Consider the following 54,800-nt stretch of genomic DNA (forward strand, 5'->3'; position numbering starts at 1 on the left):
CGAGTTCCCCGGCACCGACATCATCGGCAGACTGTACACGCTGCACATCCTCATCCTGCCGATGCTGGTGATCGCGCTCATCGCGGTGCACATGCTCCTGATGATCGTGAACAAGCACACCCAGTTCGCCGGCCCCGGCCGCACCAACGCGAACGTCGTCGGGTACCCGATCATGCCGGTGTACGCGGCGAAGATGGGCGGGTTCTTCTTCCTGGTGTTCGGAGTGATCGCGGTGCTGGGAACGTTCTTCCAGATCCTCCCGTTCTGGATCTACGGTCCGTATGACCCGTCCCCGATCTCGGCCGGCACCCAGCCGGACTGGTACATCGGGTTCGCGGACGGCGCTCTCCGCCTCGCCCCACCGAACTGGGACATCGTGCTGTTCGATCGCACCTGGTCCTTCGGCATCATCATCCCGGTGGCGGTGATGGGACTCTTCATCCTCACGGTGCTCTTCTACCCGTTCATCGAGGCGTGGGTCACCGGCGACAAGCGCGAGCACCACATCGCGCAGCGTCCGCGCAACGCGGCCACCCGCACCGCGATCGGCGTCGCCGGCGTCATCTTCTACGCGGTCCTGTGGGCGGCGGCTTCCTCCGACCTCATCGCCACGCACTTCATGCTCACCATGGAAGGGGTCATCCACTCCCTGCAGGCGCTGCTCATCGTCGGACCGCTCACCGGCTACTTCGTCACGAAGCGCATCTGCATCGCGCTCCAGAAGAAGGACCGTGAGATCGTCCTGCACGGCTTCGAGTCCGGACGCATCGTCCGCCTCCCCGGCGGCGAGTTCGTCGAGGTGCACCAGCCGGTCGACGTCTACGACCGTTGGAAGCTCATCGACGTCGACGGCTACGAGCCGCTGGTCGTCCGCCCGAATGCGAAGGGACGCATCCCGTGGACGGAGAACCTCCGCTCCGCGATGTCGCGCTGGTTCTTCGAAGACCGCCTCGCTCCGCTCACGCAGGCCGAGATCGAGCGGGTGGATGCCGGGCACGGATCGCCGGCCTCCGAGCCGGGCGGCGAGATCGAGGGGGACGGGCGGACGCATGGGTCGGATCACGGCCGCTGACCCCCGGGCGCTCCGCGGGGTCGGCGTCGCCACCGGCCTCGCGGTCGTGGTGGTCGCATTCCTCCTCGCCGGTGTTCCCGCGGCCGGAGGTGCGCTCGCCGTGGTCGGCGGGATCGCCCTCGTCCGCCGTTCCTCTCGGGCGCAGCGGGCGAAGGAGGGGGAGCCGACCTTCCTGTTCGTCCTCCTCGCCCACGGAGACCGCTCCGCCCCGGGTCTGCTGCTGCGGCTGCCGTCCGGTGGAGGGGATGCCGGCCGACTGCGGGCCGGCGGATGGCGGGTGCTGGAGCCTCCGGTGAACGGTCCGCTGACGCCGCTCGGGCGGGTGGCGGTGGAGTTCGACGGCGACGACCGCCTGCGGGTGCGCGACCTCGCGGGGGTGCGGGGCGCGCACACCGAGGCGGCGCGGGAGAACGCCGTACCCCGCGGGTGGGGGACCGCCGCGCAGGAGCTCGGCTACGTCGTGCTGCTCGCGGTGCCCGAGGGGGAGGAGCACCCGCTCCGGCAGGACGGCACGGTGCGGGCGCCCACCCTCGGCGCGTATGCGCTCCTCCGCGGCACGCCGTCGGGGCGTCCGCGAGGCTGACCGGGAGGACTCAGCTCTGCGGTGCGTCGTTCCAGGACCAGATGTCGTCGCCCCGCAGCACGGCGTCTGCCCCGCCGTCGCAGTAGATCGTCTGCCCCGCCATGTGGGTGTTGGCCGGGCTCGTCAGCCAGACGAGCAGCTCGGCGATGGAGGACGCCGGCTGGTGGTAGTTCAGCGGCATCGGCACAGCGGCGTCCACCATGGCCAGGCCCTCGGGCGAGTCGAGCAGGCCGGCCGTCATCGCCGTGGTGACGGTGCCGGGGGCGACGGCGTTCAGCGGGATGCCCGCGCCCGCCCACGCCGGGGTGACGCTCTCACGACGGACCCAGCGCGACAGGGCGCGCTTGCTGGACGAGTAGTTGAGGAACCCGGCCTCGGGGGTTGCGGCCAGGCGGTCGCCGATCTCGATCGCGCGCGCCTCGTCGCCGGCGAGGGCGGCGTCGACGAGCTCGGGCGACACCGGCTGCAGCGAGGCCATCGACGACACCACGGCGGCGCGCGGTGCGTCGGCCAGGCTCAGCGTGGGCTGGAGCGCGGTCAGGAACTCGGTCACGCCGAAGAAGTTGATGGACATCGTCTTCGAGATCGGAGCCGAGATGCCGGCGCAGGCGATGACGGCGTCGATCCCGTCGTCTGCCGCCTCGACCACGGCGCTCGCCGCAGCCAGACGCCCCTCGTGGGTGGACAGATCGCCGTCGACCTCGACCCCGGCGAGGTCGACGCCGATGACGGTGTGGCCGTGCGAGCGGAGCATCTCGGTGGTGGCGGCGCCGATGCCGGATGCGGATCCGGTGACGACATAGGTGCGGGTCATGAGGTTTCCTCCTTGATGGACACGACCGGCGGCGTGCCGGACAGTGCGGTGACGAAGCGGCCGAGCTGGCGGCGGAATCCGTCGATCTCGTCCGGTGACCAGCCCGCGAGCGCATCGTCGACCATGCGATGGCCGGCCTCGACTAGGCGCGCATAGGCCGTCCGGCCCGCGTCCGTCAGTCGAACCTCGACGGTGCGACCCGAGCGCACGGGGTCGACGACGCCCTGCGTCGCCATGCGGGCGACGAGCTTCGACGTGGTCGGCCGCGACAGCGTCGCATGCGCGGCCAGGTCGCCGAAGCCCATCGCGCCCCCGTTCATCCCGAGCAGGTAGAGCGCGCGGATGGCGGACGGGTCGAGGGCGACGTCGACGGCTTCAGCGACCTGGCGTTGCAGGTCGCTCTCACTCCATTCCGACACCACGCGGACGAGGGCCAGGTGGATGCCGGCGACGTCTTCGCCGGTGGTCATGTGTCCAGGGTACGCCTCAAAGTTGCCTCAGGCAACAGTCGTGATGTATCCCGCGCTCGCCGTGTCCTCCGCGAGCGTGAAGAAGTGCCGACCGCCCGCGCGCCGGGCGCGCCGCCACCGGCGCTGCTGCCCGTCGGCGTAGTCGAGCACGATCCACGCGGGCGGAGGTGTCCCCTGCGGGCCGAGCACGAATGAGCACGCGCCCAGGCCGGGGGAGGCGAGCTCGGCGACGAAGCGGTCGTCACCGGGGGCGAACGGCGCCGTGTCGTGAAGCTCCGCCGGCTGCAGCCGCAGCACGGCGTCGGCGTGTTCCTGGGTCTCCGTGCGGAGCCGGCGCCTCATGCGGCACCGCCCTGGCGCGCAGCCCACTCCCGGGTGTCTCGAAGGCCGTGCGCATCGAGGTAGGCGCGGATCACGTCCGCGGTCAGGCGGATCTGGGCCTCCGTGCCCATCGCCGCCTGCATGACGCCGATCGCGGGCGCCGGCTTGCCGTCCACCCGCTCGAGCGCCTCCCAGACGATATCCTCGCGGCCGCCGCGGCCGAGAGCGTGCGGCATCGAGGTGAACCCCGTCCTCCGCTGGTCGGTGGGTCGTGTCTCTGGCATGGTGTTCCTCTCTCGGGGCGGGTGGGCAGGCTCGCGCCGAGGGACGGGGTCCCTCGCGAGGCGTACGCCGGACGGCGGGGTGGTCTCCCCGGGGTCGGTGCGCGTGGTGCGGCGGCGCGCCCCGCGGGCGGCCCGGTGACGGGTGTGCGGAGCGGTCGGCCTGGCCGGTTGCTGTCCTCCGACGGTATCACGTTATTTTGAGTCATTCAAAAGAAGTGCGGGAGTGTCCACCCCGACGCGTGGGGTTCCGAGCGATTCCCGCGACCGTTTTTCTCCCGTTCAGCGGGAAATTTGACTTCCCTGTGCTTCCGGGTATGGTCGGGGGTTACGCCAGCCAGTCACAAAGGGGAAGCGCCATGTCAGGAAAGTCCACACCGGGTCGCGCAGGGAAGAAGGAGCCGCAGCTCTCGCTCAAGGAGAAGCGGGCGGCGAAGCGCGCGAAGAACGCACCCGACGAGTTCCTCAAGCCTCGCAAGGGCGCGAAGAGCTGAGGGCTCCGGCCCGGTGGGGGTGGCGGTCCTCCGCTGCGCCCACCGGGGATACCGGGGCGACGGCGAGCTGTCAACGGGCCTTGTCCTGAGCGCGGATCCGGCGCACTCTGGAGTCTCCGCCACGAGAGGAGCGCGTGATGTCGAACCCGGAAGCCTTCATGTACCCGGATGAGCCCTTGCTGTCGGAGGAGGCTCTGCGGCTCGCGGAGGAGGACGCCGCCGCCGAGTCCGAGGAGGAACCGTCTCGCGAGGGCGTCGCGGCACACCTCGCCGAACGGGGCGGCGACGACCACGATGCCCTTCAGGACGTGCCCGCCGGTGGCGCCGGTGCGGACGCCGGAGCCGGAAACGCGGCCCGCGTCGACCCGGCGTCGAAGAACCCGCCCGAACCCGCCTACGAGTCGACCCACAGCAAGGAGCCGGGCGTCGGTCCGCGGCACGCAGGCGACTGAGCCGCCACTCACCGGAAGATGCGGCTGATCCCGCTCTCGACCTGCGCGAGCTGGATGAAGACGAGGCCGCGCCACAGTGGAAGCAGCGGTGCCCGCAGTGCCCGCCGCACCGGACCGCGGGGCCTGGTCTCCCACGTCATCGTCGCGCGGAGCTGCGTCCCGCCGGCGGCCGGTTCGAGTGCCATCGTGAGGACGCGCGGATTCGCCTGGGGCGCGTCGGGGTACTCGAAGCGCCAGGTCACCGCCCCGGACCGCTCCTTCTCCTGCGTTACGTGAAGGCGATGGAACTCCGGCTTGCGATGCAGGGGTCGTCCGTCCGGGGTCGTCGTCGGGGCGAACGCCTCCCAGGGGCCGTCGTCCCCGGCGGGGAGGACGGTCGCGACGCTCTGCTCCCATTCCGGGAGCCGTTCAGGATCGGCGAGCACCGCCCGAACCTCGGTTTCCGCGGCCGGCACGAACATCGAGCGGGACCCGGTGATCCCCCCGGCCGCCCGCTCTTCGCCCGGTTGGGGGGAGCGCGCGGTGCCTTCGACCTCGTCGAGCTGCGCCGTGAGGTCGTCTTCCGTCACGGCGAGACGAGCGAGGATGGCGGCGATCAGGCCGCTGGGTTCTGCGAGCAGGGCCCGAAGCACGGCGGCGGAGTCCCCTCGCCGACCTCCCTGGGACGCGGCTCGGAGTACCGCGAGGGCACGCTCGGTCCAGTCGTAGCCGTCGGTCTCATGGAACACGATGCGGCCAGGGCCCACCGCCGGGGCATCGATCCCCATGGCCAGGAGCTGCCCTGCGTGCTGCGCCGCGACAGCGGCCCGGGTGGCATCGAGGCGGATCCCGGCCCGCCGGAGCACCTGCCCGCCGGTGTCGGCGTCGATCGTGAGCGCGAGCAGCAGGTGGTCGATGTCCGCGTCATGCACGCCGAAGCGCGACGCCTCCTCCATCGCCGCGAGCGACAGCGTGTGCATGGTGGCGGCGGCCTGCGTGAAGCGACTCATGCGTTCCTCCGCGGCACGGGGATGGTCGGATCGATGCGGCGGCTGTGCTTCTTGTGCACGGCCTGTCGCGTCACGCCGAGAGCGTCTGCGATGGTCTGCCAACTCATTCCGGCGCGGAGCGCGGCCTCCACCTGACGCAGCTCGAGCGCGTCGGCGAGGGTCCGGAGGGAGGCGACGGCGCGCAGGCCGGCGCGCGGGTCGGTCGTGTCCGCCGCAGCGCGGGCGATGTCGAGGGACTCCATGCTGTCAACCTAGGTTGCTGACGTGCGGATTGTCAACCAGGGTTGCTCGAAGAGCCCCTCGACCGACCCGTCAGGCGGCGGAGGGGTGCAGTACGGCCTTGATGCAGCCGTCCTTCATCTCCTGGAACGTCCGGTACAGCTCCGGTGGGTGAGATCCGGTGGCTCAGTGGAAGGGGCAGCCGCGCCCGGATCCGGCACCGCGCACCGGTCCTCCGGACGCGGGCTTGGTGGGGAGGCGGCGGCGATTCACGTTGAGCCCCTCGTCGAGCACAGCCAGTTCCGGGTCGCTCAGGACGGCGACAGCGGCGGAGAGTCCCGCGATGACGAGCTTCTCCCCGGGGCAGCGGTGACCGGTGGCGACGTCGCCCCCACCCTGGGGGACGAAGGTCGTGATCTCCTCGTAGTCCTCCACATCGGTGAACCGCTCGGGGGCGAAGCGCTCCGGGTGGGACCACGACCGCTCGTCGGTGTTCGTGCCGAGGATGTCGAGGACGACCCGGCCGCCCACCGGGACCGTGACGCCGTCGATCTCGACCTCGGCGATGGTGCGACCAGGCAGCATGGGCACGAACAGTCCGGTCCGCCGCACCTCCTGCGCGAACATCGTCGCGAGCGTTCCCCCCACGAGCGATCCCCGCTCGGCGGTCTCGGCGGCGATCCGGGTACGCCACTCGGGATGGTCGTGCAGCTGCTTCGCGGCGAAGGCTACGAAACGTGCGGCGGCGATCATCGGACGGATGCTGTTCTGCAGCTCGACCCCGGCGACCCGGGCAGGCAGCAGCTCGCCGTGCTCGTCGCGATGCGCGGCCCACAGCGCGAGCGCCGTGCCCTCGGCGGACGGGAGCCGGCCCTCGCGGACCGCTTCGATGAGCCGACGCGCATGCCGGTCCGAGAAGACCCGGTTCGCGAAGGCCTCGACGTAGGCGGGGGAGTAGGGGGCGCCGAAGCCGTCGACGATCTGCGCGAGGCGCGCGGCCCAGCTGGTCTGCGCCGCCGGCGTGCCCGGGAGCCCGGCCCAGCGCATCATCGCGCGCCCGAACGCGCCGACGGCCGCGTCATAGGCGCTGCGGGTGCCGCCGGCGCGCCAGTCCTCGCGCTCGGCCGCCCATTCCCGTTCGAGGAACGGCGTGAGCCGCTCGACCTGCGCATCCTCGTACGCCGCCTCGACGAAGGTCGCCTTGCGGTGGCGGTGAGCGGTGCCGTCGAGCGCGTGCACCGACCCGTGCCCGAACAGCGGTTCGCGGACGATCCCCGGCATGGCGCCGGCACGGGCGATGCGGCTCTCGTCGTAGAACAGCTCGACGCCCTCGGCGCCGCGGACGAACGCGGCCGGGTGCCCGAGCAGGCGCATCGGAGCCGACCGGGCGCCGGGGCGGGCTCGGCGCCAGATGCGCTCGCCGAAGTCATAGCCCCGGGTGAGCAGTGACGGCGAGTCCTCGTGCAGGATCGCGTCGACACCGCCGGACAGTCGGGAAGTCAGTCGCTGAAGCATGGTCCGACCCTGTCACGGGAGCTCGACGGGCCCCAAGGGGGCGGCGTCCTCAAGGCGTTTGTGCTAGCCGGGCGGTCGGGCAGGCCGATGTCAAGCACCTGTCCGACCGTCGTGCGGATCGCGCAGGATGGGACCGGAACGGAGGAACCATGGCCACCAACACCCGCGACCTGACGTGCAGCACCCATGACGTGTTCCGCGTGCTGGCGAACGGCTGGCTGTACCCCGCGTGGGTGGTCGGCGCCTCTCGCATGCGCGATGTCGACGACTCCTGGCCGGCGGCGGGCGCCCAGCTGCACCATTCGGTCGGTACCTGGCCCGCACTCCTGGACGACACGACCGAGCTGGTGGAGTGGCACCCGCCGCACCGCGCGGTGATGCGGGCGCGCGGCTGGCCGGTGGGCGAGGCGCAGGTGACGATCCGTGCGCGCACGACCCCGACGGGGTGCCAGGTGCGCATCGATGAGGAGCCGGTCAAGGGCCCGGCGACGGTCCTGCCCCGGTTCCTGACCACGCCGATGCTCCGCTGGCGGAACGCGGAGACGCTGCACCGGCTCGGCTACCTCGCCGAGGGCCGCGCGTCCTGACACGCGTTCAGCGCGTCACGCTCCGGCGCGCATGAACTCCTCGGCGGCGCGCACCTGCTCCGCGGACGGACGGATGCCGGTGTAGAGGACGAACTGCTCCAGCGCCTGCCGCGTCGCGACCTCGGCGCCCGTGATCACGGTCTTGCCCGCGGCTCGACCGGCGGCGATGAGCGGTGTCTCGGCGGGCAGGGCGACGACGTCGAATACGACGGCGGCGGCGGCGATGGTCGGCTCCGGGAAGGCGAGGGCGTCGGCCTCCGCACCCCCGGCCATGCCGATGGGGGTGACGTTCACGATCACGTCGGCCGTCGCGTCTCCGGCATCCGCGCGCCAGGCGAACCCGTACAGCTCGGCGAGGGCGCGGCCGGCCGTCTCGTTCCGGGCGACGATCGTCACGTCCGTGAAGCCGGCGTCGCGGAACGCGGCTGCCGTGGCCTTCGCCATGCCGCCCGAACCCCGGAGGAGGACGGAGGACGCGGGGTCCAGGTCGTTCTCCGCGATCAGCTGCGCGATCGCCGCATAGTCGGTGTTGTGGGCCGTGAGCACGCCGTCGTCGTTCACGATCGTGTTCACGGAGTCGATGGCCTGCGCCGAGGGGTCCATGCGGTCGACGAGAGCGATGACGTCCTCTTTATAGGGCATCGAGATCGCACACCCGCGGATGCCGAGGCCGCGTACTCCCGCGATGGCCTGGGTGAGGTCGGTCGGGGCGAAGGCCTTGTAGATCCAGTTCAGACCGAGGGCCTCGTACAGGTGGTTGTGGAAGCGCGTGCCGTTGTTGCTCGGTCGTGCGGACAGCGAGATGCAGAGCGTCATGTCCTTGTTCAGCAGGGTCACCGAATCAGGCTACCGCCGCATCTGTCAAGGTCCATGGCGGCAGATCATGTCCTCCCCTATGGTGAAAGTGCATGCAAGGGGATCGATCGTCTACGCCTCTCCCCAGGAGGCGGAGGCCCTCCCCACGGGCCGGACGATCCGTGCATGCGATTGGGCCCTCTCGAGTAGTTCAGTCCCCAATGGACTCCTCGAGAGGGCCGCTCTCCGGCTACTCGCTACGAAGTTTTTTCAGATTTGTCCCCCAAAAGGGGGACAAGAAGGTCCCGGAGGGGTTAGGCTGTTTCTGACGCACCCTCCGGTCGTCTTCGGCCCTCATCGCTCCCCCCGCGGTGAGGGCCACACCATTTTCCGGGCGCATCCGCTCATGCAACATTTGGATTACCTTCTCGCAACGGCTATTCCGCCGGGGGTCCCCTCCACTAGCGTTAGCGATGTCGGTGCACCCCTGCGTCGGCTTCTACATCAGCAGAACAGGCAGTACATGAGCACCCAGGGCACGGTCAAGTGGTTCAACTCGGAGAAGGGCTTCGGCTTCATCTCCCCCGACGACGGAGGCGCTGACGTCTTCGCGCACTACTCCGCCATCCAGTCATCCGGCTACCGCTCTCTCGAAGAGAACCAGCGGGTCGAGTTCGATGTGGCGCAGGGCCCCAAGGGCCTGCAGGCAGAGAACATCCGCCCCGTCTGAGGCGGAAGCAACACCGGGAACTCCCCGTCGGATCCACGCGCAGGCGCTGACCCGGCGGGGAGTTTCGTCTTCCCTGACGGCCCTGGAGCCGGTCAGGGAAGCAGGAGTGCGCGCAGCTCGTCCACCGTCGTGACGCGGAACGCCGCGTCGTCACCCTCGTGCGGGTCGCTGAAGCCCCAGCCGACGAAGATCACGGGTACGCCGTTGGCGAGACCGCCCTCGACGTCGTGGTGCCGGTCGCCCACGAGGACCGGGCGGGAGGTGTCGGCACCGAGCGCGCGCAGCCGTCGCAGCGCCTCGGCCACGATGTCGGTCTTGGACGCGAGCGTGGCCTCGTCCGGCGTGGCGCCCACGGTCGTGAGGAACGACGGCCGGAGTCCGAAGTGATCCACCAGGGCGTCGACCTGATTCTCCGGCTTCGAGCTCGCCGTCGCCTGGGGGACGCCCGCCGCGTGAAGGTCATGGATCAGCTCGGCGACCCCGGGGTAGGTCTGCACGTCGGTCGTGTACCCGTCGGCCTTGCCGAGGGTGCGGTAGAACGCCACCGCCTCGGCCGACTGCTCCGGCGTCATCCCTGCCTGGTCCTGGAAGGACTGGAACATGGGAGGGCCGATCCAGTGCACGAGCTCCTCGCGGGTCGGCGCCGGGTGGCCGAAGTGCGTCAGGGCGATGTTGAGGCGACGCAGGATTCCGACCGAGGCGTCGACGATGGTCCCGTCGACGTCCCAGAGCACACACGAGTAAGGCGAAGAGGGCATGCCTCCAGCCTAGGGTCCCGCGAACGGGTGCCCGCCCGTCCTGCACAGGTGTGCACGAAACGAGTTCGTCCACCGAACGCGGGAAGGCCCTTCACGCCGATCTAGAGTCGTGACAGCGGCGGGATCACGGGTGAGAATGGGGGCATGTACGTGTCGGTGGAAGTCATCACGATGCTGGCGACGGCCGCGACGACTCTCGTCGCGATCATCAGCGGATTCGGCTGGATGATCGGTCGGATGGACACGCGGTTCGCCGCGGTGGACGCGCAGTTCGACCGGATCGAGCACGAGCTCACCGAGGTGAAGATCGCGATCGCGCGGCTGGAGGGGCCGCAGCGCCGCCTGGTCTCGACGCGCTGAGGTCAGAAGAGGCGGGGGATGCCCGACTCGATGCCCTTCATGTCGTCGTAGTCGAGCACGAGGCAGCGGATGCCGCGATCCTCGGCGAGGACGCGGGCCTGCGGCTTGATCTCCTGGGCGGCGAACACGCCCTGCACCGGGGCGAGGTGGGGGTCGCGTCCCAGGAGCTCGAGGTAGCGGGTGAGCTGCTCGACGCCGTCGATGTCGCCGCGCCGCTTGACCTCGACCGCGATCGCCACGCCGTCGGCGTCGCGCACCAGCAGGTCGACCGGGCCGATGGCCGTGGGGTACTCGCGACGGACCAGGGTGGCGCCCTCGGCGACGCGGTCCACCTGCTCCGCGAGCAGGCGCTGCAGGTCGGCCTCGACACCGTCCTTCTGCAGGCCGGGGTCGATCCCGAGCTCGTGGCTGGAGTCGTGGATGACCTCGTAGATCTGCACACGGAGGGCATCGCCGGTCTTCTTGTGGGTCACGCGCCACACCTCGACCACGCCGGCGCCGGCCTCCTCCTCGCCCGGTTCCTCGGTCGCGAGCACGCACGGCGGGCTCATCCAGTTCAGCGGCTTGTAGCTGCCGCCGTCGGAGTGCACGAGCAGACTCCCGTCACCCTTGTGCACGAGCAGGCGGGTGGCGAGGGGAAGATGGGCATTGAGCCGACCGGTGTAGTCGACCGAGCAGCGGGCGATGACGAGACGCACCCGACGAGCCTACTTCGTCGTCGCCGGTCACGCGGTCAGAGGAACGCGTCGAAGAGTCCGAGCTCGGTCGCGGCGGAGCGGGCGATGAGGAAGCCGATGATGCCGATGATCCACGCCGTGTTCTCCGCGCCCGTCCGCTCCATCCAGGCGGCGAAGCGCTCCAGCGGACGCTGCACGAGGGGGGCCGCCACGAGCCGGAGCACGAGGAGCACGAGCGCTGGGAGGATCATCAGCGCGCAGTAGCCCGCGAGGGAGAGCACCCGGAGCGGCGTGTCGACGCCGGCGTCCGCGAGCATCGTCATCGCGACGATGTAGGGGAGCATCGTCGCGACCTCCACGAGTCCGGCGGCGATGGCGACGGCCATGACCGCGAACCCCCGGGTCTGCGGGTCGAGCAGGCGTTCCCGCCATCGAGTGATCCGACCGGGACGCGGAGCGTTCGTCGCGGTGGCGGTCGAGGGAATGGGCGGTTCGCTGCCCGGCACGCCGTGGACGGTCGCCACGGTGGCCGCGGGCGCTCCGACCGGCGCCGGTTCCGCAGGCTTCGTCGGCATCACGAAGGCGGTGACGAGCAGCGCGGTGCCGACGACGAGGCGGGTGATCATGCCCGCGGGAGAGCTCAGGAAGGCGGAGGCGACGTCGACGAGGTTCACCAGGCCCCAGAGGAAGAGGAGGCCGACCACGAGATAGAACACCGCGATCGTCGCGAGGTAGAGGAGGATCCGCCCGGCGCGCACGCGTCCGGGGTGCAGGAGGAGGAAGACCGGGATGAGCAGCGTCCCGACGCTCAGACCGTCGATGAGCGCGAGCACGGCGAGGGAGAGGGGCAGCGGCAGCCCGCCGAAGAGTTCCATGCGTCCACGATCCCCGCGGCACGCCGAGCGCGGATCGGGCGAAAGTCGGGGTCGTCCGGATGCCCTCATCCTTTGGTCGGATGCGACACCGTCCGGGCCGTGGTTGCATGAGGGCATGCACGATCCCGCCGACGGAGGGCCCGCCGCCTGGTACCGGCGGCATCGGTGGTGGGTGGACCCGTTGGCCATGGCCGCCCTCGCGACGGTCATGGCCGCTCTCGGGTTCCACGGCCTCTGGGGGCCCTTCTCCCTGCTGTCGGAAGACGTCTCGCCGTGGTGGGCGCTGGTCCTCGCGATCCCGGCCTGCGCTCTGGCCCTCGGCAAGCGCCGTCGTCCGTGGACAGTGCTCGCCCTCGTCGCCGTGCTCTTCGTCGCGGACCTGCTCACGGTCGGCGGCGTCGGGACGCTCGTGGTGCTGCTGGACGTGCTGTGGACGGCGGCCTTCCTCGCCGGCCCACGCGGGCGCCGCGTGCTGCTCGTGCTCCTGGGCGCGGCGACCGTCGTCCTCTTCCTCGCCGCCCTGCTCTTCTCGGCGGCGACGCCCGCGGTCGCGGTGCTGTTCGCGGTGCAGTTCGGCGCGATCTTCGGTACGGACTACTGGTGGGCGGTCGCGGTGTCGCAGGCGCACGAGCTGGCCGACCTGCACCGTCAGCGGGCGGAGGACGCCGCAGCGACCGCCGCCCGAGATCGGGCGCAGGCCGTGCAGCGCGAGCGCGAGGCGATGGCGCGCGAACTCCACGATGTGGTGGCGGGGCACGTGATGGCCATGGCCATCCGGGCGGAGGCGGCGCTCGCCGCGCCCGCGGCACGGTCGGACGATCGCGCCGCGCTGCAGGCCGTGCGCGATGCCGGGCTGGACGCGCACGGAGCCCTGCGCACCATGATCGGGGTGCTGCGCCGCGGCGACGGGGCGCTCGCGCCGACCCCGGGATGGGCCGACCTCGAGGGCCTCGCCGCGGAGGCCCGACGCTCGGGCTTGGACGTGCGCCTCGCCGTCGAGGATCCGGGTGCGCTCGGCGGCGGCGGAGAGCAGGCGGTTGTGCGGGTGGTGCGTGAAGCGTTGGGGAACTGCGTCCGCCATGCGAACGGCGCCGTGGTCGACGTGGCCATCGGCCCTGTCGACGGTCAGGCGCACGTTACGGTGCGGTCGCGGGGCGGCGCGGCGACCGTCACCGCCGGGCAAGGCGGCGAGGGGTGGGGGCTGCAGATGCTGCGCGAGCGCATCACCGCGCTGGGCGGGACGTTCCGGGCCGGTCCGGAGGTCGACGGCTGGCTGGTCGAGGCGCGACTGCCGGTGGGGGGCCGGGCATGACCGCACCGACCGTGCTGCTCGCCGACGACCACGGCGCGATCCGCGCCGGCCTGCGCATCATGCTGGACACGCACGACATCACGGTCGTCGGGGAGGCCGCCGACGGCGAGGTGGCCGTGCGCAACGCCGCAGCGCTCCGGCCGGATGTCGTCCTCATGGATCTGCGCATGCCGGGACGCGACGGGGTCTCGGCCACCCGCGAGATCGTCGAGCGCGGACTGGGGGATGTGCTTGTCCTGACGAGCTTCGACGAGGACGAGCTCGTGCTCGCGGCGATCCGGGCGGGAGCGGTCGGATTCCTCCTGAAGACGGTCGACGCGCCGACTCTCGTCCAGGCGGTGCGTGCTGTCGCCGCCGGAGAGGGAGCGCTGGATCCGCGGGTCACCCGCCGCGCGCTCGCCGCGGTGGCGGCGTCCACCCCGGAGCCGGCGCCGATGACGACGTTCGCGCTGCCGGAGCTGACGCCCCGGGAGCGCGACGTCCTCGACGGGATCCTGCAGGGGTGGTCGAACGCCCAGCTCGCCGCGCGCCTGCGGATCTCCGTCCCGACGGTGAAGACGCACGTCTCGAACGTCCTCACCAAGCTCGGCGCGCGCAGCCGGTCGCACGCGGCCGCGCTCGTCCGCGGGGTCGAGGACTGAGTCAGCGCTGGCCGCTTAGATCTGAGCGTTGGAACGGTCCGGTTCTCCCACAGCGGCGCTCGGCTCGCTCTTGTAGCCCCTGCTCACAAGCAGGACACGCCGCCAGTACGACTGGGCTAGGAACACGGGGTCGTCTCGGCGTAGGGAAGCCCCTACCATCACGTTCGTAACGAACAGCGCGAGCAGGAAGAGGGGCCCGATCCACACAGCCTGCGCGCCGATGATGAGGCCAGCGACGACGACAACGCCCAGGACCAGGAGCCCCGCCACCCGACCCAGCCAGCGAAACGGTCCGACCGCGGTCGACGCGAAACTGATACCCACGCTCGCTCCGAGAAGCACGGTGAGGAGGTAGATGATCGGTTCGTTCACCATCAGCGGTTCTCCGTTCCCGGGCTGGACAACTCCGTTGTCGGCGCAGCGGCTTCGATCGTCGCAGCCACCACTTCGGCGTGGTCGACTGAGCCATCCGCCGCATTGGCCGGTGAAACCATCGTCACCGTAAGCGCAGCAACCGCCGTGACAGCGCCGACGATCCTCAGCTTCCTTCGCAACATCTCATTCCCTTCTGGCGCCAATGCCGAAGGCTGACGCGGAGCCACGGTAAGCAGCCGCCAGAGTCACTGTCTGTCCACCATTCGGGGGACAGCCTCTTGAACCCCTGAAAGGACGCGCTTCGTCACCGATATGAAGCATCCAGAGAACTGGAGTCCGGCCCCAAGGCGGACACGCTCGGCGCGCGCAGCCGGTCGCACCCGGCCGCGCTCGTCCGCGGGGTCGAGGACTGAGTCAGCCCTCGACGGTCGGAACCGCCGGAGCCTTCTCCTCCGCGCGGAGCGGTCGGGCGGCGCCGGAGAACAGCCCCGAGAGCACGACGAGCGCGACGAGGATGAAGAGCGTGTTGAGCAGTCCGATGTGCTCGCTGATGACCCCGAGCACCGGCGGGCCGCCGAGGAACGCCACGTAGCCGATGGTCGCCGCCGCGCTCACCCGTGCGGCGGCCTTGGCCGGGTCGTCCGCGGCGGCCGACATGCCGAGGGGGAAGCCGAGCGACGCACCGATGCCCCACAGCGCCGCGCCGACGAGGACCAGCGGCAGCGTGGGCGCGAGGATGAACAGCAGGATCCCGGTGGCGGCGGTCGCGGCCAGGATGCGCAGCACCAGCACCCGGCCGAAGCGATCGACCAGCGGTCCGCCGAAGAGGCGCACCACCGTCATGCCGACGGAGAACACCGCCAGGGCGACGGCGCCTGTGCCTTCCGCGAAGCCGTGTCCCTGCTCGGTGCCCAGGGCGATCCAGTCGTTGGCGCCGCCCTCCGCGAAGGACATGCCCAGCATGACGGTTCCCAGCAGGTACGTGCGCGGCTCGCGCCAGGCCTCGAGCGCGGTGTGCATGCGCTGGCGGAACGGGGGCTTCTCGTGATCCTCGGGGTCGAGCGCGGCCTCGCGCACGGGCACCTGGAAGAAGCAGACGACGGCGATCACGGCGATGAGGACGCCCATCGACACCGCGTGCGTGCCGACGTCGACCTGGAGGGACGCGGCGAGGGCGCCGATGCCGGCGCCGAGCACGGTGCCGAAGCTGAAGAACGCGTGGAACACCGGCAGGATCGTGCGGCCCATCTGCTGTTCGATGGCGGTGGCCTCGACGTTCATCATGACGTCGACGCAGCCGTTGCCGAAGCCGAAGAGCACCATGCCGATGAGGACCACGGGCACCGACCCGAAGACGGTCGCGCCGAGGCCGACGAGCGCGATGCCCGAGGCGAACGTGAGCATCGCCAGGAGCATGCCGCGCCGCGCACCGGTCCGCGCCATGACGGCGGGGCTGGTCGAGATGCCGAGGATGGACGCGACGCCCATGCCCAGGAGGATCAGGCCGACCTGCGCGTTGTCGAGGTCGAGCGCTTCCTTGATCCCCGGCACGCGGGAGGCCCAGGTCGCGATCGAGAGGCCGCTGGCGAGGAAGATGGCGAAGATCGCGGTGCGCCAGCGCACGAACTGCGAGCGGGTGAGGGCGGTGTCCATGGCGAACAGCCTATCGAATCGATTCGACCCTGCGTGACCGAACCGGGCTATCCTCGGAGTATGACCAGGGAGACGCCACGCCGGCCCACGATCGCCGATGTGGCTCGCGAGGCGGGGGTCTCCACCTCGACCGCGTCCGTCGTCTTCAGCGGCAAGGCCAAGGTCGCGCCCGCCACCAGGGACCGGGTGCTCGCCGCCGCGACCGACCTCGGCTACACGGGGCCCGATCCGCGCGCCGCCTCCCTCCGTCGCGGACGGAGCGGCATCGTGGCGGTGGTCCTGGAGGGGCATCTGCGCGCGGCCTTCCTCGACCCGGTGACAACCGCGATGATGGACGGCCTCACCGACGGGCTCGCCGATCTCAGCGCCGGGATCCTCCTCATGCGCGACGAGCCGGGCGAGGATGGCTCGGCCATCGCGAGCGCCCCCGTCGACGCCGTCGTGCTGATCGGATGCTCCGGACGCACCCGCGCGTCCCTGGAGATCGTGCTCGGACGCGGTCTCCCCGTCGTCGTCATCGAGGGGGACGCGGGGCTCGACGTCCCGCGCATCACCCTGGACAACGTCGCGGCCTCCGCCGACATCGCGCGGCACGTGCGCGACCTCGGGCATCGGGACGTCGCCCTCGTCACACTGTCGCTGGACGCCGAACGCGAGCGCACCCTCATCACACCGGAGCGTCTGGCGAACGCCACCGTCGATGTGACGGTCGATCGGCTCGCCGGCATGCGGGAGGTGTTCCCCGATGCTCCGGCGATCTCGGCGTCCGGCAGCCTGATCGACGAGGGCATCCTCGTCGGGCGGATGCTGCTCGCCGACTCCGCTACGCGCCCGACCGCCGTGCTCGCGCAGAGCGACCTGCTGGCGGTGGGCGTGATCCGCGCCGCGGAGGAGCTCGGGCTCCGGGTTCCCGAAGACCTCTCGGTCGCCGGGTTCGACGGCATCCCCCTGGACGGCCTCGGCGAGCTCACCCTCACCACGAGCGTGCAGCCGGCGGTCGAGAAGGGGAGGGCTGCGGGGGAGCAGGTCGCCAGGATGCTCCGCGGGGAGCCCGGCGTCACGCAGGACCTGCACTGCGTGTTCCGCGCCGGCACGACGACCGCGCCGCCCCCGTCGCGCTGACGGCGAGCACCGGTCAGGAGCGGGCGGGGCCGAGAGGAAGCGCGGCCGGCGCGTAGTCGAGGATGCGATACCGCCCGCACGCGATGACGGCTGTCGGGGCCGCAGCGGTCGGCACGTTCCAGGCCACCGTCTGCGCGTCCTCGATGAGGAACGACACCTCGCCCACCGCGAAGTCGCGACGATCGACGAGCCACGCGTAGCCGCGGAGCTCATGATCGACCTGCACGAGCCGGGCAGGGTCCGCCGCGTGCAGCTTCGGGAGCCGGACCGTCCAGAACTGTCCGGCACCGGTGCGCCCTGACGAGTCCACCCAGGCCGTGACGCACGCGAGGTCGGCGTCGGGCGCGCTCGCCGCCTGCACGATGCGGGGTACGGACGCGGAGCCGCTGGCGAGAAGGACGACGGCGACGACGGCGGAGACGACCTGCGCCAGCGTGGCTCGCCGCATCCGGACACGCGGCAGGGTGAGGAGGACGAGGACCGGGGCGAAGGCGAGCGGCTGCAGGTACCGCGCCGCGTGGGTTCCCGCCGCGATGCCGCCGAGGAGCACGACGAGCGGGAGTGCCCAGGCGGCCGTGGCCACCAGTCGGTCACCGGTGTCCGACGCGTGGGTCGTCCGCACGACTGCCAGGACCGTCAGCGCCAGCACGGCCACCGTGCCGAGCACCCCGCCGGGGGACGACAGCCGATCGATCGTGAGGCCGCCGTAGTACGCGGCGGAGTGAATCCATTCCGCCGGCTGGATGTAGCCGGCGCCGGAGTTCGCGATCCATGCCGAGAAGGGAATGCGACCGAGGAAGCCCACGATGCTGCCCCCGACCAGCGCAGCGATCAGCTCGAGACCCCGCCGCCTGACCGCGGGCGTGGTGAGACAGAGCCCGCCCAGGACGAGGGAGAGGGGCACCGTGGCCCAGGCGGCGAACAGCGGGTTGCTCAGGGTCGCCACCGCCGCGACGATCCCCAGGGACACCGGCAGCGCCGCACCTCCGCGGGGGCGATCGAGGAACCGCCGACACAGGCCGATGGCGAGGACCACGGCCACGACGGTCGCGGAATAGTACGTGGTCGTCAGCATCAGCGACGCGAGCTCGAGCGCGTCGCGGGACGGCCCGGACTCGGTGAGGACGAGGATCGCGAACGCCGCGAGGGCCGCGACCGACCAGGCGACGGGGGCTCTGCCGACGGCATGCCGCCCGGCGACGAGACGGATCGCCCCGTAGAGCGCGAGGACGTTGACCACCGCGTTGGCTGCGAGCACGCCGTTCACGTCGAGAGGCACGACCGCGTCGAGAGCCGTGAAGACGGCGATCTCGGGGAGGAAGAGCACGCTGGACAGCGCCCAGTCGCCTCCGCCCCCGTCGAGGATCGATCGGCCGACGAGGGCCACGATCAGCGAGTCCCCGTCGTCGAACATCAGGACCGAGCGCGGCGAGGAAGCGAGGTGTCCGACGGTGACGAGCGCCAGCGCCAGCGCGGCCGCCCAGCCCGCCAGTTCGCGTCCCCAGACCCGCCGCATGCGACCACTCTGGCACGCGATCTCGAAGCTCGCGGGGCCGACAGGCGTCTCGGCCCGGTAAACTGGTCGGACACCGCCCGCCTGAGCCGTACGGCCGACGAGCCCCGAGGAGCCGCGTATATGCTGATGCTCCTCGCAGTGTTCCTTCTCGGGTCCCTCTTGATGCCCGTCCTGGTGCGCTGGTTGGGAGCTCAGGCTTTCGCCGTCGCCGCCCTCGTCCCGGCTGCCGCGTTCGTGCACGCGCTCGTGCTCACGCCGCAGGTGCTCGACGGTCCCGTCCCGTTCGTCTCCGTGCCGTGGATCCCGCAGCTCGGGCTGAACCTGTCCATGAACATGGACGTCCTCGGGTGGGTGCTCACGCTCATCGTCACGGGCGTCGGCGCCCTCGTGCTCCTCTACTGCCGCTGGTACTTCCATGACGAGGCCGCGGGCATCGGGCAGTTCGCCGGCGTCCTGCTCGCCTTCGCCGGCGCGATGTACGGCCTCGTCCTCACCGACGACCTCGTGATGCTCGTGATGTTCTGGGAGGCCACGAGCATCCTCTCCTACCTCCTGATCGGCCACTACCGACGCCGTGCCGCCAGCCGACGCGCCGCGCTGCAGGCGCTCCTGGTGACGACGCTCGGCGGACTGGTGATGTTCGTCGGCGTCGTGCTGCTCGTCGTCGACACCGGGACGTCGAGCATCCGGGAGATCCTCGCCATCGCGCCGACCGGCCCGATCGTCGATGCCGCGATCGTCATGCTCCTGATCGGCGCCATCAGCAAGTCGGCGCTGTTCCCCTTCCACTTCTGGCTCCCCGGCGCGATGGCGGCCCCGACTCCGGTCAGCGCCTACCTGCACGCCGCCGCCATGGTGAAGGCCGGCATCTACCTCATCGCCCGCTTCGCACCCATCTTCGCGTTCAGCCCGACGTGGCGGCCGATCGTGCTCACGCTCGGCATCCTCACCATGCTGCTCGGCGGCATCCAGGCGCTGCGGGAGACCGACCTCAAGCGCGTGCTTGCGTTCGGCACCGTGAGCCAGCTCGGCTTCTTCGCGGTCGTCGTCGGCTACGGCACGCAGGCGGCCGCCCTCGCCGGCCTCGCGCTGGTGATCGGGCACGCGCTGTTCAAGTCGGCGCTGTTCCTCATCGTGGGCGTGATCGACCGGCAGCTCTCCACGCGTGACGTGACCGAGCTCTCCGGCGTCGGCCGGCAGGCACCGGTCATGGCCACCGCCGCGTTCATCGCCGTCGCGTCGATGGCCGGCGTGGCTCCGACCATCGGATTCGTGGCGAAGGAGTCGACGCTGACGGCGCTCCTGGACGATGCGCTCGGCGGCTCCGTGTGGGGCCTCGTCGCCCTGATCGGCGTGGTCCTCGGATCCATGCTGACCGCGGCATATGGTGTCCGCTTCCTCTGGGGCGCGTTCTGGACCAAGCGCGATGCCGACGGACAGCGACAGCCGGACACGGTCTGGCCAGACCCACCCGTCGGTTTCCTCTCCGCGCCGATCATCCTCGCCGGCGTGACGCTCGCCGCAGGGATCGGCGCCCCGGCCCTCGACGTCGCCCTCCAGCCCTACGCGCTGACTGCCACGCCGGGACTCGACCACGAGGGGGCAGCCGTCGAGGGTCCGGGTCACCTCGCGCTCTGGCACGGCTTCGAGCCCGCCCTCGGCATCTCGATCCTCTCGATCCTGCTCGGCATCGGGCTCTTCCTCCTCACGAGGCGGACCGGGTGGGACCGTCGTCCGCGACTGCTGCCGTTCACGGCGGCCGACGCCTACTACGTGGTGATGCGCGGCATCGACCGGCTGTCGGTGCTGAGCACGACGCTCACCCAGCGCGGTTCGCTGCCGGTCTACGTCGGGACGATCTTCGTCGTCTTCGTCGCCGCCGAGGTCACCGCGCTCGTGGCGAGCGACATCGACCGCTATCAGCTCTCGCTGTGGCACACGCCGGCGCAGCTCGCCGTCGCGCCGATCATGGCCGTCGCGGGCGTCGTGGCGGTGCGTGCGCGCAAGCGCTACACCGGCGTCGTGCTTGCCTCCGTCACCGGCCTGGGCATGGTCGTGCTCTTCGCGACCAGCGGGGCACCGGACCTCGCGCTCACGCAGATCCTCGTGGAGACGGTGACGATGGTGACGTTCGCCCTCGTCCTCCGCCGTCTGCCGGCGCGGATGGGCGAGCACAACGAATCCGTCAGCCGGATCCCGCGCGCGCTGCTCGGCATCGGCGTCGGTCTGACCATGGCGTTCGTCGCGGTGGTCGCGACCCAGTCCCGCGTGGCCGATCCGATCTCCGCGATCTTCCCGGAGATCGCGTATGAGATCGGCCACGGCAAGAACGTCGTCAACGTGGCGCTGGTTGACCTCCGCGGCTGGGACACGATGGGCGAGCTCTCGGTGCTCGTGCTGGCCGCGACCGGTGTCGCCTCGCTCGTGTTCGTCACGCATCGCGCCGACCTCCTCGCGGCCACGAAGACCCTGCCGCGCTCGGTGCGCAAGTCGGCCCGGAGCCGGCCGCTCGTGGAGACCACGGACGGCGTGCGCTTCCAGACCGCGGAGAACCGATCGGCGCCGCGCGCCTGGCTCGTCGGCGGCCAGAAGATGAAGCCGGAGAACCGGTCGATCCTGCTCGAGGTGATCGTCCGCATCCTGTTCCACACGATCATCGTCGTCTCGATCTTCCTCCTCTTCGCCGGGCACAACCTCCCCGGCGGCGGCTTCGCGGGCGGACTCGTCGCGGGCATGGCCCTCGTGATGCGCTACATCGCCGGAGGGCGCTGGGAGCTGGGCGCCGCTGCGCCGACCGATGCCGGTCGTCTCCTCGGCGCGGGCCTGATCCTCGCCGTGGGCACCGCGGTGGTGCCGCTGTTCTTCGGCCTCGCACCGCTCACCAGCACCTTCTGGGAGTGGGAGATCCCCGGTATCGGGCACATGGAGTTCGTCACCTCGACCATCTTCGACATCGGCGTGTACCTCGTCGTGATCGGACTCGTCCTCGACGTGCTCCGCAGCCTCGGTGCGGAGGTCGACCGGCAGGCCGCGCTCCGCCCCGGCGAGAGCACCGCCGTCGACTTCTCCTCGCGGACCGGGGGGAACGGCTGATGGACGTCTCGCTCGCCCTCATCGCGATCATGGCCGTGCTCTTCGCCTGCGGCGTGTACGCGATGCTGGAGCGCAGCCTCACCCGCGTCCTCATCGGCTTCCTCCTGCTCGGCAACGCCACGAACCTGCTGCTGCTGATCGTCATGGGCGTGCCGGGCAACGCGCCGTTCTTCGGCACCGAGGGCGACCTGAGCGACCCGTTGCCGCAGGCCCTGACGCTCACGGCGATCGTCATCACCTTCGCCGTCTCGGCCTTCCTGCTCGCGCTCATCTACCGGTCGTGGCAGCTCGGCCAGGCGGACACGGTCGAGGACGACGAGGCCGACATCGCGCTGCGCGAGCGCACCGATGAAGACGAAGACCTCATGGACGACGAGTCGGAGACGGACGACGACGACGCCACGACCGACTTCGTGGGCGTGCAGACCGCGCCGATCACCGTCCTGCACATGCGCGACAACCCGGCGATCCACGATGACGCCCCGTACGACGCGCCGTACGTGCCCGAGCCGGAGCCCGAACCCGACGGCGCCGCCGACGGCGCTGCGGACCGGGACGACGACACGACAGACGGGGAGGGCAGGCCATGACCACGCTCGTCCCGCTCCTCGTCGCCCTGCCGCTCCTCGGCGCCGCGATCACCCTCGTCTTCGGACGCAATGCGCGCCTGCAGGTGTTCGTCACCGTCGCCACGCTCGCCGTCGTGTCCGTCATCGCGGCGGTGCTGCTCGTCGTGGTCGACGCGGGCTCCCCACTCGCGGTGTCCGTGGGCGGGTGGCCGGTGCCGTTCGGCATCGTCCTCTACGTCGACCGTCTCGCCGCACTCCTGGTTCTCGTCTCCAGCGTCGTGCTGCTCGCGGTCCTCCTCTTCTCCATCGGTCAGGGTGTGGCCGACGGGGCGGACGAGACCCCGATCTCGATCTTCAACCCCTCCTACCTGATCCTCGCCGCCGGAATCTTCAACGCCTTCATCGCCGGTGACCTGTTCAACCTGTACGTCGGATTCGAGATCCTCCTCGTGGCCTCGTACGTGCTCATCACCCTGGGCAGCACCGAGTCCCGCATCCGCACCGGCGCCGTCTACATCGTCGTCTCGCTGGTGTCGTCGATCCTGTTCCTCGCGTCGATCGCGATGATCTACGGCGCCCTCGGCACGGTCAACATGGCCCAGATCGCCGAGCGGATGTCGGAGCTCCCGCAGGACACGCAGCTCGTCCTGCACCTCATGCTCGTGGTCGCCTTCGGGATCAAGGCGGCGATCTTCCCCGTGTCGTTCTGGCTGCCCGACTCTTACCCGACCGCCCCCGCGCCGGTGACGGCCGTGTTCGCCGGCCTGCTGACCAAGGTCGGCGTGTACGCGCTGATCCGGACGGAGACCCAGCTCTTCGCCTCGAACAGCATCGACACGCTGCTGCTCATCATCGCGCTGGCGACGATGATCGTCGGAGTGCTTGGCGCCGTCGCGCAGGCCGAGCTCAAACGGATCCTGTCGTTCACGCTCGTCAGCCACGTCGGCTACATGATCTTCGGCCTCGCGATCGCGACCCCGGCCGCCATCGGCGCGACGGTGTACTACATCGTCCACCACATCGTCGTGCAGACCACGCTGTTCCTCGCGGTGGGACTCATCGAACGCCGGGCCGGCAGCACCTCCATCCTCAGGGTCAAGGGCCTGCTGAAGATCGCCCCCGTCATCGCGCTGCTGTACTTCATCCCCGCGATCAACCTCGGTGGTCTGCCACCGTTCTCCGGGTTCATCGGCAAGTTCGCCCTGTTCGAGGCCGCGGCCTCCGTGGGCACTCCGCTCATGATCGTGCTCATCTTCGGCGGCATCATCACCTCGCTGCTGACGCTGTATGCGCTCATGCGCGCCTGGAACCTCGCGTTCTGGCGTGAGGAGGAGGACTCGACCGAGACCGAGGGCCGCATCTCCTACCTCACCGGAGCCCCCGCCGCGGATGAGCAGCAGGAGCGCCGGCACATCCCGAGGATCATGACCGTGGCCACCGCGGGCATGGTCACCGTGACGGTGGCCCTGACGATCTTCGCGGGACCGCTGTACGCTCTGTGCGACCGTATCGGGGCGGGCCTGCTGCAGCCGGTCAACCTCGTCCAGCTGGAAGACGAGGTGGAGGGATGAGCCCCGAGACCAAGAGCGTCTGGCGGGACATCGGCATGCAGCTGCCGTTCCTCGCCTGGCTGATCGTGCTGTGGATGCTGCTGTGGGCCCAGTTCACGGTGCTCTCCTTCCTCACGGGACTCGTGGTGGCGATCTTCGTGACGCGGGTGTTCCGCCTGCCCACGGTCGAGCTCTCCGGGCGCATCAACCTCTGGTACGGCGCGCTGTTCGTCGTGCAGTTCCTGTTCGCGATCCTCCGCGGCGCGCTCTCGGTGACCGTGCAGGTGTTCGACTTCCGCCGGCAGCCCGGTACGGCCATCATCGCGGTGCCCCTCCGCTACGCCGACGACCTCGTCCTGACGCACGTCGCCGTGGTGTCGTCGCTCATCCCGGGATCCCTCGTCGTCGAGGCGGATCGGGACCGCGGGATCCTCTACCTGCACGTGATCGGCGTGCGCAGCAAGGAGGATGTCGAGACGCAGCGGCAGGGTGTGCTCGGCTGGGAGAAGCGCATCGTCCGAGCGCTCGGCAATCCGACCCAGTACCGGGCGCTGAAGGCCGACGAGCGTGCCGGCCGCATCGACCCCGCGACGATCGGCGGTGCCCGGTGAACACCTTGCTCCTCATCATCCTCGCCGTGTTCGGTGTGGCCGCGATCCTCGCCGTGATCCGTATCGTCCGCGGTCCGTCGATCCTCGACCGTGCCGTCGCCGCCGACGTGCTGCTGACCGAGGTCATGTGCGTGCTCGGCGCCGAGATGGCCATCAACGGCCACACCCGCAACATCCCCGTGCTCCTCATCATCGCGGCGGTCGGTGTTTTCGGATCGATCGCGGTGGCCCGGTTCGTCGCGAGAAGGGACAACACGACACCATGAACGTGTTCGGTCTGATGATCCCTGACGCCGTCGTCGACGTGGCGGTGCTCGTGCTCATCTTGCTCGGGGCGATCCTCTGCCTCTCCGCCTCCGTGGGCCTGCTGCACTTCCGGGACGTGCCCACGCGACTGCACGCCGCGACGAAGCCGCAGGTGCTCGGGCTGCTGCTGATCTGTGTGGCGATCGCCCTGTCGCAGCGGTCGATCGGCGGCGTGCTGTTCGGCCTCGTGCTCGTCGCCCCCGTGGTGCTCATGCAGTTCGCGACCGCGCCCCTGTCCGCGCACATGGTCGGGCGCCAGGCCTACCGCAACGGCACGATCGAGCAGCGGGGTCTCGTCGTTGACGAGCTCGCCGAGTCGAAGCAGACCCCTCCCGCCGCCGGCTGACCGCCTCGCCGCCGACGTAGCCGGTTTCGCCCGCTGTCGGTTCACAACTCAGGAGATCTGCGGCGTCATCGGGCCGCGCGTGCGCTCAGGTCGGATGGGGGACGGATACTCCTGAATTGTGAACGCCGTGCGCGGCCCCTACTTCTCCTCCACCGCCTCGCGATCCGGAGCGGACACTCCACATCCGGCCTCACTCCCCGTCCCGCCGTGTCGCGCCGGGCATCCTCCGGGATGTGATCGCCCACTTCGGACCCCGGTGCGCAACAGAGGTCTTCGACTCCACGGTCTTGACTCGAGCGGATCTTCGCTCCGCGGGGCTGAGGGGGCGCGAGCTGACCGCCCTGGTGCGGAGCGGGCGGCTTCTGCGACTGCGCCGGGACCGATACGCCCGCCCGGATGTGGATCCTGTCGTCGCGGAGGCCGTGCGCATCGGAGGTCGCGTCACCTGCGTCTCCCTTCTTCAGCTGCTCGGGGTGTTCGTGCTCGCGGCTCACGGTGTGCACGTTCAGGTCGATCCCCATAGCTCGCGGTTGGGGCGTCGAGACGCGGAGGCTCACAGGGTGCACTGGGCAGAGGACGGCGCAGCGAGTGCGCTGCACGTCACGTCCCTGGATACGGCCGTACGCCATGCCGTCCGATGCCAGTCGCCTCGGGCGTCGGTGGCCACCCTGGACAGCCTCCTCCATCAGCGCCTCATCACGATGGACGAACTGCGCGCGATCTTCGCTCGGCTGCCGCAGCGGTTCGGCGCGGTGCTCGCCCTGGCCGACGCGTCATCCGAGTCGGGGCCGGAGACGTTCGTGCGGCTCCTCCTCCGGTCGCTCGGTGCCTCATTCGAGACACAGGTCCACATCCCCGGCGTGGGTCGAGTCGACTTCGTCGTCGATGGATGGCTGATCGTCGAGTGCGACAGCCGCGCCTTTCACGAGGGATGGGCGAAGCAGCAGCGGGATCGTGCGCGGGACATGGCGGCTGCTCGTCTCGGCTATGTCACGATCCGGCCGCTCGCCGCTGACATCCTCTCCGACCCCGCAGGCACGCGAGAGGCGCTGCGGGAGGTTCTGGAGGCGCTCGGCCCCCGGCTCGTCGGCGCTGGCCGTTCACAACTCAGGAGAAAGGGCAGCCGCAGCCTGCCTCAGCCGCCGAACCGTCCCAACGCGCCGCGATCTCCTGAGTTATGAACGGCCTACGGACCCAAGGGGCGCGGTGAGCGATGCGAAGGGCTAGGTGCGGGCGGCGAAGGCCTCGATGAGGCGGGCGGCGGGCTCGGAGTCGCTGATGAGGGTGCCGTGGCCGTGGTCGGGGATGACGGCCAGCTCCGCGCCAGGGATCGCATCCAGGATCACCTGGCACCAGCTCATCGGGGCCAGCGGGTCGTCCTCGCCGCGCAGCACCAGGACCGGGCAGGCGATGCGGACGAAGGCCTTCTCCGGCTGGTGGACGATGGTCGCGCGCATCTTGCGGATGAGGTGCGGGCCACCGCGGAGGTACTCGCGGGCGCCGCGCCAGATCACGAGCGGCCGTTCCCCCACGAGATCCTGGAGCAGGTATCGGGCCTGCGCGCCGACGTTCCTGGCCGCCTTGTCGACGGTGGGTCCCGCCAGCACGACGCCGGCGACGAGCTCGGGATGCCGGGCGGCGAGCTCCGCGGCGATCTGACTCCCCATCGAGTGCCCGATCACCACGACCGGATCCGCGTCGACATGACGGAGATACGCGGCCACGAGGTCGGCGTGCCGCTGCATGGTCAGCGTGCGCGTGGGCTCCGGGGCCTCGCCGAAGCCGGGGAGGTCGAGCGCGATCACCCGCCCCTGCAGCCGCTGGGTGAGGTCGAGGTAGACGCTGCGCCCCATGCCGATGCCGTGCAGCAGGAGGTAGGTGGGCGGTCCGTCGCCGAAGGTCTCGGCGATCAGGGTCGCTCCGGCGTGCTCGAACTCGAGGAGGGTGGCCGGCGTCCCCTTCGGGGCGAGGTAGCTGGTGGGCACCTGTCCACGCTAGCCGAGCACCCTCCACGCGACTCTCAGCCGGCGGGGGTGAGCGTCAGGGTGTCGACCGCGGCCGCCGTCACGGCCTTCGGAGTGAACGCCCAGGGCCGCTGCACTCCCGTGGACCAGTCCTTCGTCTGATCGACGTAGTGCTCGTGGAACGCGTGACCGGAGGCGCCGGTGAGGTGGATCCAGGTCGAGTCGTCGAAGTCCGCGAGGTCGACGACCATGCGCATGGACGGGACGGTCGTGGTCGCATACGAGACGCCCAGCTGCCATCCCGTCGCATCGACCACGGACGCACCGCCCCCGACGGGGTAGGGGCCACGGTTGAACAGGGCCTCGATCGGCGCGATGCCGGACGACCCGAACGTGTCGCTGGTGAGGGTCAGGGCGTGCAGGCCGCCCCAGTTCCACCGGGCGACATCCGTGCCCTGGAGCCCGGACAGCTCGTCGTACGCCTCCTCGGCCGACAGCGCGAGCATGGCGTCTCGTCCCTCGACGTCGAGGCCGGGGTTGCTCCACAGCGGGTCCTCGGGATCATCGAGCATCGCCCCGACGACGGTGAACAGGCGGCCCTGGCCGTCGATGGGCAGGGGCTGCTCCCGCTCCACGAAGATGTTCTGCACCAGGTTCGACCACAGCACGTTCGCGTACGCGGCCCCGGCCGAGGAGGCGCTGTTCTGCGCGTCCCAGCCCCGGAGCAGCTCGACGGCCTGCTGCGGCCCCTCGCCCTCGACCTCGATGTCCCCCATCGCGGCGGCGAGCTGTTTGCCGATCCACATCTCGCCGTCCATCTGGATCTCGCGCATGTCGTCGGCCGTCAGCGGCCCGGCGGCGGCTCGGCGCTCGATGAGGTGGGCGATGCGGGCGGCGCGGTAGCCCTGGTCCCAGTCCCGGGAGAGGAAGTGCTCGTAGTCGTCGGTGACGATGGCGTTGTTGGCGGTGACGATGTACCCGGAGCTCGGGTTGTACGACACGGGGAGCTCCTCGAACGGGATGTAGCCGGTCCAGTCGTAGCTGCTGTCCCAGCCGGGCTGCGGCATCCAGCCGTCGCCGGCCCCGCGGATCGGCAGGCGGCCGGGGGTCTGGTACCCGATGTTGCCGTCGACGTCGGCGTAGATGAGGTTCTGCGCCGGGACGTCGAACAGGGAGGCTGCGCGGCGGAAGTCCTCGAAGTCTTGAGCGGTCGACAGCGCGAAGATCGCGGTCGCGGTGGTGCCGGGGTCGAGCGCCGTCCACCGCAGGCTCACGGCGTACTCGGCATCGTCGGACCCCGGGGCATCCGGCACGGTGCCCTCCGCCGTGATTCCGGGGGTCGGGTCGTCCGCGATCGCGGTGAAGTCGTCCGTGAGGCCGGAGATGATCGGTCCGTGCACGGTGGACCGGATGGTGAGCTCGATGTCTTCGCCGCCGGCGACCTCGATGGTCTCCGTGCTCTCCTCCAGCGGCACGAGCTCGCCGTCCCGCCAGTAGGAATCGCCCTCGATGCGCTCGACGTACAGGTCGGTGACATCGGTGGTGAGGTTCGTGAAGCCCCACGCCACGCGCTGGTTGTGGCCGATGACGATGCCGGGCAGGCCGGAGAACGAGAACCCGCCCACGTTGAACGGGCAGTCGTCGTCCACCGTCGAGCACGTGAGCTGCACCTGGTACCAGACCGAGGGGAGCGAGGCGCCGAGGTGCGGGTCGTTGGCGAGCAGCGGCATGCCGGATTCGGTGAGGTCGCCGGAGACCACCCAGGAGTTGGAGCCGATGCCCTCGCCGACATCGCCCACGAGCGCGCTCGCCGCTTCGATGACGGACGACATCTCCTTCCACTCCACCGTGGTGAGAGCCTGCTGCGCCTCCCCGTCGTCCTCGGGCACGGTGAACGCTGCGGGCTCGGCGCCGGGCGGCAATGGCGGGACGGTGGAGATGGTGGGCACGATCACCGGGTTACGGTCGAAGGGGTAGTCCGGGTAGAGCGTGCCGAGGAGTCCGTCCACGTCGGCCTCCGGATCCTCGGCGAGCTGCCCCGCGAGGAGCGCGCGCTCGGTCTCGTCCTCGACGTTGGTGCGGAGGTCCCAGGCCATCGCCTTCAGCCACGCCACCGAATCCGCGGGTTCCCACGGCTCCGGCTCGTAGTCGGGGTTCTGCAGCCCGAGCACCGCGTACTCGAGAGACAGCTCCGCTCCCGAGCGGGAGGACAGGTAGGCGTTGACGCCGTCCGCGTAGGCCTCGTAGTAGCCGCGGGTGACGTCGTCCATCGCCTCGACCTCGGCCTCTGCGGTGGTGCGCCAGCCCAGCGTGCGCAGGAAGGCGTCGGTACCGGCCTGGGAGGCGCCGAACAGCTCGGCGACCCGGCCGGAGGTGACGTGGCGGCGGAAGTCCATCTCGAAGAACCGGTCCTGCGCGTGCACGAAACCCTCGGCGAAGAAGAGGTCGTCGGAGGAGTCGGCGGTGATCGTGGGCACGCCGCTGGCGTCGCGCTGCACGGTGACGTCCGCCTTCAGCCCTGCGAGCGCGGTCGAGCCGGAGGTCTGCGGGAAGGAGCGCTGGATGGTCCAGGTCACGAAGAACGCGCCTGCGACGGCCACCACCACCAGCGCGGCGATCACGACGAACGCGATGCGTCCGATGCGGGCGCCCAGAGAAGGACGCGGGGAATCAGCGGACGCCGTCGAATCGGTCATCATCGTCGAGAACTCTTTCGGGTAGCCAGGTGGGACTCAGTCCCACCGAGCCCCAGTGCGCGTTTCACGGGTGCGCGCTCTCGCATCATAGCCGCCCCGCGCTCGCCGCGGGACGGTCCGCGGCGAGCGGAGGGCTCAGCCGATGAGGCTGGGCTGCAGATCGCGGAGCGTCCGGCGGTGCGTCATCCGGGTCACCCCGATCATCGCCAGCAGCAGCGCCCCGAGGAGCCACGCGCCGAGCACCGCCAGGTCCCAGCCTGCGCGGGCGTAGTCCCCGCCGTACATGAGCTGTCGCATCGCGTCGACGACGTAGCCGAGAGGCAGCACATGGTGCAGCGCGGCCAGGGGCGCGGGCAGCGTCTGCCAGGGGAATGTGCCACCCGCTGTGACGAGCTGCAGCACCATGAGCACGAGGCCGAGGAACTGCCCCACGGAGCCGAGCCAGACGTTGAGGGCGAGGATGATCGCGGCGAACGTGGCCGAGGCGAACATCATCACTCCGAGCGTGCCGAGCGGATGGTCGAACGTGAAGCCAAGCGTCAGCGCCAGGATGCCCATCAACCCGAGCATCTGCACGGCACCGAGCATCGCCGGGGTCAGCCAGCCCGCCAGCGTGATCCGGATCGGGGAGTGCAGCGCCGTGACGGCGCGACGGGAGATCGGCTTCACGATGAGGAACAGCGCATAGATGCCGATCCACGCGGAGAGGGCGGCGAAGAACGGGGCGAGGCCCGCGCCGTAGTCTTCGGCGGAGGCGACCTTGTCGCTGGACACCTTCACGGGGTCCGCGATCGTGTCGGCTTGCAGGGAGCGCAGGTCGGGCGTGGAGGCGGGGATCGCCTGCACGCCGTCGGCGAGCCCGTCGCGCAGCTCCGCGGTCCCGGAGGACAGCGTCTGCAGGCCGTCGCGCAGTTGGGCGGCGCCTGAGTTCGCCGCAGCCGCTCCCGTCGCGAGGGTGCCGGCGCCCCCGGCGAGCTCGCTCGCCCCCGACGCCAGGGCCGCAGACCCGGCGGCGAGCTGGTCGACCTTCCCGACGGCGTCCTGCACCTGGGCGTTGCCCTCTTCGATCCGGGTACCGAGAGGATCCAGGCGGGCGAGCACCGCATCGATCTCCTCGGGCGCGAGTCCCTGCTCGGTGAGGACGTCGGTGATGTCCGCGCGCACCTGCGGCAGCGCATTCGTCGCTTCCTGCACCGCGGCTCCGGCCCGATCGGCGACGTCGGCGAGTTGGCGGTTGCCCGCGCTCACCTGCTGGGCACCGTCGGCGAGCGTCTTGGCCCCGGAGGCGAGCTGCGCCGAGCCGTCGGCGAGCTTCGCGGTGCCCTCGGCGAGCGTCGTGCTCCCGGAGGCGGCGCTGCGTGCGCCGTCGACGAGCTGTGTGGCGCCGTCTGTCGCGGAGATCAGATTGTCGCGCACGTCGCTGAGGCCCGTCAGCAGTCGCTCCGCGGCCTCGCTGCCGACCATTTCGGCGACGGAGCTGCGGATCTTCTCGACGGCCTGCGATCCCATCGACGAGGCGAGGTAGTTGTTCGCGTCGTTGGTCTCCAGCTCGATCCTGGCCTGGTGCGGATCGTCGCCCGCGGCGGAGGTGAGGGCGGCGGAGAAGTCCGAGGGGATCGTCACGGTGAAATCGACCGCGCCGTGGCGCAGCGCATCGGCGGCCTCGTCCTCGGTCATACGCTGCCAGTCGAAGGCGTTCCCCTCGATGAGGTTCTCCGCCACGTCCTCGCCGTAGTTGACGGTCTCATCGGTCGCCGGTTGCGTGCCGGTCGTCGGGGCGGGAGCGCCCTCGTCGTCGACCACGAGGGCCACGGGGACCTCGGAGAACTTCGCATACGGATCCTGGTTCGCCCAGAGGTAGAGGCCGCCGTAGAGGATCGGCACGCAGATCAGCGCCACCAGGGCGAGGATGCCCATCCGGCTCGCGGTCAGGCGGCGGAGCTCGGCGGCGATCATGGCGGGAACCTTCATCGCGCTTCTCCTTCCTCGTCGGTCGTGGGTTCGTCGTCGGTCGTGGGTTCGCTCTCCTCAAGGTCGTCGGTCGGTTCCGGACGCTCGAGCACCAGGGGCTCGATCGGTCCGGACGCGTTGATCGCATCGAACTCGTGCATACGCTCGAGGGCGACGGCGGCGGAACCGCCGACGATCACGAGCATCGCGTACCCGCGGTCCGCGAACTCGGCGGCGATGCGCCACCATCCGTCCGGGCTGCCGCCGTGACGATCCGGGGCGACGAGGACGATGCCCTCGACGCCTTCGCGGAGCACGGCGAGCTCGCACAGGATGCGCACGCGGGCGGCAGGGTCGACCGAGCCGATGGGGACGGAGGCGAGCTCCTGGTATCCGACCCGCGCGAGCCAGCGGCGGGCGTGGAGCGGGGTCGCGCCGCGTCCGGCGAACATCAGCTCCTCGCCGACCACCCCGGCCAGGGTGATGTCCGGGTGCGGGTCGCTGACGTCCGGGGCGTCCACGAGGGCGACGCGGCGCCGCAGCTCCTTCGGGCTCGCCGCCGCGTCGATCGTGACGCGGCCCGTGTCCGGGCGCATCCGCCCGCTCGCGATGAGGCCGAGCACGGTCGGCCGCTGCTCGGTCTCCGCGAGCGCGTAGCGGACGGCGCCGGAGTGGAACTCGAGACTCATGGACGGAAGCGCCTGGCCGGCGCGGCCCTTGCTGACGTCGTGCAGTGTGATCCTCATGCGCGGACCTCCTCGTGGTCGGCGGCGATGTCCGGGTGGGCGCTCAGCAGTTCGTCCGCCTCGCGCCAGGAGAGTCCGGCGATGCTGAGCACGGCCCGGACCGCGAGGTCCTCGGCGCCGCTGCTGTGCACGTCGGTGCGGGAGACCACGGTGCGCGCCATCTCCTCGATCAGCCGGGCGAGGGTGGGGCCGGCGAGGTCCGCCCGGAAGCTGCCGTCCTGCTGCCCCCTCCGCACGAGGGCGGCGACACTCCGGCGCAGCGGCGCGAGTGCCGCGGCGGTGTGCTCCACAAGCGCCTCGTCGAGGGCGAGCGCAGCGGCGACCTGGATGTGCGCCGCCTCCTCCCAGAGCCGGGCGGCCAGTCGGGCCAGGGCCAGGCGGGCGTCCGGCTCGTCGATGGAGGCCGCGATGGCGTTGAAGCGCTGGGCGCCGCTGGAGACGAGTTCCCGGATCAGAGCGTCCCGATCCTCGAAGTGCCCGTAGAGGGTGCGGCGGGACAGGCCCGCGGCCCGGGCTATCGCGTCGAGGGAGGCGTGCGGGTCGGTGGCGAGGGCGCTGCGGGCCGCGGACAGGATGCCGGCGCGGTTCTCCGCGGCGTCGCGACGAAGAGCGCGAGTGGTCATCCGTCCATGGTAATAACGTGCACAAGGCTGTGCAAGATAATTCAGGAACCTCGCAGTCTGCTGCTCCCGCGGCCGGCCGTCGAGGCTCCTCCGGGGCGGACCGTGGTATGTTACGCGTCGCGCTTCGGCGCATTCTCAGAGGAGAGACCGGTCCGGACCGGGACTCCGGCGGGATCGGTCATGGAACGGCGGGGGACGCCATGATCGAGAAGAAGAACGATGTGCCTGCCGGGAGCGAGGCACTGGCGGGGGATCGGCACGGTGGTCTGCAGGGCAGGCTGACCGATGCGATCGTCTCGGGCGCGCTCGCTCCGGGGACACGGGTGGACGAGCGCGGGCTCGCGGCAGCCTTCGGTGCCGGGCCGGCAGAGGTCCTCCGGGCCCTGGACGGCCTTGCCGCCGCCGGCCTCATCGCGGTGCGCCGCGACGGCACGCGGTGGGTGACCGCGCTCGATGGAGACCGAGCGCGCGATGTGGTGGCCCTGTTCGGTGACGTCTGGATCGGCTCGGTCCGCCGCACGATGGCACTGCTCCGCACCGACGACCTCGCGTATCTGGACGAGCTCGTCGACGATGTGGCGCTCGCGGTGCGGTGGCGCGACGGCTCGGCCTTCGGTGGCGGCCTGCGCGCTCTCGCCGTCGCTTTCGCCCGGATCGAGGGCAACACGGAGCGGGCTGAGCTGGTCGGGAGCCTGGGGACGCTTCTCGAGTGCGTCGCCCGTCGTGCCGGGAGCGTCTTCGACTGGACGGATGTGCGTACGTCGGTCGCCCGGATCGCCGTCGTGCTCTCCGAACGCGACGCCACGGCGATGCGCGTCGCCCTCATGGACCTGTTCGACGACGTGCTGCCGGGAATCGTGGACCGCGCGGTGACGCCGGCGCGTCCGCTCGCCGCGGCGTCCTGATCGCCGGACGCGGGGGGCGCCCGGTGACCGGGAGCCCGCCCCGCGTGCTCAGTCGGTACCGGAGTCGAAGGCCGCGCGCTCGGAAGCGGTGTCGACGGCGTCCGCGAGGTTCTCGTCGGCCTCCGAGATCGAGCCGTGCACCGACTCGGTGATCTCGGCGGACTCGCCGGCGGTCACCCGGCCGACGAGCTCACCCGTCGCGCCGCCGACGAGGCCGAGGCCCGCGTACTGCTCCAGGCGCGCGCGGGAGTCGGCGATGTCGAGGTTGCGCATGGTGAGCTGACCGATCCGGTCCACGGGGCCGAAGGCGGCGTCGCCGACGCGCTCCATCGACAGCTTCTCCGGCCCGTATGACAGGTTCGGGGAGACCGTGTCGAGGATCGTCCAGTCGTCGCCGCGGCGCAGGCGGATCGTCACGGTGCCCGAGATCGTCGAGCCGACCCAGCGCTGGATGGACTCGCGGAGCATGAGCGACTGCGGCTCGAGCCAGCGGCCCTCGTACATGAGGCGGCCGAGGCGGCGACCCTGCTCGTGGTACGTGGCGAGGGTGTCCTCGTTGAGGATGCCGTTGACGAGGCGCTCGTACGCGATGAAGAGCAGCGCCATGGCCGGAGCCTCGTAGATCCCCCGCGACTTCGCCTCGATGATGCGGTTCTCGATCTGGTCGCTCATGCCGAGGCCGTGCCGCCCGCCGATCGCGTTCGCCTCCTGAACCAGGGCCACCGGGTCGCTGAATTCGACGCCGTTGATCGCGACCGGACGGCCGCCCTCGAACGTCACCGAGACGTCCTCGGTCTCGATGTCGACGGACGGGTCCCAGAACTTCACGCCCATGATCGGGTCGACGGTCTCCAGCGACACGTCGAGGTGCTCGAGCGTCTTCGCCTCGTGGGTCGCGCCCCAGATGTTCGCGTCCGTCGAGTACGCCTTCTCGGCCGAGTCACGGTACGGGAAGCCGTGCGCGACGAGCCACTCGCTCATCTCCTGGCGACCGCCGAGTTCGGTGACGAAGTCCGCGTCGAGCCAGGGCTTGTAGATGCGCAGGCGGGGGTTGGCGAGCAGACCGTAGCGGTAGAACCGCTCGATGTCGTTGCCCTTGTAGGTGGAGCCGTCGCCCCAGATGTCGACGCCGTCCTCGCGCATCGCGCGCACGAGCAGCGTCCCGGTGACCGCGCGGCCGAGCGGCGTGGTGTTGAAGTAGGTCTTGCCGCCGGAGCGGATGTGGAAGGCGCCGCAGGAGAGCGCGACGAAGCCCTCCTCGACCAGCGCCGTCTTGCAGTCGATGAGGCGCGAGGCCTCGGCGCCGTACTCCAGCGCGCGTCCCGGGATCGAGGCGATGTCGTCCTCGTCGTACTGCCCGAGGTCGCCGGTGTAGGTGAAGGGCACAGCGCCCTTGTCGCGCATCCAGGCGACGGCGACGGAGGTGTCGAGTCCTCCGGAGAAGGCGATGCCGACGCGCTCGCCGACGGGCAGGGACTGGAGGACCTTGGACATGGCTCCCAGTCTATCGGCGGCGGCGTGTCGTCCCGTCTCGCCTCAGACGAGCCGCGTCATGACGCCCAGCGCCGCATAGGTGCCCAGCGCGCGGCGATCGCACGTGACGAGCGGGACACCGGCATCCCGTGCGGCGAGGCCGACGAGGCCGTCATAGACCGCCCCGCCGGAGATCCCCGCGTCGGCGAGAACATCGACGGCGGTGAGCGCGGTGTGCTCCGAGAGTGACACCGAACGGGGAAAGGCGGTGCGGATGGCGAGCGCGGCGGCCGACGGGGTCAGTCGATCGGGCGGTGGCAGGCGGGTCAGGACGGAGTACGTCTCTGCCGAGGCGTGTCCGGCGAGGCCGAGGGTCGCACCGGCGCAGAAGGTCTGCACCGCGCCGTGCGCCGTGTGGTCTTCCACGAGAAGAGCGACCGCCGCACTCGTGTCCAGGACGAAGTCAGCGCTGGTCGGCAAGGCGGAGCTCGCGAACGTCATCGGGTGTGAGGGTGGAGCCGGAAGAGCGGACGACGAGGCGGCCGTCTTTCTCGACGAGGTTGTCGGGGGCCTCGATCTCGATCCGGATGCCGTTGCCGTCGAGGACGAGGTCCACCGGGCCGGGAACCAATCCGACACGCTCGCGGAGTGTGGCAGGGATCACGATTCGACCTGCCTTGTCCATGGTTGCCTTCATGCCGAGAGAATACCATTCGGATGGGCGGCACGAGTGTCGGCTGCGTGAAGTGAGAGAGTGGGCGCACGGGAGGTCGGACATGGGTGGAGCGATTCTGTGGGGAGCCGTCGCGGCGGCTCCGCTGTTCGTCGGCGCGGTGCTCGCGATGCTGCGCACCTGGCCGCCGCGGTGGCTGGGCGTCGTCCTGGGGTTCGGCGCCGGAGCGCTGATGGCCTCGATCGCGTTCGAACTCTGGGAGGAGGGGCTCGACCGCGGCGGTCCCCTCCCGCTCGTCACCGGCGTCGCCCTCGGAGCCCTCAGCTACTACATCGCCGCCCGCATCCTCGACGCCAGGGCCGCCAGGAAGAAGGGCGAGGCCGGGGGAGGTCAGCTCGCGGTGGGGGCCCTCCTCGACGGGATCCCGGAACAGCTCGTCCTCGGCATCGGTCTCGCCTCGGGGGAGCCGGTGAGCATCGCGCTCGTCGTCGCCATCCTCGTCTCGAACCTCCCGGAGTCCATCGGCTCCGCCGCCGACCTGCTCGACGGTGGCATGCGACGGAGCAGGGTGCTGCTGCTGTGGGCCGGAGTCGCCGTACTGTGCGCGGCGGCCACCGTCGCCGGCTTCGCGCTGGCCAGCGTGACCGGCGAGGTCTTCCGCTCCGGGGCGAGCGGTTTCGCCGCGGGCGCCCTGCTCGTCATGCTGGTGGACTCGATGGTCCCGGAGGCGCAGTCGAAGGCGAAGGAGTCCACGGGGCTGGCGACCGTCCTCGGATTCGCGCTCGCCGCCGGTCTCGCCTTCGCGTCCTGAACGGATCGGCGGCTGGGCCGGCTCAGAGGCCGCTGTTGCGGGCGTCGCGACGGACGCTGCGCCCCGTGATGCGCTCGATGCGGAACGACAGCGGGAGATCCCGGTCTTCTCCGGCCCACGGATGCACCCGCGCCGACGCCGCGGCCGCGTGCTCCTCGGGTACCTGCGACAGGACACCGTGCATCAGCACGCTCCAGCCCAGGCCGCCGATCGGATCGTGGTAGTCGACCTCGAACGAGACCTCGGCCGACTCGCGGGAGAGGGCCGCCAGGTGGCCGTCCGGTGACGTGCGCAGGAGCAGCTCGTGCCCCGAGACGACGAAGTTCACCGGATGGATCTGCACCAGGCCCTCGTCGACGAATCCGATGCGGCCCACCGTGGTGGTCGCCAGCAACTCGTACGACTGCTGCTCGTCGAGTTCGTTGATCATGCGAACACTCCCTCCCCGTGTGCCGCCAGTGTAGCCACGGCGCCGCAGATCATCGAGGGCACCGGATCGGAATCACCCGGTGAGGTGTCAGGACGACCATGCCTCCAGCTCGACGGTGAGCTCATCCCGTCATCCTCGCGCCGGGCGGGTGGTCACTCGAAGCCGGGGTAGTCCTGCAGTCGTTCCTCGAACTCCGCGCGGTCGGCCTCGCTCAGCACCTTGCCGGCGATGACCACGAGCTGGAGCCCCTCGACCGGCTCGCCGGTGCGTGCACTCTGCGCCTCCCGCGAGGTGCGGAAGCCGCCGTCGGCATCGTTCGACAGATCGTAGATGTTGGCGTAGAAGCGCAAGGGGTCGGGGTAGTTCTCCGTGTAGTACTCCCATGTCGTCTGCATCTGCGGGTCGTCGCTGCCGTAGAGCTTGGCGATCATGGACGGGTCGATGCCGGAGTTCGCGGGGTCGTTGAACGAGTAGAGATTCCACAGGCCGTGGGCTGCCACGACCTCGTCGATCGCGGCCATCACCTCGAGCTTGCGCGCATAGCCCTGCACGGGCTGCTCGGTCGCCCAGGCCGCGGTCGTGTACTCGGACAGCATCGACTCCCCGCCGTAGCCGTTGCGCTCCGGCCGGAGGTCCTCGTCGCCCACCTGAACCCACGTGAACCCGAAGTCGGCGGAGAGCCGCTCCCGGATGTCGGTGAAGAGAGCGTCGGCCTCGGCGCGCACCTCCTCCAGGGACTGCTGGGTGAGCGCCTCCTGCGGGGCCGTGCCCTTGATCCCCGGGTAGGCCTCCGCGTGTCGCTGTTCCGCGGTCTTCACGCCCTCGTAGTTGCCGGATGCCGAGGTGCGCAGCGCGCTGAGCCCCCCGACCGTCGCGACGTTGAACAGGACGGTCAGGACGAGGGCGACGATGCCCAGGCGGCGCCCGCCGGTGGTGAACAGCGCGGCGACGATCGCGCCGAGCACCACGAGCTGCAGTGTGATCATCGTCACCCCGTACAGCAGGTCGGTGCCGCCGGCCACGAGCGTGCCGAACAGGATCAGGACGAAGAGGATGGCGGCCACCAGGGCGATCCAGCCGAGGGCGTTCGCCGCGGGCTTCTTCTCCTCGGTCGCCAGCGGGGAGGGGACGGGCGGCGTGGGACCGACCGGCTGCTGTCGCCGGGCCCCGCGGTACCCCCCGGGCGGCGGGACCGGCGGGGCGCCCTCGGTGCCGCCGACATAGCGGGCGCGCTGTCGCTCGCGATCGCTCACCACGGCTTGTCCGCTCCGGTGCCGCCGGGTTCGTCGCCCTGCTGCTGATCGCGTTCCTGCGTCCCCTGCTCGAGCTTGTCCTGGAGGTCCTGCAGCTTGTCCTCGGACGGCTGCGGCTCCTCCTGCTGCTCCTGCTGCTCCTGGGGCTGCTGTTGCTGCTCCTGTTCTTGTTGCTTCTGCTTGAGGCGGTCCTCGGTGCTGTCGAGGGTGTCCGTCATGTCGCGCTCGGGATCGGGAGACTGCTGCTGCGCCTCCTCGCTGTGGCACTCCTCCGGAGTCTCGACGGTGATCGTCAGCGCCTCGCCGTAGAGAGCCGTCGCGGCGGCGCCGTCTCCCTCGGCCCTGGCGGCATCGCCCATCCGCTCGATGACGAGGGCGAGGTTGACCCGGACCGGGCAGACCTCGAGCCCGGTCGCGAGGTCGAGTGAGCGCTCCAGCTCCGCGCGGGCGGCAGGGAGCTCCTCGGCGCCGGCCAGTGCGGTGCCGACGTTGTACGGCGCCTTGTACGGTTCGAACCAGTTCAGGACGTCCTGTCCGCGCGCCGAGGCCTCGGAGCCGGCGAAGTCGTCGATGACGTACGCGGTGATGGCCTGGTGGGCGAACGCGTACATGCTCAGCAGTTTGCCCACGAAGAGCAGCGCAGCGAGGGTGAGCGGGATCGTCCCGATCGCGACCCAGCGGCGGATGAGGCGCCGACGGCGGTTCGAGCGGAGGAGGGCTGCGGCGGCGTCGTCCTGCGCAGGCGTCACGACCCACCTCCTCCCCTGTCGTCGGCGTCTGAACATCCTATCCGCGACGATCGGGCGCGACGGGTACGGCGATACGACGAACGCCGACCCCAACTGATCGAGGTCGGCGTCCGTCGCGTGTGCGGTCCGGTTACTGCGCAGCCGTGACGCGGAACGTGTCGAAGGCCACGCCGAGCGGCGCGGTCGCGCTCGCGGAGCGGCTGCCGCTCAGGCCCACGCCACCCGCCGGCAGCGGGGTGGTGTCGGTCGCTCGGAGCTGCCAGTCGGCGGGCTCCGCGGCATCGCTCGCCCAGAGCTTCGCGACGAGGGAGACCTTGTCCGTCCCCGTCACGGCCGCCCTGAGCGTGTAGGCGGTGCCCGGGGTGACCGTGACGCCGTTCAGTGCCCGGGTCGCGAGGACGGTGCCGTCGCGGTGGGCCACGAGCCAGACCGTGCCGTCCGGCCGGAGCCAGGCGCGGACGAGGTAGCGACCCGCGGAGGAGTCTCGGGCGATGACCCCGATGTAGGAGCCTCCTGTGCTCGACGGCTGATCGACGCGGAAGGTCGTCTCCAGCGCCGGGTCCGGCACCGACGGGGCGTTCAGCGTCGCGTGACGGGTGCCCCCTGCGGCCAGCTTCAGCTGTCCGGAGCCGTCGGCGACGCTGGCCGCGGCTGCGGACCCGCCGGCGATCTTCCACGCTCCGCCCGTGAGGGCTTCACCCCAGCCGGGACCGGCCGTGCGGTCGAACTCGTCGCTCGCGAGCGGCGCGGGTTCCGCCACCACGGCTTCCCGCGTGGTCGTGGCAGAGCCGCCGATGTCGTCCGTCACCGTGAGGGTGACGGTCCGCGTCCCGGCCGTCGCGTACGTGTGCGTCGCCGATGCTCCGTCACCGGTCGTGCCATCACCCCAGTCCCAGCGGTAGCTGCGGATGGTGCCGTCGGCGTCCGTCGATGCCGACGCGTCGGCCGACACCGTCAGCTCCGAGGCCGAGAGCGTGAACGAGGCCGTGGGCAGGGTGTTCGCGCCCTGCACGACGATCTTCTTCGTGACCGATCCCACGAGGTTCTGGCTGTCGGTGACCGTGAGCGTGACCGCGTACGTGCCGGGCTTCGCGTAGGCGTGCGACGGCGTCTTGCCCGTACCGGTCGTACCGTCGCCGAAGTCCCAGCGATAGTCCGAGATCGTGGTGGTCCCCGGCGGCACGGAGGTGCTCGCGTCGAACGCGACGTCGAGCCCGGTGACGGCTGCCGTGAAGGCGGCAACCGGAGCCGTGGAGCCCGTGCCGACGGCGTAGTGGGTCTTGACCTGTGCGGCGCTCAGTCCGTACGGGTAGACCGCGAACTCATCGACCTTGCCGACGAGGTGGGCATCGCCGGCAAGGTTGGCAGGGGCGGCAAGAGTCTTGGTCGGCGCATTCGGCCAACCCTTCAGCCGGCCACCGCCAATCTTCCAGAACCCGGTGAAGTCCTGCGCTTTGGTGACGTTAGGGAGCTGGCCGTCGAGCTTCCCGTCGATGAAGAGCTTCATTCCCTCGGGGCTCACCGACGCCACGACATGATGCCAGCGGTTGTCGTTGTATGCCGTCGCGGTCGTGAGCACTTTGGTGCCGTCGTTGTAGACCCCGAAGTTCAGGCGGCCATCGTCTGACATGTAGACGGTTCGGTCGTAGTTCCTCGAGTAGAAGCCAGCGGCCGAACTCTCGAAATCGAACAACACGCCGCCCGCTGTCGTCGAGGTCTGGAACCACATCTCGGCCGAGAACGATGACGGCGCCGCGGCTTTCGTGGTCGTGTCGACTCGTCCGGTCTCTGTCCCGTCGAGGGATGTCGCCCCGGCCACGCCCTTCGGCACGCCTGATGACTGAGGCGTCGCTCCTGAGCGGAAGATGGGGTTGTTCGTACCTGCCACATCCTGCGCGACGGTTCCCAACGGGTAGTACAGCTGGGGTCCGTCAGCGAGCACGGCGTCGGAGTACGGAGGTGTCGAACCAGCCACCGTGATGGTCGCCGTCTTGCTTGTGACGGTGTTGCCGTTGCCGTCCGTGGCTGTGAACGTGTACCTCTGCTGCGAACCGGCCGGAGCCGTGTCTTCGAAGGTGATGGCGGGCAGGTTCCACCAGGTGGAGTCCGCCTTCGTGGTGAACAGCGGCGCGGTGGAGCCTTCGCGGCGCAGTTCATAGGTGAGCGTGAGGTCGTCCCGGTCCCAGTTGGACGGGATCGAGACCTTCACACGCCCGGGGGTGAGCGAAGTCGCTGTCGGCACCCACTTGTCGCCGGAGAGGCGGGGTCCGTCCTTCGGGCCGCCGGGAGGAGTCGTCGAGAATCGCACGAGTCCTTCGAACTGTCCGTTGTTGACCGAGCGGAACTCGCCGCCGATGGAGACCATGTTCCCGGTGCCGGTGATGGACAGTCCGGCCTGGCCCAGACCGGTGGTCGTGCCGACCGCCCAGTCGGGCGACCAGGCGTACGGCGACGGTGCCGGAGTGCCACCCCAGTCCTTGCGGCCCGGTGCCGTGGGCTGCGGAGCAAGCGTCCCCCTGGCATCGGCGGTGTAGGCCTCGGAGTACCGGTGGACGCGCGGACCCTGCTCCGGGTGGAGTCCCAGAGTTTCGCATGAATGCGTGTGGCTGGTCGTGTAGACGACCTTACCCGTGGAGTAGACGCCGTAATGGTCGCCGAGGCAGTCCGCGATCCAGCGCACCTTTCCGGTGCCGGCCTCGGCGGCGAAGGTGCCTTCCAGATTGCCCGTCGCCGCGTCGGCGTACCCCCAGCCGGTGCCGTACACACCGGTCGCGTCGGTGGCGAGACCGAAGGTTCCGGCCTTGCCGGCGTAGATGCCCGATCCCGCGCCATTCTTGACCGTCTTAGCAAACTCCCACTCGGTGTTCAGCGCTCCGGTGGTCTTGTCGACGGAGGCGCTGCCGCGCATCTCGGTGTTGCCGTTGACCTGCGAGAAGCGCCCGCCGATGATCGTGTCCTCGCCTGCCGGATCCATGACCATGGCGTCGACCTGGAGGTCGGTCTTCGGGGCCCAGGGCCGGAGCGCGCCGTTGGTGGTGTCGAACGCGGCCAGGTTCTTCCGCGGCGTGCCGTTGGCCTGGGTGAAGAGGCCGCCGGCATAGACGGTCGTCCCCGACGTCGCCAGCGCGTAGACGCCGGATCCGCCGATGGAGGGGACGAAGCCCGGGACGAGCTCGCCGGTCTTCGCGTCGATCGCGGCGATGTTCCAGCGGTCCTTGCCGTTGACCTTGTTGAACGAGCCGCCGATGTAGATGCGAGACCCGTCGGGCGAGGCGGCGACGGCCTTGATCACGCCGTTGACCTGCGGGGCGAACGGCAGCAGCGCTCCCGTGTCGATGTTGTAGGCGAGCACGTTCGAGCGAGCCGTCAGCGCGGTCCCCGGAGCGGCCTTGGGCTCGCGGGCGTTGTCGAACTTGCCGACCGCGTACACGATGGACCCGATCGTCGTCTGCGCCCACACGTACCCGTTGTCGATCTGCACGGTCGGGATCGGATCGGACGTGACGACGTTCTCGTCCCGCTGCAACAGCGGAGGTAGCCCCCCCGGATCGTCGGCGGCCGCCGCCGCGGCGGCACCCCCACCGAGGGCGACCAGCCCGGCGGCTACCATCACCCCCGCGATGGCTCCGGCCACGCCCGTGCGCGCGCGCTTCCAGACAGCACTCTTCCCCATGTGTGTTCCCCAGTCATTCCATGGCCGACCCCACGTCGGCACGACATCGTCGGACGATCGACCGCGAGAGCTCCCCCAGAGATGCTCGGACCGCGGCGGTTCGTACCGACGAACCCCCGCCGAAGGCACAGAAGCCCTCGGCAGGTAACACAATACCATCGCCGGGCGCGGAGTACACGCCGTGCCCGCACGGATGCCCGGGGTCTCGGGCGCTGTCAGGGGGTGTCGAGGGGAGCGGGCCGCGCCGCGCGGGGAGCGCGCAGGCCTCGGAGTCGCGCGACCAGGATCGTGGCGCGGCTGAGCTCCACGCCGAGAGCGGCGAGGACGACCAGCGCGGCGACCCAGTACAGCTCGACCACGTTCCCCACCTCGCCGGCGTCGGCATAGGCGGTGGTGCTCGACGGTGCGGCGGGGAGGGTCGGGGCGGCGTCCGCCTCCCGGTGCTCGTACCCGACGCCGAGCTGCCCGGCGATCGTCTCGAGGTTCCCCTCGTCGATGACGGAGAGGGCGTCCGCTCCCTGGTACTGGATGTACTCGGAGCCGTTCTGGTCGAGCCCGCCCGTCGTGACGCGCATGGGACCACCCTCCGTCGTGCCGTACCCGAAGACGGCACCCGCGTCGGTGTAGCGTGCGCTGTCGGCGAAGGACTCCGGGGTGGACCCCGTGGTCTGCTCGCCGTCGCCGAAGTAGAAGACCATGCGCGAACGGTCCGGCGACGACTCCGCCGCCGCGGCGAGGGTCTCGCTCAGCAGCGGAGCGGCCACGCCGATCGAGCTGCCGCGCGACTGGCTCGTGACCTCGGGGCGCAGCACGTCGAGTGAGCCGAGCAGGGCGGTGGTGTCGGTGGTCAGCGGGATCCGCAGCTGGGCTGCCGCATCCGAGGTGAGGAGGGCGAAGCGGGCGCCGGGGTACTCCTCTACGAGCGCGCGCACGTCGGCGCGCACACCGTCGAGGCGGGGAGAGCCGTCGTCCCAGTCCTCGGCCACGATGCTCGCGGTGGTGTCGACGACGAGCACGATGTCGGTGTCGGTCGCCAGGGTCTGCGTGGAGCCTCCGGGCAGCCCCGGCCGCAGCAGCATCACGGCGCAGGCGAGCACCATCACGAGGCGCAGCGCCCAGAGGGACCGATGTACGGCGAGAGCACGTCGGTCGGTCACGACCTCGCCCCCGGCACGCGGAGCGCGGACGAGCATCCAGACGGCCACGCCGGCGACGCCGGCGCACAGCAGCAGGATGAGGAACACGGGGAGCACGGGCTGGAAGATCACAGGCGCACCCTCCAGACCAGCACGACGAAGCCGAGCGCGAGGACCGACAGGACGGCGATCCACAGGTTCGGGGTGTCCGTCCAGACCACCTGCGCCTCGCCGCGCAGCGCCGTGGCCTCCTGTTTCTGGACCTCGTCGATGATGTCCCCGACCGTCGTCGTGTCGCGGAGCCCGTACGCGGCGCCTCCCGTGGCCTCGGCGGCGGCGGCCAGCTCGGCGCTGACGTCGGCGTCCTTGCCCTCGACCGGGTTGATCGCGAACACCCGCACGTCCTTCGAGGCCGCATACTCCGCGGCCTCGTCGAGCGACACGATCGAGGCGCCGTTGATCTCGTTGTCCGTCGCGAAGATCACCGATCGCGACCGGTCGTCGTCCGGGTGATCGAAGCCCATGGTGCAGGCCGCGAGTCCGTCGCCGATGAGGGAGGCGCCGTCGCCGTTCAGGGTGCCCAGCCAGTGCTCCGGGATCTCGTCCACGTAGTCGAAGCTCGACATCATGCTCGCCAGGTGTTCGCGGATGAAGTCGTAGTCGTCGGTGAGGGGGAAGATCTGCACGGGGGAGCTGTTGAAGATCGTCAGGCCGATGCGCTCGCCCTCGAAGCCGTCGAGCAGCTCGTCGAACACCGAGAGCACCTCGACGTCGACCTCCGACATCGAACCCGACACGTCCAGGCAGAGCATGATGTCGCGGCTCGTGTCGACGGGTTGGATCGTCTGGGCGGACATCGGACGCGCGGCCACGACGCCGGCCGCCAGCGCGGCAACCGCCCCGAGGGCGAGCACGCCGGTCAGAGCGACGGCGCGACGGGACAGCGCCTGGCGGAAGGACGGCAGCGCTCGCAGCCGCTCCGCCCTGGCCACGCGAGCGGTATCCGCCGCGCGCCGGTCCCGATGACGGCGCAGGCCGACCGCGAGGCCGATCGCCACCGCGACGATGACGACCGCCGCAGCCAGGACCAGCATCCAGACGTTCGCTAGTGCCACGCGCGCACCACCGTCCTGGCGGCTTCGGCGCCGGCGACCGGATCGATGGCGGGTCCCTGCCGGAAGATGCTCGGATAGTAGTGGCGGCCCATCGCGTCGATGAGCGCCGGGTGCACGCCGCGGGAGACGAGGTCGTCGAGGGCGAGCACCGGCGCTTCCAGGCCGCTGTACTCATTGACGAACGTGCGCACGACGCGGCTCAGCTCCAGGTTCGCCTGCCGCGCGGAGAGACGGCGGTCCCGGTAGTCGTGCTCGACGCGGTCGATGCGGTCGAGGTACTCCGAGCGCAGAGCGGACAGCACGTCGAGCGTGGACGGCTGACTGGCATCCGAGGACGCTCCGGAGGCGGCGGTGCGGGGGCGCGTGAGCCGGAACAGCAGCCACGCACCGACGATCAGCAGGGCCAGGATGCCGAGGGCGAGCAGCATCCATCCCCACCCGTACTGCGTGGGCGGGTAGAGCTCGTCAGAACCGGGCATCGGACCTCCGGTTCAACAGGTGCAGCAGCTGCGGAACAGCGTCGTCCTGACCGTCGAGCGCGGCGTGACTGATCTCCATCCGCGTGAGCAGATCGGCGAGCCGGGCGGCGTCGGCCGCCCGCTGCGCACGGAGCTCGTTCACGATCGTGCGGTCGCCCTGGATGAAATCGGGGACCTCCCAGAGACTGTCGACGTCGGCGCGCAGCCGGGCGGAACGGTGGTCGAGCACCGGTTCGGCGTCGCGCAGGGTGAGCCAGAGCACGTCGTGCTGCACGCGCAGGCGGCGCAGCAGGCGCTCTGTCTCGGTGGTGACGGGGGCCTCGTCGGTGAGCACGACGACGATCATGCGCCGGGCGATCGTCCGCGTGACGAAGGACAGCAGGGCGTCCCGATCGCTGGGGGCCGCCGCGTCGTCGACCGCGCGGTCGATCGTCCGCAGCGCGTGTTCGAGGGCCCCTTCGCTGCGCCCCGGCGCCAGCCGTCGGACGCGGGAGGCGTCGCCGTAGACGACCGTGAAGTCGTCGCCGTGCCGGAGTGTCAGCACCCCGAGTGCTCCGGTCGCCAGGATCGCCAGGTCCTTCTTCGAGCGCTCGTCCGCGGCGAGAGCGGTCATCGAGCGTCCCGTGTCGACGACGAACATCACCGTGTGCATACGCGTGGCCCGTGACCGCTTGACCAACGGCATGCCGAGGCGGGCCGTCGCGCGCCAGTCGATGTCGCGCACCTGGTCGCCGTACTCGTACTTGCGCAGGTCCTCGAAGTCGAGGCTCCGCCCGTGCAGCAACGACGCGTAGGCGCCGTCGAGCGCGTGCAGCGACTTGCGGTTCGAGTGGATGAAGAGCTTGCTCTTCACCTGCGTGATGAGGCTGGGCATCGGGCGCGGGATCCCTGGACGTGTCGACGGGTCAGGGGGTGGGCACGGCGGCGAAGATCTGGTCGATGATCTCCTCGCTGCGGATGCCCTCGGCGTCGGCCTCGAACGTCAGCAGCACGCGGTGTCGCAGCACGAGGTGGCGCAGGGCGCGGATGTCCTCGGGGAGGACGTGGGTCCGGCCGCTGAGGAGGGCGAGGGCGCGGGAGGCCTGGAGGAAGGCGATGCTGGCCCGAGGGCTCGCGCCGTACTTGATGAAGCGGGCGCGCTCGTCCCCGATGTACGGCGCGGGATTCCGGGTCACATACGCGATCGACACGATGTAGTTGCGGATCGCGGGGTCGACGTAGATGCGGCTCGCGACGTCCTGCAGCAGGTGCACGTCGTCCAGCGTGACGGCGCTGTGCACGTGCCGGTCGGGGTCGAGCACGCCCGAGTCGATGCGGCTGAGGATCTCGAACTCCTCCGCCGGGCTCGGGTACTCCACGATCTCCTTGAGGAGGAACCGGTCCATCTGCGCCTCGGGCAGCTCGTAGGTGCCCTCCTGCTCGATGGGGTTCTGCGTCGCGATCACGAGGAACGGCTTCGGCAGCGGGTGGATCTCGCCGCCGATGGTGGTCTGGTGCTCCTGCATCGCCTCGAGCATGGCGCTCTGGGTCTTGGCGCTGGAGCGGTTGATCTCGTCGAGCAGCACGAAGTTCGCGTGCACGGGGCCGAGCACCGTCCGGAAGCTGCCCGTCGCGGCGTCGTAGATCTGGTTGCCCGTGATGTCGCTCGGCAGGAGGTCGGGCGTGCACTGGATGCGCTTGAACTTCGCCTTCACGGTGTCGGCGAGCGTGCTGGCGGCGGTGGTCTTGGCGAGGCCGGGCACGCTCTCCAGGAGGATGTGGCCGCCGGCGATGAGCGCCACGAGCAGGCTGGTGCGCAGACGTTCCTGGCCCACCATCTTGGCGGAGTAGGCGTCGGAGATCGTCTGCAGCACGGCACCGGCGCGCGCCATCTCGGCGTCGGTCGGAGCGGCGGCGGGGGCCGCGGCGGCGATCGGCGCGCCGGACGCGGGGGGCGGCGGGGGCGCGGAGATCGTCGGCGGGGTCTGCGCGTCGGCGTCGGTCATCGGTCTTCGTCTCCCTCGGTCACACGCGGGCCCGCACGGCGCGCCCCTCCGCCGACCAGCGTAATCGCATCCGCGCGGACCGACCTCGACCCGCGCGGGCGGCGCGCTCAGCGCGAGCGCCGCCCGCGCATGCGCGTGATGAGCACCCCGAGCAGGCACAGCGCGCCACCCACGAACATGAGCGGGGTGGACACCTCCCCGAGGATCAGCCACGACAGGACGATCGCGAGGGCCGGGACCACGTATGTCGTCGCGGAGGTCTTCCCCGCGGTGCTGCGCTGCAGCACGTACGCCCAGGTGGTGAAGGCGATGGCGGTGGGGAAGATGCCGAGGTAGACCACCCACAGCGTCGCGTCGAGGGGCGCCGTCTGCACGTCGGCGATCAACGCGCCGAGCCAGGGAAGCAGGGCGATCGTGCCGGCGGCCGCCCCGAGCCAGGTCAGCGTGGTGGCGTCGACCCCCGAGGTGAGCAGGTGTTTCTGCAGCAGGGTGCACCCCGCGTACATGACCGCGGCGAGAAGGGCCAGCAGGAGGCCCGTGAGGTCGGGGCCGGTGCTGCTGGTGGAGTTCATGCCGATGAGGACCACCCCGAGGAAGGCGATGGGGGCGCCGATCACGAGGGGGCGGGGGAATCCCTCCCGGAGGAAGAGACCGCTGAAGACGACGACCATGAGCGGCGCCAGGTTGACGACCATCGCGGCGGTCCCGGCGTCGAGGGTCCGTTCGGCGCTGTTGAGGGCCAGGTTGTAGACGCAGAACCATCCGACACCCCACGCGGCGATCAGCAGCCAGTGGCGGCGCTCCGGGAGCCGGATGCCGTGCCGCAGCGCGATGATCGTCAGCACGAGGGTGCCCACGGCCATGCGCAGCAGCGCCAATGCCCCGGGGTCGTAGTGCGGCCCCGCGCCCCGGATCCCGATGAAGGCCGAGGCCCAGAGCACCACCGTCACCGCTGCCGCGAGCAGGACCAGGGCGCCGCGCGATCGCGCCGGCGAGCCCTGCGGGTCGAGCCGCTCCGATGCCCTGATGTCCTGTCGCACCGTCCGATCCTGTCACCGGCCGCCGACATCAGCGATGCGCGGAAGCGACAGCCGTCGTCGCATTCCCGCCAGCGTCGCCGCGGGGCACTGCTAACGTCGAAGAGCAGCCACTGTCCGGGCGGGTCGAGCGTTCCGCTCCCACCGGGGAAGAACTGTCCTCCTCTCCCGGATACGGCTGCGCCCGATACATGACGGAAGAGTTTGAGGACGATACGTGACGAACAGTGAACGAGTAGCGATCATCGGCGCCGGCCCCTCGGGGATGGCGCAGCTGCGGGCCTTCGAGTCCGCGGCCCGTGCGGGGGCGGAGATCCCCGAACTGGTCTGCTTCGAGAAGCAGGCCGACTGGGGCGGCCAGTGGAACTACACCTGGCGCACCGGGCTGGACGAGTACGGCGAGCCCGTGCACTCCAGCATGTACCGCAACCTGTGGTCGAACGGCCCGAAGGAGGCCCTGGAGTTCGCCGACTACACCTTCGACGAGCACTTCGGACGGCCGATCTCGTCGTACCCGCCGCGTCCGGTGCTGTGGGACTACATCGCCGGGCGTCTCGCGAAGACGCAGGTGCGCGACCTCATCCGCTTCGAGACCGCGGTGCGCTGGGTGGAGTTCGACGAGGACCGTGAGGTGTTCCGTCTCACCAGCGAGCACCTGCCGACCGGGCGCACGACCACGGAGGAGTTCGACCGCGTGGTCGTGGCCAGCGGGCACTTCTCCTTCCCGAACGTGCCGCACTTCGACGGCATCGAGACCTTCCCCGGATCCGTCGCCCACGCGCACGACTTCCGGGGCGCGGAGGCCCTCGCCGGGCGGGACGTGCTCGTGATCGGGTCGAGCTACTCGGCGGAGGACATCGGCAGCCAGGCCTTCAAGATGGGCGCCCGCTCGGTCACCGCGAGCTACCGGACCGCGCCGATGGGCTACGACTGGCCAGAGGGCTTCGAGGAGCGTCCGTGCGTCGAGCGCTTCGAGGGCCGCACCGTGCACTTCGCCGACGGCACCTCGAAGGAGGTCGACGCGGTCATCCTCTGCACCGGCTACCTGCACAAGTACCCGTTCCTGCCCGCGGAGCTCGCCCTGTCCTCGCCGAACAACGTCTACCCCGACGGGCTGTACCGGGGCGTGCTCTGGCAGGGCAATCCACGCCTGGCCTACCTCGGCGCGCAGGACCAGTGGTTCACGTTCAACATGTTCGACGCGCAGGCGTGGTTCGTGCGCGACGTCATCCTCGGCCGGATCGCCCTGCCCGACGAGGGCGAGCGCGCCGCGTCCATCGCCGCGTGGCGGAAGCGGTTCGCGGAGATCGACTCGGCGGCGACGGAGATCCGCTTCCAGGCCGACTACATCCGCGACCTGCTGGAGTGCACCGACTATCCGGCGTTCGACCTCGATCGCGTCGTGGAGATCTTCCTCGCCTGGAAACACGACAAGAAGGCCGACATCATGGGCTACCGCGACCGCGTGTACCCCTCGGTCATGACCGGGACGCTCGCCGCCGCACACCACACCCCGTGGCTGGACGAGCTCGACGACTCCCTCGAGCGCTACCTCGAGGCCGACGCGCTCCTCGTCTGATCGCCGACCCACCCCCTTCCGGCCGTCCCACCCCTTTTCGCACGTTCGCAAGGGGGTGGGGCGCACGGGAAGGGGTGGGTCACAGCCGGGCCCGACGCCGCCCGATCCCCACGACGAGCGCGGCAGCGGCGAGGATGATCGCGGCGATGAGGAGGACCCAGAGCGCGACGCCGCCGTAGCCGCCGTTCAGCGCGGGATCGAGGAAGGGGTAGGGGTACCACCAGGGGTTGCCGGTCGCGGGTGCGGTCACGAGGTTCGCGCGGAGCAGCGTGTAGATCACCCACACGATGGGGAAGATCGCGGCGATCCCCCCAGTGCCCCAGCTGAGTGCGCGACGACGCGGCGCGAACAGCACGTCGGCGAGCAGGACGAGCGGGATGACGACGTGCAGCACCTCGTTCGACCAGGCGACCGTGGCTCCCTGCGGCAGCGCGATCCCGCGGAGCAGCGTGTTGTAGACGACGCCCGTGACGATCATGTAGGTGCTCGCGCACACGAGGAGTGTCGCCAGCCACGTCGGCTCGACTCTCGCGTCGCGGTGCGTCAGCGCCCAGATCCCGCCGACGGCCAGCACCACCGCGGCCAGCACGTTGGAGAGGATCGTGAAGAAGCTGAAGAAGTTTGCGAACACGGTGGGCAGGTGCGCGCCCCACGCGGTGTCCGCGGCGAGGGCGATCTCCAGCGTGCGCACGAGCTGCGCCACGATCGCCGCCACCGCGAGCGCCGCCGCCGCGAGTCGGATGTAGGGCCACCACCGCGTCATCGCCACCTCCGTCGACACTGTAGCGGGATGGGAACCGCGCCCTCCCGGCACGATGCGGGATTAAAACCGTGCTTCCGACAGCCGGATCAGGAGCATATTCCGTCCCGTATCGAGCTTCCCGGGGGCTGTCCGAGGCCTGCCGATAGGATGGGAGCGCCCGAAGAGGGCCAGCTCATCGGCCGGTGCAAACCCGGCGAAAGCCAAGGGGTTACCCATGCCAGGAATCGTTATCGTCGGCGTGCAGTGGGGCGACGAAGGAAAGGGCAAGGCCACCGATCTGCTCGGTGAGCGCACCGACTGGGTGGTGAAGTTCAACGGCGGCAACAACGCCGGGCACACCGTCGTCGTGGGCGACGAGAAGTACGCCCTGCACCTGCTGCCCTCCGGCATCCTGTCGCCCGGCGTGAACCCGGTCATCGGCAACGGCGTGGTCATCGACCTCGAGGTGCTCTTCTCCGAGCTGGAGGCCCTGTCCGCCCGCGGCATCGACGTCTCGCGGCTCAAGGTCAGCGCGAACGCGCACATCATCACCCAGTACCACCGCACGCTCGACAAGGTCACCGAGCGCTTCCTCGGCAAGCGCAACATCGGCACCACGGGCCGCGGCATCGGTCCGGCCTACGCGGACAAGATCAACCGGGTCGGCATCCGCGTGCAGGACCTCTTCGACGAGAACATCCTGCGCCAGAAGGTCGAGGGCGCCCTCGACCAGAAGAACCACCTCCTGGTGAAGGTCTTCAACCGCCGCGCCGTCACCTGCGACGAGATCGTCGACGACCTGCTCTCCTACGCCGAGCGTCTGCGTCCGATGGTCGCCGACACCGGCTACCTCATCGACCAGGCCCTGAGCCGTGGCGAGGTCGTCGTGTTCGAGGGCGGTCAGGCCACGATGCTCGACATCGACCACGGTACCTACCCGTTCGTCACCTCGTCCTCGGCCACGGCCGGCGGCGCCTCGACCGGCTCCGGGGTCGGCCCCGGCGCCCTCGACCGCATCGTCGGCATCGTCAAGGCCTACACGACCCGCGTCGGCTCCGGTCCGTTCCCGACCGAGCTGTTCGACGAGCAGGGCGACTGGCTGCGCAAGCAGGGCTTCGAGTTCGGCACCACGACCGGGCGTCCCCGCCGCGTGGGCTGGTACGACGCTCCCATCACCCGGTACGCCACGCGCATCAACGGCATCACCGACCTCGTGCTCACCAAGCTCGACATCCTCACGGGCCTGGAGCAGATCCCGGTGTGCGTCGCCTACGACGTGGACGGGGAGCGGTTCGACGAGGTGCCGGTGAACCAGACCGACTTCCACCACGCGAAGCCGATCCTGGAGTACTTCCCGGGCTGGAGCGAGGACATCTCGACCGCGCGCACCTTCGAGGACCTTCCGCAGACGGCGCAGGACTACGTGCTCGCGCTGGAGGAGATGAGCAACACCCGCATCTCGGTGATCGGCGTCGGTCCGGAGCGCGATCAGGTGATCGTGCGCCACGACCTGCTCGACTGACCGGCATGACGCGGTTCTGGCTCGGGGGCTACGGCCCGGCGATGGAGGGCTCCGCCGAGGGGATCGGCGTGCTGGCAGGCGACGAGGGCCGTGAGGCCGCGACGCTCGCCTACCGCGGACCCGTGACGCAGACGCCGTCGCCGTCGTGGCTCGCGGCGCATCCGTCCCTCGATGTCGTGTACGCGGCGTTGGAGGGCGATGCCGCCGTGCAGGCGTTCGCGCGCACCGGGGAGCTGGCGCTGACGCCGCTCGGCGATCCGGTGGCGACGGGGGACGGCGTCTGTCATCTCGCGGTGTCGCCGAACGGCCGGACGCTCGTCGCCAGTTGCTACGGCGACGGACGGGTCGTCCGGTTCGCACTCACCGCCGATGGTCGTCTCGTGCCGGCGAAGGAGGATGCGGCCGCGGCCCTGCGTGCCGCCCTGTTCGGCGACGGTGATCCGGAGGCGGCCCCGGCCACGCCCGCCGGGGACGGCATCGCCGCGGTCGACCCGTACGGCGACGCGGGCCGCGCATCTCACGCGCACGCCGCCGCCTTCCTGCCGGACGGCCGTGTGGCGACGACCGACCTCGGCTTCGATCTCGTCCGGTTCTGGCGCCTGCAGGGCCCCGGGCTCGTCCTCGACCAGGAGGTCGTGCTTCCGCGCGGCACCGGTCCGCGCCACATGGTCGTGCATCCGAGTGGGCACCTGCATGTCGTGACCGAGTACTCCTGCGAGGTTTTCACGCTCGCCGCCGCCGCCGACGGCACCTGGGGCGTCGTCTCCTCGGCTCCGGCCAGCCCCATCGCGCAGGTCGGCGCGGACTTCCCCGCCGAGCTCACCCGCTCCAAGGACGGTCAGTTCCTCTACACCGCCCTCCGTGGCAGCAACACCATCGCGGCGCTGCGGGTGCGCGGCAGCGGCGAGGCTCTGGAACCGGTCGCGCTCGCCGACTCCGGAGTCGACTGGCCGCGACACCACCTCGTCTACCAGGGCAAGCTCCTCGTCGCCGGTCAGCGCTCCGACACCGTCACGCTGCTCGACCTCGATGAGCGGACGGGAGCGCCGCTCGGAGTCCGGCACGAGGCGCAGGCTCCCGCGCCGACAAGCATCCTCCCGCTGCGCTGACTCCCTGCCGGACCCGCGTCCATCCGGGACTTGACCTCAACCATTCTTGAGGTTCTAGCGTCGTCCTCATGACGACCGAGACCGGGCGCACCGCGCCGTCCACGCCCGCCCCGTCCCGCATCCTCGGCGGCGAGTACGTCTGGATCACGATCGGCGCGTGCGCCCTCGTGTTCCTCGGCGCCTTCGAATCGCTGGCGGTCACCACGGTGATGCCGGCGGTCAGCGCCGACCTCGACGGCGAGCGGTTGTACGCGCTCGCCTTCGCCGGACCGCTCGCGACGAGCGTGATCGGCATGGTGGTCGCCGGCAACTGGTCCGATCGGCGGGGTCCCGTGGTGCCGCTGTACGCCTCCGTCGCCCTGTTCACCGTGGGGCTGCTCGTCGCGGGGCTCGCGCCGACCATGGAGGTCCTCGTCGCGGGCCGTTTCGCGCAGGGGCTCGGCAACGGCGGACTCATGGTGGCTCTCTACGTCGTGGTCGCCCGGGTGTACCCGACGTCCCTGCATCCGGCGATCTTCGCGGGGTTCGCCGCCGCGTGGGTCGTCCCCTCGCTGATCGGTCCGACGATCGCGGGTGCGGTCACGGAGGTGTGGAGCTGGCACTGGGTGTTCCTCGGGGTCGTGGTGCTCGTCGTGCTCGCGCTGCTGATGGTCGTCCCGGCCCTGCGCGGCCTCGCGCGCAGCGGAGACGCCGCCACGCCGTGGGCTCTCGGGCGGCTGGGGTGGTCGGTGCTCGCCGCCTCCGCCGTGCTCGCCCTCGACCTCGTCGGAGAGGTCCCGGTCGCCGGTCCGTTCCTGTCGGCGGCCGCGGTGGTGGTCGCGATCTCGGCGGTACGCCCACTCGTTCCCCGGGGCGCGCTCGTCGCCCGCCGGGGCCTGCCGTCGGTGATCCTGGTGCGCGGTCTGGGGGCGGCGGCGTTCTTCGGGGCGCAGATCTACCTGCCGTACCTGCTCACCGATCGGTACCTGCTGTCGCCGACCCTCGCCGGGCTCGCGCTGACCGGGGGTGCGCTCGCCTGGTCGGCGGCGGCGACCGTCCAGGGGCGGATGGGCGAGCGCCTGTCG

The 54,800-nt window shown here is 70.6% G+C and carries 56 protein-coding genes (1 of these 56 running past the window's edge); 23 read left to right on the forward strand and 33 right to left on the reverse strand.

Annotation, left to right across the window (positions count from 1 at the left end):
• A partial coding sequence (locus B2W79_RS05075; RefSeq protein ID WP_292787614.1) for a cytochrome b occupies positions 1-1,072 on the forward strand: 1,072 nt, incomplete at its 5' end.
• Complete coding sequence (locus B2W79_RS05080; RefSeq protein WP_292787616.1) at positions 1,050-1,655, forward strand: hypothetical protein; 606 nt, start codon at positions 1,050-1,052, stop codon at positions 1,653-1,655. The genes B2W79_RS05075 and B2W79_RS05080, both read left to right, overlap by 23 nt.
• Before the next feature lie 10 nt (positions 1,656-1,665).
• Here B2W79_RS05080 and B2W79_RS05085 read toward each other — a convergent pair whose 3' ends face one another.
• From B2W79_RS05085 to B2W79_RS05100, 4 genes are read right to left on the reverse strand one after another with little or no spacing between them, the layout of a single operon-like run.
• Positions 1,666-2,469, reverse strand: a complete 804-nt coding sequence (locus B2W79_RS05085; RefSeq protein WP_292787618.1) for an SDR family oxidoreductase — start codon at positions 2,467-2,469, stop codon at positions 1,666-1,668.
• Complete coding sequence (locus B2W79_RS05090; protein WP_062637668.1) at positions 2,466-2,939, reverse strand: MarR family winged helix-turn-helix transcriptional regulator; 474 nt, start codon at positions 2,937-2,939, stop codon at positions 2,466-2,468. The genes B2W79_RS05085 and B2W79_RS05090 overlap by 4 nt, the downstream gene beginning before the upstream one ends.
• Before the next feature lie 27 nt (positions 2,940-2,966).
• Positions 2,967-3,281 (reverse strand): hypothetical protein, encoded by a 315-nt coding sequence (locus B2W79_RS05095; RefSeq protein ID WP_071328023.1) that lies wholly within the window; start codon positions 3,279-3,281, stop codon positions 2,967-2,969.
• On the reverse strand, positions 3,278-3,544 hold the full coding sequence (locus B2W79_RS05100) for a hypothetical protein (RefSeq protein ID WP_071328022.1): 267 nt from the start codon (positions 3,542-3,544) through the stop codon (positions 3,278-3,280). The genes B2W79_RS05095 and B2W79_RS05100 overlap by 4 nt, the downstream gene beginning before the upstream one ends.
• A 356-nt stretch (positions 3,545-3,900) precedes the next feature.
• Between B2W79_RS05100 and B2W79_RS05105 the strand changes: the two genes are divergently transcribed.
• Together B2W79_RS05105 and B2W79_RS05110 are read left to right on the forward strand one after the other, a co-directional pair.
• Positions 3,901-4,035 (forward strand): hypothetical protein, encoded by a 135-nt coding sequence (locus B2W79_RS05105; protein ID WP_256209374.1) that lies wholly within the window; start codon positions 3,901-3,903, stop codon positions 4,033-4,035.
• 137 nt (positions 4,036-4,172) lie between these two features.
• Entirely contained in the window at positions 4,173-4,487 is a 315-nt protein-coding gene (locus tag B2W79_RS05110; RefSeq protein ID WP_292787623.1) for a hypothetical protein, read from the forward strand.
• Positions 4,488-4,495: 8 nt separating this feature from the next.
• Here the strand turns inward: B2W79_RS05110 and B2W79_RS05115 are convergent, their stop codons facing one another.
• The 3 genes from B2W79_RS05115 to B2W79_RS05125 form a co-directional block, all read right to left on the reverse strand.
• Positions 4,496-5,476 carry an SRPBCC family protein gene (locus tag B2W79_RS05115; protein ID WP_071328020.1) on the reverse strand — a complete coding sequence of 327 codons (981 nt, stop codon included), beginning with the start codon at positions 5,474-5,476 and terminating at the stop codon, positions 4,496-4,498.
• The gene (locus B2W79_RS05120) at positions 5,473-5,718 is read right to left on the reverse strand and encodes a hypothetical protein (RefSeq protein WP_071328019.1); all 246 of its coding nucleotides are present in this window, start codon (positions 5,716-5,718) and stop codon (positions 5,473-5,475) included. Before B2W79_RS05120 ends, B2W79_RS05115 begins: the two co-directional genes overlap by 4 nt.
• A gap of 163 nt (positions 5,719-5,881) precedes the next feature.
• On the reverse strand, positions 5,882-7,210 hold the full coding sequence (locus B2W79_RS05125; RefSeq protein ID WP_292787626.1) for a cytochrome P450: 1,329 nt from the start codon (positions 7,208-7,210) through the stop codon (positions 5,882-5,884).
• Between the two features lie 149 nt (positions 7,211-7,359).
• On the opposite strand from B2W79_RS05125, the gene B2W79_RS05130 reads away from it, so the two are divergent.
• Positions 7,360-7,797 (forward strand): SRPBCC family protein, encoded by a 438-nt coding sequence (locus B2W79_RS05130; protein ID WP_292787628.1) that lies wholly within the window; start codon positions 7,360-7,362, stop codon positions 7,795-7,797.
• A gap of 15 nt (positions 7,798-7,812) precedes the next feature.
• On the opposite strand, the gene B2W79_RS05135 is transcribed toward B2W79_RS05130, so the two are convergent.
• Positions 7,813-8,634 carry a shikimate 5-dehydrogenase gene (locus B2W79_RS05135; protein WP_256209373.1) on the reverse strand — a complete coding sequence of 274 codons (822 nt, stop codon included), beginning with the start codon at positions 8,632-8,634 and terminating at the stop codon, positions 7,813-7,815.
• Between the two features lie 481 nt (positions 8,635-9,115).
• On the opposite strand from B2W79_RS05135, the gene B2W79_RS05140 reads away from it, so the two are divergent.
• The gene (locus B2W79_RS05140) at positions 9,116-9,322 is read left to right on the forward strand and encodes a cold-shock protein (protein WP_017203899.1); all 207 of its coding nucleotides are present in this window, start codon (positions 9,116-9,118) and stop codon (positions 9,320-9,322) included.
• A 92-nt stretch (positions 9,323-9,414) separates the two neighbouring features.
• On the opposite strand, the gene B2W79_RS05145 is transcribed toward B2W79_RS05140, so the two are convergent.
• The gene (locus B2W79_RS05145) at positions 9,415-10,080 is read right to left on the reverse strand and encodes an HAD hydrolase-like protein (protein WP_060923430.1); all 666 of its coding nucleotides are present in this window, start codon (positions 10,078-10,080) and stop codon (positions 9,415-9,417) included.
• A 144-nt stretch (positions 10,081-10,224) separates the two neighbouring features.
• On the opposite strand from B2W79_RS05145, the gene B2W79_RS05150 reads away from it, so the two are divergent.
• The gene (locus B2W79_RS05150; protein ID WP_071328017.1) at positions 10,225-10,440 is read left to right on the forward strand and encodes a hypothetical protein; all 216 of its coding nucleotides are present in this window, start codon (positions 10,225-10,227) and stop codon (positions 10,438-10,440) included.
• A gap of 2 nt (positions 10,441-10,442) precedes the next feature.
• Here B2W79_RS05150 and nucS read toward each other — a convergent pair whose 3' ends face one another.
• Positions 10,443-11,138: an endonuclease NucS gene (gene nucS, locus B2W79_RS05155; protein WP_060923428.1), complete on the reverse strand. Its 696-nt coding sequence runs from the start codon at positions 11,136-11,138 to the stop codon at positions 10,443-10,445.
• Between the two features lie 35 nt (positions 11,139-11,173).
• On the reverse strand, positions 11,174-11,992 hold the full coding sequence (locus tag B2W79_RS05160) for a GAP family protein (RefSeq protein WP_292787632.1): 819 nt from the start codon (positions 11,990-11,992) through the stop codon (positions 11,174-11,176).
• 115 nt (positions 11,993-12,107) lie between these two features.
• Here B2W79_RS05160 and B2W79_RS05165 point away from each other — a divergent pair, with 115 nt between their 5' ends.
• The gene (locus B2W79_RS05165) at positions 12,108-13,304 is read left to right on the forward strand and encodes a sensor histidine kinase (protein ID WP_071328015.1); all 1,197 of its coding nucleotides are present in this window, start codon (positions 12,108-12,110) and stop codon (positions 13,302-13,304) included.
• Complete coding sequence (locus B2W79_RS05170; RefSeq protein WP_071328014.1) at positions 13,301-13,945, forward strand: response regulator; 645 nt, start codon at positions 13,301-13,303, stop codon at positions 13,943-13,945. Before B2W79_RS05165 ends, B2W79_RS05170 begins: the two co-directional genes overlap by 4 nt.
• Before the next feature lie 15 nt (positions 13,946-13,960).
• On the opposite strand, the gene B2W79_RS05175 is transcribed toward B2W79_RS05170, so the two are convergent.
• Positions 13,961-14,320, reverse strand: a complete 360-nt coding sequence (locus B2W79_RS05175; protein ID WP_292787636.1) for a hypothetical protein — start codon at positions 14,318-14,320, stop codon at positions 13,961-13,963.
• A gap of 414 nt (positions 14,321-14,734) precedes the next feature.
• The gene (locus B2W79_RS05180; protein WP_292787638.1) at positions 14,735-15,973 is read right to left on the reverse strand and encodes an MFS transporter; all 1,239 of its coding nucleotides are present in this window, start codon (positions 15,971-15,973) and stop codon (positions 14,735-14,737) included.
• Between the two features lie 60 nt (positions 15,974-16,033).
• Between B2W79_RS05180 and B2W79_RS05185 the strand changes: the two genes are divergently transcribed.
• Positions 16,034-17,095, forward strand: a complete 1,062-nt coding sequence (locus B2W79_RS05185) for a LacI family DNA-binding transcriptional regulator (RefSeq protein ID WP_292787639.1) — start codon at positions 16,034-16,036, stop codon at positions 17,093-17,095.
• A gap of 13 nt (positions 17,096-17,108) precedes the next feature.
• Here the strand turns inward: B2W79_RS05185 and B2W79_RS05190 are convergent, their stop codons facing one another.
• A complete protein-coding gene (locus B2W79_RS05190) occupies positions 17,109-18,611 on the reverse strand; it encodes a hypothetical protein (protein WP_292787641.1) in 1,503 nt (500 codons plus the stop codon).
• Positions 18,612-18,731: 120 nt separating this feature from the next.
• Between B2W79_RS05190 and B2W79_RS05195 the strand changes: the two genes are divergently transcribed.
• The 7 genes from B2W79_RS05195 to B2W79_RS05225 all read left to right on the forward strand — a co-directional run bounded on the left by B2W79_RS05195 (position 18,732) and on the right by B2W79_RS05225 (position 26,267).
• Entirely contained in the window at positions 18,732-21,704 is a 2,973-nt protein-coding gene (locus B2W79_RS05195; protein ID WP_071328009.1) for a Na+/H+ antiporter subunit A, read from the forward strand.
• The gene (locus tag B2W79_RS05200; protein WP_256209372.1) at positions 21,704-22,294 is read left to right on the forward strand and encodes a Na(+)/H(+) antiporter subunit C; all 591 of its coding nucleotides are present in this window, start codon (positions 21,704-21,706) and stop codon (positions 22,292-22,294) included. Before B2W79_RS05195 ends, B2W79_RS05200 begins: the two co-directional genes overlap by 1 nt.
• Positions 22,291-23,844, forward strand: coding sequence for a Na+/H+ antiporter subunit D (locus tag B2W79_RS05205; RefSeq protein ID WP_060922025.1), 1,554 nt, complete (start codon positions 22,291-22,293; stop codon positions 23,842-23,844). The genes B2W79_RS05200 and B2W79_RS05205 overlap by 4 nt, the downstream gene beginning before the upstream one ends.
• Positions 23,841-24,434, forward strand: coding sequence for a Na+/H+ antiporter subunit E (locus B2W79_RS05210; RefSeq protein ID WP_071328008.1), 594 nt, complete (start codon positions 23,841-23,843; stop codon positions 24,432-24,434). Before B2W79_RS05205 ends, B2W79_RS05210 begins: the two co-directional genes overlap by 4 nt.
• On the forward strand, positions 24,431-24,700 hold the full coding sequence (locus B2W79_RS05215) for a monovalent cation/H+ antiporter complex subunit F (protein WP_025105196.1): 270 nt from the start codon (positions 24,431-24,433) through the stop codon (positions 24,698-24,700). The genes B2W79_RS05210 and B2W79_RS05215 overlap by 4 nt, the downstream gene beginning before the upstream one ends.
• Positions 24,697-25,086: a monovalent cation/H(+) antiporter subunit G gene (gene mnhG, locus B2W79_RS05220; RefSeq protein WP_071328007.1), complete on the forward strand. Its 390-nt coding sequence runs from the start codon at positions 24,697-24,699 to the stop codon at positions 25,084-25,086. The genes B2W79_RS05215 and mnhG overlap by 4 nt, the downstream gene beginning before the upstream one ends.
• Before the next feature lie 659 nt (positions 25,087-25,745).
• Complete coding sequence (locus B2W79_RS05225) at positions 25,746-26,267, forward strand: endonuclease domain-containing protein (RefSeq protein ID WP_143049240.1); 522 nt, start codon at positions 25,746-25,748, stop codon at positions 26,265-26,267.
• 42 nt (positions 26,268-26,309) lie between these two features.
• Here the strand turns inward: B2W79_RS05225 and B2W79_RS05230 are convergent, their stop codons facing one another.
• From B2W79_RS05230 to B2W79_RS05250, 5 genes are all read right to left on the reverse strand, one after another.
• A complete protein-coding gene (locus tag B2W79_RS05230; protein WP_071328005.1) occupies positions 26,310-27,071 on the reverse strand; it encodes an alpha/beta fold hydrolase in 762 nt (253 codons plus the stop codon).
• A gap of 35 nt (positions 27,072-27,106) precedes the next feature.
• The gene (locus B2W79_RS05235) at positions 27,107-29,749 is read right to left on the reverse strand and encodes a penicillin acylase family protein (RefSeq protein ID WP_292787647.1); all 2,643 of its coding nucleotides are present in this window, start codon (positions 29,747-29,749) and stop codon (positions 27,107-27,109) included.
• A 132-nt stretch (positions 29,750-29,881) separates the two neighbouring features.
• Entirely contained in the window at positions 29,882-31,717 is a 1,836-nt protein-coding gene (locus tag B2W79_RS05240) for a YhgE/Pip family protein (RefSeq protein WP_292787649.1), read from the reverse strand.
• Complete coding sequence (locus tag B2W79_RS05245; protein WP_292787651.1) at positions 31,714-32,442, reverse strand: hypothetical protein; 729 nt, start codon at positions 32,440-32,442, stop codon at positions 31,714-31,716. Before B2W79_RS05245 ends, B2W79_RS05240 begins: the two co-directional genes overlap by 4 nt.
• The gene (locus tag B2W79_RS05250; protein ID WP_292787653.1) at positions 32,439-33,065 is read right to left on the reverse strand and encodes a TetR/AcrR family transcriptional regulator; all 627 of its coding nucleotides are present in this window, start codon (positions 33,063-33,065) and stop codon (positions 32,439-32,441) included. Before B2W79_RS05250 ends, B2W79_RS05245 begins: the two co-directional genes overlap by 4 nt.
• A 200-nt stretch (positions 33,066-33,265) precedes the next feature.
• Between B2W79_RS05250 and B2W79_RS05255 the strand changes: the two genes are divergently transcribed.
• Positions 33,266-33,970, forward strand: a complete 705-nt coding sequence (locus B2W79_RS05255; RefSeq protein WP_292787655.1) for a GntR family transcriptional regulator — start codon at positions 33,266-33,268, stop codon at positions 33,968-33,970.
• Positions 33,971-34,018: 48 nt separating this feature from the next.
• Here the strand turns inward: B2W79_RS05255 and argG are convergent, their stop codons facing one another.
• Genes argG through B2W79_RS05270 form a run of 3 tightly spaced genes read right to left on the reverse strand, consistent with a single transcriptional unit; the run spans position 34,019 to position 36,140 of the window.
• Positions 34,019-35,464 (reverse strand): argininosuccinate synthase, encoded by a 1,446-nt coding sequence (gene argG / locus B2W79_RS05260; protein WP_071328001.1) that lies wholly within the window; start codon positions 35,462-35,464, stop codon positions 34,019-34,021.
• A 42-nt stretch (positions 35,465-35,506) separates the two neighbouring features.
• The gene (locus B2W79_RS05265; RefSeq protein WP_292787658.1) at positions 35,507-35,944 is read right to left on the reverse strand and encodes a PIN domain-containing protein; all 438 of its coding nucleotides are present in this window, start codon (positions 35,942-35,944) and stop codon (positions 35,507-35,509) included.
• The gene (locus tag B2W79_RS05270) at positions 35,907-36,140 is read right to left on the reverse strand and encodes an AbrB/MazE/SpoVT family DNA-binding domain-containing protein (RefSeq protein WP_256209370.1); all 234 of its coding nucleotides are present in this window, start codon (positions 36,138-36,140) and stop codon (positions 35,907-35,909) included. Before B2W79_RS05270 ends, B2W79_RS05265 begins: the two co-directional genes overlap by 38 nt.
• Before the next feature lie 79 nt (positions 36,141-36,219).
• Here B2W79_RS05270 and B2W79_RS05275 point away from each other — a divergent pair, with 79 nt between their 5' ends.
• Entirely contained in the window at positions 36,220-36,927 is a 708-nt protein-coding gene (locus B2W79_RS05275; protein WP_071327999.1) for a ZIP family metal transporter, read from the forward strand.
• Positions 36,928-36,949: 22 nt separating this feature from the next.
• On the opposite strand, the gene B2W79_RS05280 is transcribed toward B2W79_RS05275, so the two are convergent.
• The 10 genes from B2W79_RS05280 to B2W79_RS05325 form a co-directional block, all read right to left on the reverse strand.
• The gene (locus B2W79_RS05280; protein ID WP_292787661.1) at positions 36,950-37,357 is read right to left on the reverse strand and encodes a pyridoxamine 5'-phosphate oxidase family protein; all 408 of its coding nucleotides are present in this window, start codon (positions 37,355-37,357) and stop codon (positions 36,950-36,952) included.
• Positions 37,358-37,509: 152 nt separating this feature from the next.
• Positions 37,510-38,610, reverse strand: coding sequence for a DUF4064 domain-containing protein (locus B2W79_RS05285; RefSeq protein ID WP_292787663.1), 1,101 nt, complete (start codon positions 38,608-38,610; stop codon positions 37,510-37,512).
• Positions 38,607-39,359 (reverse strand): hypothetical protein, encoded by a 753-nt coding sequence (locus B2W79_RS05290; RefSeq protein WP_256209368.1) that lies wholly within the window; start codon positions 39,357-39,359, stop codon positions 38,607-38,609. Before B2W79_RS05290 ends, B2W79_RS05285 begins: the two co-directional genes overlap by 4 nt.
• Positions 39,360-39,489: 130 nt before the next feature.
• Positions 39,490-43,032, reverse strand: a complete 3,543-nt coding sequence (locus B2W79_RS05295) for a PKD domain-containing protein (RefSeq protein WP_292787665.1) — start codon at positions 43,030-43,032, stop codon at positions 39,490-39,492.
• Between the two features lie 215 nt (positions 43,033-43,247).
• Positions 43,248-44,300 carry a VWA domain-containing protein gene (locus tag B2W79_RS05300; RefSeq protein ID WP_292787667.1) on the reverse strand — a complete coding sequence of 351 codons (1,053 nt, stop codon included), beginning with the start codon at positions 44,298-44,300 and terminating at the stop codon, positions 43,248-43,250.
• Positions 44,297-45,283: a VWA domain-containing protein gene (locus tag B2W79_RS05305; RefSeq protein ID WP_292787669.1), complete on the reverse strand. Its 987-nt coding sequence runs from the start codon at positions 45,281-45,283 to the stop codon at positions 44,297-44,299. Before B2W79_RS05305 ends, B2W79_RS05300 begins: the two co-directional genes overlap by 4 nt.
• Positions 45,274-45,762, reverse strand: a complete 489-nt coding sequence (locus B2W79_RS05310; RefSeq protein WP_292787671.1) for a hypothetical protein — start codon at positions 45,760-45,762, stop codon at positions 45,274-45,276. The genes B2W79_RS05305 and B2W79_RS05310 overlap by 10 nt, the downstream gene beginning before the upstream one ends.
• Positions 45,749-46,636, reverse strand: coding sequence for a DUF58 domain-containing protein (locus tag B2W79_RS05315; RefSeq protein ID WP_071327992.1), 888 nt, complete (start codon positions 46,634-46,636; stop codon positions 45,749-45,751). The genes B2W79_RS05310 and B2W79_RS05315 overlap by 14 nt, the downstream gene beginning before the upstream one ends.
• Before the next feature lie 31 nt (positions 46,637-46,667).
• A complete protein-coding gene (locus B2W79_RS05320) occupies positions 46,668-47,747 on the reverse strand; it encodes an AAA family ATPase (RefSeq protein WP_177173784.1) in 1,080 nt (359 codons plus the stop codon).
• 107 nt (positions 47,748-47,854) lie between these two features.
• Positions 47,855-48,787, reverse strand: a complete 933-nt coding sequence (locus B2W79_RS05325; RefSeq protein ID WP_292787676.1) for a DMT family transporter — start codon at positions 48,785-48,787, stop codon at positions 47,855-47,857.
• A 214-nt stretch (positions 48,788-49,001) separates the two neighbouring features.
• Between B2W79_RS05325 and B2W79_RS05330 the strand changes: the two genes are divergently transcribed.
• On the forward strand, positions 49,002-50,363 hold the full coding sequence (locus B2W79_RS05330) for an NAD(P)-binding domain-containing protein (protein WP_085604283.1): 1,362 nt from the start codon (positions 49,002-49,004) through the stop codon (positions 50,361-50,363).
• 79 nt (positions 50,364-50,442) lie between these two features.
• Here the strand turns inward: B2W79_RS05330 and B2W79_RS05335 are convergent, their stop codons facing one another.
• On the reverse strand, positions 50,443-51,126 hold the full coding sequence (locus tag B2W79_RS05335; protein ID WP_292787680.1) for a Pr6Pr family membrane protein: 684 nt from the start codon (positions 51,124-51,126) through the stop codon (positions 50,443-50,445).
• 214 nt (positions 51,127-51,340) lie between these two features.
• Here B2W79_RS05335 and B2W79_RS05340 point away from each other — a divergent pair, with 214 nt between their 5' ends.
• From B2W79_RS05340 to B2W79_RS05350, 3 genes are all read left to right on the forward strand, one after another.
• The gene (locus B2W79_RS05340) at positions 51,341-52,627 is read left to right on the forward strand and encodes an adenylosuccinate synthase (protein ID WP_071327988.1); all 1,287 of its coding nucleotides are present in this window, start codon (positions 51,341-51,343) and stop codon (positions 52,625-52,627) included.
• A 5-nt stretch (positions 52,628-52,632) separates the two neighbouring features.
• A complete protein-coding gene (locus B2W79_RS05345; protein ID WP_292787682.1) occupies positions 52,633-53,736 on the forward strand; it encodes a lactonase family protein in 1,104 nt (367 codons plus the stop codon).
• Between the two features lie 68 nt (positions 53,737-53,804).
• Positions 53,805-54,800: the 5' portion of an MFS transporter gene (locus tag B2W79_RS05350; protein WP_292787684.1), read on the forward strand. It continues 393 nt past the right edge of the window; only the first 996 of its 1,389 coding nucleotides appear in the window; its start codon is at positions 53,805-53,807; its stop codon lies off the right edge, out of view.

The organism is Microbacterium sp. UBA7513, from assembly GCF_002478345.1.
Taxonomy (GTDB): Bacteria; Actinomycetota; Actinomycetes; order Actinomycetales; family Microbacteriaceae; genus Microbacterium.

What these genes read in the sequence shown, in the direction of transcription:
- B2W79_RS05190 (WP_292787641.1), bottom strand. Translation starts at nt 18,611, where the DNA reads ATGCGGCGGGTCTGGGGACGCGAACTGGCGGGCTGGGCGGCCGCGCTG.
- B2W79_RS05150 (WP_071328017.1), top strand. Translation starts at nt 10,225, where the DNA reads ATGTACGTGTCGGTGGAAGTCATCACGATGCTGGCGACGGCCGCGACG.
- B2W79_RS05210 (WP_071328008.1), top strand. Translation starts at nt 23,841, where the DNA reads ATGAGCCCCGAGACCAAGAGCGTCTGGCGGGACATCGGCATGCAGCTG.
- B2W79_RS05085 (WP_292787618.1), bottom strand. Translation starts at nt 2,469, where the DNA reads ATGACCCGCACCTATGTCGTCACCGGATCCGCATCCGGCATCGGCGCC.
- B2W79_RS05205 (WP_060922025.1), top strand. Translation starts at nt 22,291, where the DNA reads ATGACCACGCTCGTCCCGCTCCTCGTCGCCCTGCCGCTCCTCGGCGCC.
- B2W79_RS05200 (WP_256209372.1), top strand. Translation starts at nt 21,704, where the DNA reads ATGGACGTCTCGCTCGCCCTCATCGCGATCATGGCCGTGCTCTTCGCC.
- B2W79_RS05130 (WP_292787628.1), top strand. Translation starts at nt 7,360, where the DNA reads ATGGCCACCAACACCCGCGACCTGACGTGCAGCACCCATGACGTGTTC.
- B2W79_RS05115 (WP_071328020.1), bottom strand. Translation starts at nt 5,476, where the DNA reads ATGAGTCGCTTCACGCAGGCCGCCGCCACCATGCACACGCTGTCGCTC.
- B2W79_RS05335 (WP_292787680.1), bottom strand. Translation starts at nt 51,126, where the DNA reads ATGACGCGGTGGTGGCCCTACATCCGACTCGCGGCGGCGGCGCTCGCG.
- B2W79_RS05160 (WP_292787632.1), bottom strand. Translation starts at nt 11,992, where the DNA reads ATGGAACTCTTCGGCGGGCTGCCGCTGCCCCTCTCCCTCGCCGTGCTC.
- B2W79_RS05110 (WP_292787623.1), top strand. Translation starts at nt 4,173, where the DNA reads ATGTCGAACCCGGAAGCCTTCATGTACCCGGATGAGCCCTTGCTGTCG.
- B2W79_RS05320 (WP_177173784.1), bottom strand. Translation starts at nt 47,747, where the DNA reads ATGACCGACGCCGACGCGCAGACCCCGCCGACGATCTCCGCGCCCCCG.
- B2W79_RS05165 (WP_071328015.1), top strand. Translation starts at nt 12,108, where the DNA reads ATGCACGATCCCGCCGACGGAGGGCCCGCCGCCTGGTACCGGCGGCAT.
- B2W79_RS05255 (WP_292787655.1), top strand. Translation starts at nt 33,266, where the DNA reads ATGATCGAGAAGAAGAACGATGTGCCTGCCGGGAGCGAGGCACTGGCG.
- B2W79_RS05095 (WP_071328023.1), bottom strand. Translation starts at nt 3,281, where the DNA reads ATGAGGCGCCGGCTCCGCACGGAGACCCAGGAACACGCCGACGCCGTG.
- B2W79_RS05315 (WP_071327992.1), bottom strand. Translation starts at nt 46,636, where the DNA reads ATGCCCAGCCTCATCACGCAGGTGAAGAGCAAGCTCTTCATCCACTCG.
- B2W79_RS05090 (WP_062637668.1), bottom strand. Translation starts at nt 2,939, where the DNA reads ATGACCACCGGCGAAGACGTCGCCGGCATCCACCTGGCCCTCGTCCGC.
- B2W79_RS05295 (WP_292787665.1), bottom strand. Translation starts at nt 43,032, where the DNA reads ATGGGGAAGAGTGCTGTCTGGAAGCGCGCGCGCACGGGCGTGGCCGGA.
- B2W79_RS05100 (WP_071328022.1), bottom strand. Translation starts at nt 3,544, where the DNA reads ATGCCAGAGACACGACCCACCGACCAGCGGAGGACGGGGTTCACCTCG.
- B2W79_RS05105 (WP_256209374.1), top strand. Translation starts at nt 3,901, where the DNA reads ATGTCAGGAAAGTCCACACCGGGTCGCGCAGGGAAGAAGGAGCCGCAG.
- B2W79_RS05280 (WP_292787661.1), bottom strand. Translation starts at nt 37,357, where the DNA reads ATGATCAACGAACTCGACGAGCAGCAGTCGTACGAGTTGCTGGCGACC.
- B2W79_RS05080 (WP_292787616.1), top strand. Translation starts at nt 1,050, where the DNA reads ATGGGTCGGATCACGGCCGCTGACCCCCGGGCGCTCCGCGGGGTCGGC.
- B2W79_RS05120 (WP_071328019.1), bottom strand. Translation starts at nt 5,718, where the DNA reads ATGGAGTCCCTCGACATCGCCCGCGCTGCGGCGGACACGACCGACCCG.
- B2W79_RS05250 (WP_292787653.1), bottom strand. Translation starts at nt 33,065, where the DNA reads ATGACCACTCGCGCTCTTCGTCGCGACGCCGCGGAGAACCGCGCCGGC.
- mnhG (WP_071328007.1), top strand. Translation starts at nt 24,697, where the DNA reads ATGAACGTGTTCGGTCTGATGATCCCTGACGCCGTCGTCGACGTGGCG.
- B2W79_RS05235 (WP_292787647.1), bottom strand. Translation starts at nt 29,749, where the DNA reads ATGATGACCGATTCGACGGCGTCCGCTGATTCCCCGCGTCCTTCTCTG.
- B2W79_RS05170 (WP_071328014.1), top strand. Translation starts at nt 13,301, where the DNA reads ATGACCGCACCGACCGTGCTGCTCGCCGACGACCACGGCGCGATCCGC.
- B2W79_RS05180 (WP_292787638.1), bottom strand. Translation starts at nt 15,973, where the DNA reads ATGGACACCGCCCTCACCCGCTCGCAGTTCGTGCGCTGGCGCACCGCG.
- B2W79_RS05345 (WP_292787682.1), top strand. Translation starts at nt 52,633, where the DNA reads ATGACGCGGTTCTGGCTCGGGGGCTACGGCCCGGCGATGGAGGGCTCC.
- B2W79_RS05245 (WP_292787651.1), bottom strand. Translation starts at nt 32,442, where the DNA reads ATGAGGATCACACTGCACGACGTCAGCAAGGGCCGCGCCGGCCAGGCG.
- B2W79_RS05240 (WP_292787649.1), bottom strand. Translation starts at nt 31,717, where the DNA reads ATGAAGGTTCCCGCCATGATCGCCGCCGAGCTCCGCCGCCTGACCGCG.
- B2W79_RS05145 (WP_060923430.1), bottom strand. Translation starts at nt 10,080, where the DNA reads ATGCCCTCTTCGCCTTACTCGTGTGTGCTCTGGGACGTCGACGGGACC.
- argG (WP_071328001.1), bottom strand. Translation starts at nt 35,464, where the DNA reads ATGTCCAAGGTCCTCCAGTCCCTGCCCGTCGGCGAGCGCGTCGGCATC.
- B2W79_RS05185 (WP_292787639.1), top strand. Translation starts at nt 16,034, where the DNA reads ATGACCAGGGAGACGCCACGCCGGCCCACGATCGCCGATGTGGCTCGC.
- B2W79_RS05140 (WP_017203899.1), top strand. Translation starts at nt 9,116, where the DNA reads ATGAGCACCCAGGGCACGGTCAAGTGGTTCAACTCGGAGAAGGGCTTC.
- B2W79_RS05175 (WP_292787636.1), bottom strand. Translation starts at nt 14,320, where the DNA reads ATGGTGAACGAACCGATCATCTACCTCCTCACCGTGCTTCTCGGAGCG.
- B2W79_RS05265 (WP_292787658.1), bottom strand. Translation starts at nt 35,944, where the DNA reads ATGACGTTCGCGAGCTCCGCCTTGCCGACCAGCGCTGACTTCGTCCTG.
- B2W79_RS05125 (WP_292787626.1), bottom strand. Translation starts at nt 7,210, where the DNA reads ATGCTTCAGCGACTGACTTCCCGACTGTCCGGCGGTGTCGACGCGATC.
- B2W79_RS05340 (WP_071327988.1), top strand. Translation starts at nt 51,341, where the DNA reads ATGCCAGGAATCGTTATCGTCGGCGTGCAGTGGGGCGACGAAGGAAAG.
- B2W79_RS05310 (WP_292787671.1), bottom strand. Translation starts at nt 45,762, where the DNA reads ATGCCCGGTTCTGACGAGCTCTACCCGCCCACGCAGTACGGGTGGGGA.
- B2W79_RS05195 (WP_071328009.1), top strand. Translation starts at nt 18,732, where the DNA reads ATGCTGATGCTCCTCGCAGTGTTCCTTCTCGGGTCCCTCTTGATGCCC.
- B2W79_RS05275 (WP_071327999.1), top strand. Translation starts at nt 36,220, where the DNA reads ATGGGTGGAGCGATTCTGTGGGGAGCCGTCGCGGCGGCTCCGCTGTTC.
- B2W79_RS05270 (WP_256209370.1), bottom strand. Translation starts at nt 36,140, where the DNA reads ATGAAGGCAACCATGGACAAGGCAGGTCGAATCGTGATCCCTGCCACA.